The sequence below is a fragment of the Deltaproteobacteria bacterium genome (assembly GCA_020845895.1).
Lineage (GTDB): Bacteria > Lernaellota > Lernaellaia > JACKCT01 > JACKCT01 > JADLEX01.
Map to the genome: position 1 here is coordinate 1 of JADLEX010000117.1, position 49,508 is coordinate 49,508.

Annotated in this window: 46 protein-coding genes; 21 read left to right on the forward strand and 25 right to left on the reverse strand. The window is 63.7% G+C overall.

Annotated features, from left to right (window positions below):
• From IT350_15925 to IT350_15955, 7 genes are all read left to right on the forward strand, one after another.
• On the forward strand, positions 1-454 hold a 454-nt coding region (locus IT350_15925; protein MCC6159539.1), incomplete at its 5' end, for a malate dehydrogenase.
• Positions 455-692: 238 nt separating this feature from the next.
• A complete protein-coding gene (locus IT350_15930) occupies positions 693-3,143 on the forward strand; it encodes a sodium-translocating pyrophosphatase (GenBank protein ID MCC6159540.1) in 2,451 nt (816 codons plus the stop codon).
• A 160-nt stretch (positions 3,144-3,303) separates the two neighbouring features.
• Positions 3,304-3,573, forward strand: a complete 270-nt coding sequence (rpsO, locus tag IT350_15935) for a 30S ribosomal protein S15 (protein MCC6159541.1) — start codon at positions 3,304-3,306, stop codon at positions 3,571-3,573.
• Positions 3,574-3,663: 90 nt separating this feature from the next.
• Positions 3,664-5,778 carry a polyribonucleotide nucleotidyltransferase gene (gene pnp, locus IT350_15940; GenBank protein ID MCC6159542.1) on the forward strand — a complete coding sequence of 705 codons (2,115 nt, stop codon included), beginning with the start codon at positions 3,664-3,666 and terminating at the stop codon, positions 5,776-5,778.
• A complete protein-coding gene (dut, locus tag IT350_15945) occupies positions 5,775-6,233 on the forward strand; it encodes a dUTP diphosphatase (protein MCC6159543.1) in 459 nt (152 codons plus the stop codon). The genes pnp and dut overlap by 4 nt, the downstream gene beginning before the upstream one ends.
• Positions 6,234-6,283: 50 nt before the next feature.
• Positions 6,284-7,072, forward strand: coding sequence for a DUF1573 domain-containing protein (locus IT350_15950; GenBank protein ID MCC6159544.1), 789 nt, complete (start codon positions 6,284-6,286; stop codon positions 7,070-7,072).
• Between the two features lie 296 nt (positions 7,073-7,368).
• Positions 7,369-8,595, forward strand: coding sequence for a radical SAM protein (locus IT350_15955; GenBank protein ID MCC6159545.1), 1,227 nt, complete (start codon positions 7,369-7,371; stop codon positions 8,593-8,595).
• On the opposite strand, the gene IT350_15960 is transcribed toward IT350_15955, so the two are convergent.
• The 4 genes from IT350_15960 to IT350_15975 form a co-directional block, all read right to left on the reverse strand.
• Positions 8,592-10,289, reverse strand: coding sequence for a UbiA family prenyltransferase (locus IT350_15960; protein ID MCC6159546.1), 1,698 nt, complete (start codon positions 10,287-10,289; stop codon positions 8,592-8,594). The genes IT350_15955 and IT350_15960 overlap by 4 nt on opposite strands.
• A gap of 64 nt (positions 10,290-10,353) precedes the next feature.
• Entirely contained in the window at positions 10,354-11,247 is an 894-nt protein-coding gene (locus IT350_15965; GenBank protein ID MCC6159547.1) for a carbohydrate kinase, read from the reverse strand.
• Positions 11,244-13,268: a hypothetical protein gene (locus IT350_15970; GenBank protein ID MCC6159548.1), complete on the reverse strand. Its 2,025-nt coding sequence runs from the start codon at positions 13,266-13,268 to the stop codon at positions 11,244-11,246. Before IT350_15970 ends, IT350_15965 begins: the two co-directional genes overlap by 4 nt.
• A gap of 52 nt (positions 13,269-13,320) precedes the next feature.
• Complete coding sequence (locus IT350_15975) at positions 13,321-14,223, reverse strand: hypothetical protein (GenBank protein ID MCC6159549.1); 903 nt, start codon at positions 14,221-14,223, stop codon at positions 13,321-13,323.
• Between the two features lie 117 nt (positions 14,224-14,340).
• Here IT350_15975 and ychF point away from each other — a divergent pair, with 117 nt between their 5' ends.
• Positions 14,341-15,363, forward strand: a complete 1,023-nt coding sequence (ychF, locus tag IT350_15980) for a redox-regulated ATPase YchF (GenBank protein ID MCC6159550.1) — start codon at positions 14,341-14,343, stop codon at positions 15,361-15,363.
• A gap of 16 nt (positions 15,364-15,379) precedes the next feature.
• Here the strand turns inward: ychF and IT350_15985 are convergent, their stop codons facing one another.
• Positions 15,380-16,801, reverse strand: coding sequence for a DUF115 domain-containing protein (locus tag IT350_15985; protein ID MCC6159551.1), 1,422 nt, complete (start codon positions 16,799-16,801; stop codon positions 15,380-15,382).
• A 176-nt stretch (positions 16,802-16,977) separates the two neighbouring features.
• Here IT350_15985 and IT350_15990 point away from each other — a divergent pair, with 176 nt between their 5' ends.
• The 7 genes from IT350_15990 (at position 16,978) to IT350_16020 (ending at position 23,691) form a co-directional block, all read left to right on the forward strand.
• Positions 16,978-18,114: an SDR family NAD(P)-dependent oxidoreductase gene (locus IT350_15990; GenBank protein ID MCC6159552.1), complete on the forward strand. Its 1,137-nt coding sequence runs from the start codon at positions 16,978-16,980 to the stop codon at positions 18,112-18,114.
• On the forward strand, positions 18,104-19,075 hold the full coding sequence (locus tag IT350_15995) for an NAD-dependent epimerase/dehydratase family protein (protein ID MCC6159553.1): 972 nt from the start codon (positions 18,104-18,106) through the stop codon (positions 19,073-19,075). Before IT350_15990 ends, IT350_15995 begins: the two co-directional genes overlap by 11 nt.
• Positions 19,072-20,388: a response regulator gene (locus IT350_16000; protein MCC6159554.1), complete on the forward strand. Its 1,317-nt coding sequence runs from the start codon at positions 19,072-19,074 to the stop codon at positions 20,386-20,388. The genes IT350_15995 and IT350_16000 overlap by 4 nt, the downstream gene beginning before the upstream one ends.
• Positions 20,385-21,011: a hypothetical protein gene (locus tag IT350_16005; protein ID MCC6159555.1), complete on the forward strand. Its 627-nt coding sequence runs from the start codon at positions 20,385-20,387 to the stop codon at positions 21,009-21,011. Before IT350_16000 ends, IT350_16005 begins: the two co-directional genes overlap by 4 nt.
• Before the next feature lie 103 nt (positions 21,012-21,114).
• Entirely contained in the window at positions 21,115-21,339 is a 225-nt protein-coding gene (locus IT350_16010) for a hypothetical protein (protein ID MCC6159556.1), read from the forward strand.
• Positions 21,340-21,402: 63 nt separating this feature from the next.
• Positions 21,403-22,101 (forward strand): response regulator, encoded by a 699-nt coding sequence (locus IT350_16015; protein MCC6159557.1) that lies wholly within the window; start codon positions 21,403-21,405, stop codon positions 22,099-22,101.
• A gap of 3 nt (positions 22,102-22,104) precedes the next feature.
• Positions 22,105-23,691, forward strand: a complete 1,587-nt coding sequence (locus IT350_16020) for a response regulator (GenBank protein MCC6159558.1) — start codon at positions 22,105-22,107, stop codon at positions 23,689-23,691.
• Between the two features lie 35 nt (positions 23,692-23,726).
• On the opposite strand, the gene IT350_16025 is transcribed toward IT350_16020, so the two are convergent.
• Complete coding sequence (locus IT350_16025) at positions 23,727-24,083, reverse strand: DUF190 domain-containing protein (GenBank protein MCC6159559.1); 357 nt, start codon at positions 24,081-24,083, stop codon at positions 23,727-23,729.
• 14 nt (positions 24,084-24,097) lie between these two features.
• Positions 24,098-24,487 (reverse strand): fluoride efflux transporter CrcB, encoded by a 390-nt coding sequence (gene crcB, locus IT350_16030; protein MCC6159560.1) that lies wholly within the window; start codon positions 24,485-24,487, stop codon positions 24,098-24,100.
• 259 nt (positions 24,488-24,746) lie between these two features.
• Between crcB and IT350_16035 the strand changes: the two genes are divergently transcribed.
• Positions 24,747-25,136, forward strand: coding sequence for a response regulator (locus IT350_16035; protein ID MCC6159561.1), 390 nt, complete (start codon positions 24,747-24,749; stop codon positions 25,134-25,136).
• Positions 25,137-25,139: 3 nt separating this feature from the next.
• Here IT350_16035 and IT350_16040 read toward each other — a convergent pair whose 3' ends face one another.
• The 3 genes from IT350_16040 to IT350_16050 all read right to left on the reverse strand — a co-directional run bounded on the left by IT350_16040 (position 25,140) and on the right by IT350_16050 (position 30,557).
• Positions 25,140-28,673: a PAS domain S-box protein gene (locus IT350_16040; protein ID MCC6159562.1), complete on the reverse strand. Its 3,534-nt coding sequence runs from the start codon at positions 28,671-28,673 to the stop codon at positions 25,140-25,142.
• A 228-nt stretch (positions 28,674-28,901) separates the two neighbouring features.
• The gene (locus tag IT350_16045) at positions 28,902-29,432 is read right to left on the reverse strand and encodes a helix-turn-helix domain-containing protein (GenBank protein ID MCC6159563.1); all 531 of its coding nucleotides are present in this window, start codon (positions 29,430-29,432) and stop codon (positions 28,902-28,904) included.
• 192 nt (positions 29,433-29,624) lie between these two features.
• Complete coding sequence (locus IT350_16050; protein ID MCC6159564.1) at positions 29,625-30,557, reverse strand: hypothetical protein; 933 nt, start codon at positions 30,555-30,557, stop codon at positions 29,625-29,627.
• Positions 30,558-30,901: 344 nt separating this feature from the next.
• On the opposite strand from IT350_16050, the gene IT350_16055 reads away from it, so the two are divergent.
• A complete protein-coding gene (locus IT350_16055; protein MCC6159565.1) occupies positions 30,902-31,378 on the forward strand; it encodes a hypothetical protein in 477 nt (158 codons plus the stop codon).
• A gap of 9 nt (positions 31,379-31,387) precedes the next feature.
• On the opposite strand, the gene rodA is transcribed toward IT350_16055, so the two are convergent.
• From rodA to IT350_16080, 5 genes are all read right to left on the reverse strand, one after another.
• Entirely contained in the window at positions 31,388-32,449 is a 1,062-nt protein-coding gene (gene rodA, locus IT350_16060) for a rod shape-determining protein RodA (GenBank protein MCC6159566.1), read from the reverse strand.
• 112 nt (positions 32,450-32,561) lie between these two features.
• Positions 32,562-34,526: a penicillin-binding protein 2 gene (gene mrdA, locus IT350_16065; GenBank protein MCC6159567.1), complete on the reverse strand. Its 1,965-nt coding sequence runs from the start codon at positions 34,524-34,526 to the stop codon at positions 32,562-32,564.
• Positions 34,513-35,034: a rod shape-determining protein MreD gene (mreD, locus tag IT350_16070; protein MCC6159568.1), complete on the reverse strand. Its 522-nt coding sequence runs from the start codon at positions 35,032-35,034 to the stop codon at positions 34,513-34,515. The genes mrdA and mreD overlap by 14 nt, the downstream gene beginning before the upstream one ends.
• 3 nt (positions 35,035-35,037) lie before the next feature.
• Complete coding sequence (mreC, locus tag IT350_16075) at positions 35,038-35,895, reverse strand: rod shape-determining protein MreC (protein ID MCC6159569.1); 858 nt, start codon at positions 35,893-35,895, stop codon at positions 35,038-35,040.
• A gap of 85 nt (positions 35,896-35,980) precedes the next feature.
• Entirely contained in the window at positions 35,981-36,994 is a 1,014-nt protein-coding gene (locus IT350_16080; GenBank protein ID MCC6159570.1) for a rod shape-determining protein, read from the reverse strand.
• Between the two features lie 333 nt (positions 36,995-37,327).
• Between IT350_16080 and IT350_16085 the strand changes: the two genes are divergently transcribed.
• The 4 genes from IT350_16085 (at position 37,328) to IT350_16100 (ending at position 41,513) form a co-directional block, all read left to right on the forward strand.
• Entirely contained in the window at positions 37,328-37,726 is a 399-nt protein-coding gene (locus IT350_16085) for a hypothetical protein (GenBank protein MCC6159571.1), read from the forward strand.
• 63 nt (positions 37,727-37,789) lie between these two features.
• The gene (rimO, locus tag IT350_16090) at positions 37,790-39,178 is read left to right on the forward strand and encodes a 30S ribosomal protein S12 methylthiotransferase RimO (protein ID MCC6159572.1); all 1,389 of its coding nucleotides are present in this window, start codon (positions 37,790-37,792) and stop codon (positions 39,176-39,178) included.
• Positions 39,179-39,286: 108 nt separating this feature from the next.
• Positions 39,287-40,930, forward strand: a complete 1,644-nt coding sequence (locus IT350_16095; GenBank protein ID MCC6159573.1) for an outer membrane protein transport protein — start codon at positions 39,287-39,289, stop codon at positions 40,928-40,930.
• Between the two features lie 28 nt (positions 40,931-40,958).
• Complete coding sequence (locus IT350_16100) at positions 40,959-41,513, forward strand: hypothetical protein (protein MCC6159574.1); 555 nt, start codon at positions 40,959-40,961, stop codon at positions 41,511-41,513.
• A gap of 39 nt (positions 41,514-41,552) precedes the next feature.
• Here the strand turns inward: IT350_16100 and gcvPB are convergent, their stop codons facing one another.
• The 10 genes from gcvPB to IT350_16150 form a co-directional block, all read right to left on the reverse strand.
• Complete coding sequence (gene gcvPB, locus IT350_16105) at positions 41,553-42,992, reverse strand: aminomethyl-transferring glycine dehydrogenase subunit GcvPB (GenBank protein ID MCC6159575.1); 1,440 nt, start codon at positions 42,990-42,992, stop codon at positions 41,553-41,555.
• 2 nt (positions 42,993-42,994) lie between these two features.
• Positions 42,995-44,329: an aminomethyl-transferring glycine dehydrogenase subunit GcvPA gene (gcvPA, locus tag IT350_16110; GenBank protein ID MCC6159576.1), complete on the reverse strand. Its 1,335-nt coding sequence runs from the start codon at positions 44,327-44,329 to the stop codon at positions 42,995-42,997.
• Between the two features lie 24 nt (positions 44,330-44,353).
• A complete protein-coding gene (gene gcvH, locus IT350_16115; GenBank protein MCC6159577.1) occupies positions 44,354-44,740 on the reverse strand; it encodes a glycine cleavage system protein GcvH in 387 nt (128 codons plus the stop codon).
• 71 nt (positions 44,741-44,811) lie between these two features.
• Positions 44,812-45,126 carry a zinc ribbon domain-containing protein gene (locus IT350_16120; protein MCC6159578.1) on the reverse strand — a complete coding sequence of 105 codons (315 nt, stop codon included), beginning with the start codon at positions 45,124-45,126 and terminating at the stop codon, positions 44,812-44,814.
• A gap of 192 nt (positions 45,127-45,318) precedes the next feature.
• The gene (locus IT350_16125) at positions 45,319-45,744 is read right to left on the reverse strand and encodes a DUF2752 domain-containing protein (protein MCC6159579.1); all 426 of its coding nucleotides are present in this window, start codon (positions 45,742-45,744) and stop codon (positions 45,319-45,321) included.
• Positions 45,741-46,808, reverse strand: a complete 1,068-nt coding sequence (locus IT350_16130; GenBank protein MCC6159580.1) for a YIP1 family protein — start codon at positions 46,806-46,808, stop codon at positions 45,741-45,743. The genes IT350_16125 and IT350_16130 overlap by 4 nt, the downstream gene beginning before the upstream one ends.
• A gap of 10 nt (positions 46,809-46,818) precedes the next feature.
• Positions 46,819-48,132 carry a hypothetical protein gene (locus IT350_16135; protein MCC6159581.1) on the reverse strand — a complete coding sequence of 438 codons (1,314 nt, stop codon included), beginning with the start codon at positions 48,130-48,132 and terminating at the stop codon, positions 46,819-46,821.
• A complete protein-coding gene (locus IT350_16140; GenBank protein MCC6159582.1) occupies positions 48,129-48,446 on the reverse strand; it encodes a hypothetical protein in 318 nt (105 codons plus the stop codon). Before IT350_16140 ends, IT350_16135 begins: the two co-directional genes overlap by 4 nt.
• Complete coding sequence (locus IT350_16145) at positions 48,443-48,910, reverse strand: DUF4398 domain-containing protein (protein ID MCC6159583.1); 468 nt, start codon at positions 48,908-48,910, stop codon at positions 48,443-48,445. Before IT350_16145 ends, IT350_16140 begins: the two co-directional genes overlap by 4 nt.
• Positions 48,882-49,508 (reverse strand): hypothetical protein (locus IT350_16150; protein MCC6159584.1); only part of this gene is annotated, 627 nt, incomplete at its 5' end. The genes IT350_16150 and IT350_16145, both read right to left, overlap by 29 nt.

Genomic DNA, 49,508 nt, shown 5'->3' on the forward strand with positions numbered 1-49,508 from the left:
ACTCGGCGTTTCGGTCGAGGACGTGACGGCGTTCGTGCTCGGCGGCCATGGCGACACCATGGTGCCGCTGACGCGATTCTCGTCGGTCGGCGGCATCCCCGTCGAGGCGCTGATTTCCAAGGACCGGCTCGAAGCCATCGTGACGCGCACGCGAAACGCCGGGGCTGAAGTCGTGGCTCTGCTCAAGACCGGCAGCGCGTTTTATTCGCCGGCGGCGAGCGCCGTGCAGATGGCCGAGGCGATTCTCAAGGATAAGAAGCGGGTACTGCCCTGCGCGGCGCTGCTCAAGGGCGAGTACGGATACACCGACCTGTTCATCGGCGTGCCGTGTCTGCTCGGAGCTGGCGGGCTCGAAAAGGTCTTCGAGATCGAACTCACGGCCGAGGAAAAGAAAGCGCTCGACCACAGCGCGGACGCGGTTCGCGAACTGGTCGCAGTGCTCAAGCTCTCGTAATTCCTCGCATAATCAGCCGAGATCGAATCGCGGGGGGCCTGCCGGGTCCCCCGCTTTCGTGTGGTCCTGACGATTGTCGAAAAATTCGCCAATTGCCCCTTGTCGGGAGCGGTTTTTGTGATAAAAGGACGCGGGCGCCGCGTCGCGCGGCTCCGCTTCGTGCCCGATCTTCCGTTTTTCTTCTTTGCTCCGATGCGTTTGCGCCCGGCGGCGACTTGCGCATGATTTGGAGGAGTCCATGAATCACCCGATGCGAATCGACAGTCGAAGGAAACTCTTGGGGGCTTTGGGGGCCGCCACGGTCTTGATGACCGTGTTGCTGCTGTCCGCGCCCGCCGCATGGGCGGGGGAAGCGGATCTGGTCATTCCGGATCTGAACTCGGTGACGTTTCTCGGAGTGACCGGGCACAACCTGCTGCTCGGCGGTCTCGTCATCTGCGTCCTCGGCATTCTGTTCGGTCTCGTGCAGTCGGCCCAGATCAAGCGGCTGCCGGTGCACCGCTCGATGCTCGAAATCTCTGAGCTGATCTACGAAACCTGCAAGACCTACCTGATCACGCAGGGCAAGTTCATCGCCATCCTGTGGGCGTTTATCGCGACGATCATGATCGTCTACTTCGGCCCCTTGCGGCACTACGACTTCAATCAGGTCGCCATCATCGTCCTGTTCTCCATCGTCGGCATCCTCGGCAGCTACTCCGTGGCGTGGTTCGGCATCCGGATCAACACCTACGCCAACTCGCGCACGGCCTTCGCGGGCCTTCGCGGCAAGCCCTTTCCCACCATGGAAATCCCGCTCAAGGCCGGCATGAGCATCGGCATGCTGCTGATCAGCGTCGAACTCGTCATGATGCTGTTCATCCTGCTGTTCGTCCCCGGCGACTACGCGGGCATGTGCTTCATCGGCTTCGCGATCGGCGAGTCGCTCGGCGCGGCCGCGCTGCGTATCGCGGGCGGCATCTTCACGAAGATCGCCGACATCGGCTCCGACCTGATGAAGATCGTCTTCAAGATCAAAGAAGACGACGTACGTAATCCGGGCGTCATCGCGGACTGCACCGGCGACAACGCGGGCGACTCGGTCGGCCCGACCGCCGACGGTTCCGAAACCTACGGCGTCACCGGCGTCGCCTTGATCACCTTCATTCTGCTGGCCGTCAAGGATCCCACCGTGCAGATCCAGTTGCTCGTGTGGATCTTCGTCATGCGCATCGGCATGATCGTGACCAGCGCGCGGTCCTACGGCATCAACGGATCGATCGCCAAGGGCAAGTTCGGCAACGCGTCGAAGTTCGATTTCGAAAAACCCCTGACGTCGCTCGTGTGGCTGACCTCGGGCATTTCGATCGTCGCCACGTACATCCTGTCCGTTCTGCTGATTCCGTCGCTGGGACCGGCAGCCGACTACACTCTGTGGTGGAAGCTCGCCACGATCATCACGTGCGGAACGCTGGCCGGCGCGATCATCACCGAACTGGTCAAAGTCTTCACCTCGGTCAACTCGGGCCACGTGCGCGAGGTTCTCGACGCATCCCGCGAGGGCGGTGCGTCGCTCAACATCCTGTCGGGTCTCGTGGCCGGTAACTTCAGCGCCTACTGGATGGGCACGGCGATCATCATCCTCATGGCCATCGCCTACGCCGTCAGCCTGCTCGGTCTCGGCGAGATCATGCACGCCCCGGCGATCTTCGCGTTCGGCCTCGTGGCGTTCGGTTTCCTGGGCATGGGCCCGGTCACCATCGCCGTCGACAGCTACGGTCCCGTGACCGACAACGCGCAGTCCGTCTACGAATTGTCCACCATCGAGACGATCCCGAACGTCTCCCAGGAAATCGAGCGCGACTTCGGGTTCAAGCCGAATTTCGAAGAAGCCAAGATGTACCTGGAGGAGAACGACGGCGCGGGAAACACCTTCAAGGCGACGGCGAAGCCGGTGCTCATCGGCACCGCAGTCGTCGGCTCGACCACGCTGATCTTCTCCATCATCCAGCTTCTCAGCGAGAAGTTCGGAGAAGCGTCCGTCGCGGAGGGTCTTTCGATCCTCAATCCGATGTTCCTGCTCGGACTCGTCACGGGCGGCGCGATCATCTACTGGTTCTCGGGCGCGTCGATCCAGGCGGTTTCGACCGGCGCGTATCGCGCGGTCGAGTTCATCAAGCGCAACATCAAACTCGAAGGCGGTGGAGAGAGGGCGTCGGTCGAGGACAGCAAAAAGGTCGTTCAGATCTGCACGAAATACGCGCAGCGGGGCATGTTCAACATCTTCCTCGCGGTGTTCTTCAGCACCCTCGCGTTCGCCTGCCTGAACCACTACTACTTCATCGGCTACCTGATCTCGATCGCGATCTTCGGCCTGTACCAGGCGATCTTCATGGCCAACGCCGGCGGCGCCTGGGACAACGCCAAGAAACTGGTCGAGACCGAGCTCAACATGAAGGGGACCGAGCTGCACGCGGCCACGGTCGTGGGCGACACGGTCGGCGATCCGTTCAAGGACACCTCGTCGGTGGCCATGAACCCGATCATCAAGTTCACCACGCTGTTCGGCCTGCTGGCGGTCGAGTTGGCCATCACGCTCGACCCCACGGTCAGTCACATCCTCTCCGCGATCTTCTACGCGGTGTCGGTCGTGTTCGTGTGGCGCTCCTTCTACCGGATGCGCATCGAGACGGGTCGCGACGCGGCCTGATCGAATCCAAACTCCGACTTTCCTCGAAACCGGCGCCCTCGCGGCGCCGGTTTCTTTGGATACGGAGCCCGAGCTTCCGACTTGCTTTACACCGCGACGCCGCCTGTGCTAATTACCCGCCGGAATTCAAGACGAAGACATCGATGAGGAGTTTCGAGAGATGTCCATCACCACCATCGAGAAGCAGGAGATCGTGACGAAATTCCGCTCGCACGAAGCGGACACGGGCTCCCCCGAGGTGCAGATCGCGCTGCTGTCGGCACGCATCACCCACCTGACCGAGCATTTCAAGACCCACAAGAAAGACCATCACTCCCGGCGCGGCCTTCTGAAAATCGTCAGCCAGCGGCGTTCCCTTCTGAACTACCTGAAGAAGAAGGACGTCGGCCGCTACAAGAAGGTCATCGGCGAACTCGGGATCCGCAAGTAAACACACGCCCGCTCGCGAACGCGGCCCACGCCCCGGCCTGTTGCCGGCGGTGCGGGTCGCCGTCCGCGTTTCGGCGCGAAGGAGAAGTCCATGTCCGTTTTCAAACTCGAAGAAGATTTTCACGGTTCGACCATATCCATCGAAACCGGCCGCGTCGCCCGCCAGGCGCACGGCTCCATTCTGCTGACCTGCGGCGATACGATCGTCCTGGCGACCGCCGCCGTCTCTCCGTCCCCTCGCGAAGGCGTGGATTTTCTTCCGCTCACCTGCGACTACCTGGAGAAGACCTGGGCCGCCGGCAAGATCCCGGGGGGATTCTTCAAGCGCGAGGGTCGTCCGACCGAGCGTGAAGTGCTCGTGAGTCGCATGGTCGATCGTCCACTGCGCCCGCTGTTCCCCGAGGGCTTTCATCACGAACTTCAGGTCGTGGTGTCGGTCATCTCCAAGGACGAGGTGCATCCGGCGGACGTGCTCGCGATCACGGCGGCCTCGGCGGCGGTGAACCTGTCCAAGATTCCGTTCGGCGGCCCGCTGGCCGGCGTGCGCGTCGGTCGCGTCAACGGTCAGTTCATTTGCAACCCCACGCACGAACAGATCGACGCCGGCGATCTGGAGATGATTGTCGTCGGCACCGAGGACGCGGTCGTGATGGTCGAGGGCGGATCGAATTTCCTGCCCGAAAAAGAGATCGTCGACGCCATCATCTTCGGTCATAAGGCGATGCAGCCGTTGATCGCCCTGCAAAAGAGCCTGCGCGATGCGGCGGGCGTTCCCAAGATGGAGCATACGCCCCCGGCGCTCGACGCCGGTCTCGTGGCCGCGGTCGAGTCGATCGCGCTGCCGGCCCTGCGCGACGCGCTGAACACCAAGGTGAAGGCGGAGCGTTACGACAAACTCGCCCAGGTCAAGAAAGACCTTCAGGCAAAGATCGCCGAAGGGAAGACGCCCGAGACGGCCCCCAATCCCAAGACCGTGTCGGCGGTGTGGGAAGACCTGAAATATCGCGAAATGCGTCGGCAGATTTTGGAAGAAAAGCGCCGGGTCGACGGCCGCGACTACAAGGAAATCCGCGACATCAACTGCGAGGTCGGATTCCTGCCGCGCCCGCACGGCAGCGCGCTCTTCACCCGCGGCGAAACGCAGGCCCTGGTGGCCGTGACGCTCGGCACGCGTTCCGACGAGCAGAAGATCGAGGGCTTGTATCTCGAAGAGTGGCGGCGCTTCATGCTCCACTACAACTTCCCTCCGTTTTCGGTGGGCGAGGTCCGGCCCCTGCGTTCACCGGGCCGACGCGAAATCGGCCACGGCGCGCTCGCACGGCGCGGGCTCGAAAACATCCTGCCCACGAACGAGGACTTTCCGTACACGATTCGCATCGTCTCCGACATCCTCGAGTCGAACGGCTCGTCGTCGATGGCGACGGTGTGCGGCTCGTCGCTCGCGCTCATGCACGCCGGCGTGCCGGTGACCAAGCCGGTCGCGGGCATCGCGATGGGCCTCGTCAAGGAAGGCGAATCCTACGCGGTGCTTTCCGACATCCTCGGCGACGAGGATCACCTCGGCGATATGGACTTCAAGGTCGTCGGCAGCGCCGAGGGCGTCTCCGCCGTGCAGATGGACATCAAGATCTCGGGCATCGATGAGGACATCCTGCGTCAGGCCATGGAGCAGGCGCGGACCGGTCGGTTGCACATCCTCGGGATCATGAACCAGACCATGTCGCAGCCCGCGGCGGACCTTTCCAAATACGCGCCGCGCATCACCACGGTTCAGATCCCCATCGAGCGCATCAAGGATCTCATCGGCCCGGGCGGCAAGACGATCCGCGCGATCATCGAGAAGACCGGCGTCAAGATCGACGTCGAGGACGACGGCCGCGTGCTGGTCTCCAGCCCGAATCAGGACGCCGCGCGCGAAGCGATCGGGCTCGTGCGTGCGTACACGTCCGAGGCCGAGGTCGGCAAATACTACATGGGGCGCGTCGTGCGGATCACCGACTTCGGCGCGTTTGTCGAGATCATGCCCGGCCAGGACGGTCTCGTGCACATCTCGCACATGGCCGAAGAGCGTATCCGCTCGGTGCGTGACGTGGTGAAGGAAGGCGACGAGATCCTCGTCAAGGTGCTCGAGATCGACCGCCAGGGCCGCATCCGGCTTTCGCGCAAGGAAGCCATGGACGTCAAACCTGAGGACGTGCTCGAGTGAGCGGCGACCCCGTTCGGATCCTCGTGAAACGATTGCCGGGAGCGGAGGACATTCCGCTCCCGTCTTACATGACGCACGGCTCGGCGGGCATGGACGTGCGCGCGTGCGTCGATGGGGTGTTCGTGCTCGCGCCGGGTGAGCGCGCCGCCGTGCCGACGGGCCTGACGATCGCGGTTCCCGAAGGTTTCGAGGTGCAGGTCCGGCCACGCAGCGGGCTTGCGCTGAAAAACGGCGTCACCTGCCTCAACACGCCGGGAACGATCGACTCCGATTATCGCGGAGAGGTGCGCGTGATCCTCGCGAATCTCGGCGCGGACGCCTTCGAAATCCGTCGCGGCGATCGCATCGCGCAACTCGTGGTGGCCGCCGTCGCGCGCGCCGAACTGGAATCGGTCGAGGAATTACCCGTCTCGGATCGCGGAGAGGGCGGGTTCGGCCACACCGGGCATCGTTAGAAGACGGTCGCGCATTGACCGCGTCGCCCGCTCCCATGCATGATGCCGTCATGCGTATTCCGATCCTGCTTTTGTGTCTTGTACTTGCCGTCGCGGCGTGCGGAAAAGGGGACGACGCCCCTCCGCCCCCGCCGGGCCAGATCGTCGCGGATCCCGACGTCATCCGCTACGAAACGGTTAATCAGGGCGTGACGGTTCACGGTTCGTCCACGATCCGCAACACGGGTCAGACGACGCTGCTGCTCGGACCGATCCAGGTTTCGTGCCCGTGCACCAACGCGAGCGTCGAGCAGACGTATCTCCAGCCCGGCGAAGAGACGCGGCTCGAACTCACCTTCGATACGGCCAGCAATCCCGGCTCCGCGCGGCAATACATCACGGTCATGACCGATGATCCGCGAACGCCGCCGGCACTGATCCGTCTTGAAGGCACCGTCATGCCCGAACTTGTGATTTCGCCCGAGTTGCACCGGCTGGAATACGCCGAGCGAAACGACAAGACCTACACGGTTTCCAGCGAAATCCGAAACGCCCGCGCCGAACCGAAGCGCATCACGGCGGTCAAGTCGACGGGTGACGGCATCCTCGAGGCGCGAATCGAGGCCATGGAACTGCCCGCGACGATTGGGCCGAACGGATCGGTGAAGCTCGTCATCACGGCGAAATCGCCGAAGCGAAACGAACCGATTCGCGGACGGGTCTACGTGGAGACCGACACCGGGGTTATCAAATCCTACGCGGTGCTCGTCATGCAGGATGCGCAGCCGCTGGGCAGCGAAGAGGTCCCCGCCCCGGTGACCGCGCCGACGCCTCCGCCCCGCGAAGTCGCGCCGCAGTAACGCCCGTCGTGCGGACGAAGGGCGCCAGGCGGTCGGGCGGCTGGTGGAAACGACGGTTCGGACGGCCAAAATGAGCGTGAGCGATCCCCAATCGCGAAAGCGTTCGCAGCCCGATTCGGCGTGGCGCGAAACGAAACGCGCGAATATTTCCGGCGTCCTGTAACCTCTTGCACATACAACCGGCCCCGGTTCGGATTTATAATCGCACCCGTTGAGAGAAGAGCCGGTTATGGCTCGGGAAGATGCAATTGCTCACAGTCGCACACAGTGCGTGCTGAAATGATTGGCGAAGTCGAATGGGTTCCCCGGTAAAGGAAAAACCGTTCTCGTACCGCTACGAAGCGTTCGGCGGAATCATCCAGCTCGAGCATCCGCAGGCGTTGCTCTATGTTGACCGCGAGTTCATGCGGCGCCTCGGTTACGCGGAAAGTCCACTCTGGACCGATCGCGTCTCGACCGAGTCGCTGTTGTCCGCGCCGACCGAGGTGCAGCTCTCGTTGACCAACCGCTGCGGCGCGGGTTGCCGCCACTGTCACGCGGACAGTCGACCGGGCGACGGACCGGGCCGCGAGCTCGGGCGCGACGGCATGATCGCCGTGCTCGGCGAACTCGCCCGCATGCGCGTGTTCCATGTCACACTCGGCGGCGGCGAGAGCACCGAGTTGCCGTGGCTCTTCGAAATCGCGCATCTGGCCCGGGGGATGGGCGTCAATCCCAGTTTGACGACCAACGGATTCTTCGTGACCGAAGACAACGTCGTCGAATTCAACATCTTCGACCGCGTCAACGTCAGCCTCGACGGCGTGGGCGACCGATACGGCACGCACCGTGGCGTGAGCGGTTACGACCGGGCGGTCTCCGCATTGCGTTTGCTTCGCGACGAGGACATCCCCGTCGGGATTCACTGCGTTGTCTCGCGGGACAACTTCGATCACATCGACGAGGTGTTCCACCTCGGCCGCGAAATCGGCGTGCAGCAGCTCGAACTTCTCCGGTACAAACCGGCGGGAAGGGCGGGACGCGATCTGCTCGATTACCTGCGCCACGATCTCACCGATGAACAGGCATGGGACTTCTTCCCGCGCGTGATGCGCCTGGCGCAGGATCACCAGACGCCGCTCGCGCTCGACTGCTCGTTTACCCCGTATCTCTACGCGCACGGACCCGACCCGAAGTTGATGGAACGGTACGGCGTGACCGGATGCCTGGGCGGCAACACGCTGTGCGGGGTCACGGCCGACGGCTTGGTGTCCGCGTGCCCGTTCTCGTCGTCCGAGGGCCGCTCCATCGATGACATGCACGACTGGTGGGGATCGGAGGACACGTTCTTTTCGTATCGCCACTGGATGGACGCCGCTCCCGAGCCGTGTCGAAGCTGCGACTACCTCTCCGTGTGCCGGGGCGGCTGCCACGCGGTCTCGAAATTCGTCTTCGGCGATGTTTACAGCCCGGATCCGGGTTGCCCGCTCGTCCGCCGTCACTACGCGCATTCCGGCCTGCACCGGGCGGTCGCGGCGGATTAGTCCCCCGGCGGCATCGTCCATTCCCACGTCAGCAGGGCGAAGTACGGCGGCGAATACAGCAGCGCGAACGCGACCAACGCCGCGGGCGCGGCGAACGAAAGCAGGATCGCGTACATCGTCAGCGCCGCGAGAAATCTCGGAAACACCTCCACCAGACTGATCCCAAAATGTCGGCGCGATCGCCACGCGACGATGGCGAAACCCGTCGCGATGACCGCTGCGCCGACGAGGACGATCGGATCGGGAATCGGCGTCCACGAGATTCCCTTGAGCCCCGCGCGCCACGTGATCTGTAAGAGCAGGTGCGTGGAGATGAGCGCGACGAGCGGCATCGCGAAGACGCGCCGACCGGAGAGGAATTCCAGCGCGGCCAGTGCGCCCAGCGCGAAAAATGCCCACCCGAGCATGCCGATCACGGGAACGCCGAAGATGCCGCGGCCTTCCCAGAACCAGAGCCCCGCGTTGGTGCAGACGGTCTCGATGAGAGACGCCTCGACGCCGACCAGCGCCGCGCCCGCGACCACGCCGCGCGCGCCGCGAAGCCCGAGGCGGCGAACGAACTCGCGCGCGTGAATGATGACGAGCGGCCAGATCAGCACGATCGCAATCGGCACATACCCAATGAACGCGTGCCAGTCGGGGCTGTACCGATAGAACCGGTAGACGGCGATGGCGCTGTGTTCGGCGGCCCAGGCGGAAATCGCCACGAGCGCATAGGTGCGCGCGTATTCGCGGTCGCCGATCACGGACCGCATCCAGCGCCACGAAACGAGACCGATCGCGACGAGCGCACACTCCACGGCGAGCGGAACGGACCACGCGAAGGGCCAGCGCACGGGCAGCCCGACGATCACCCAGAACACCCAGATGAAATTCATCGCGGCGAAGGTCCACGTGATGGCGACGACGTCGGCCTGCGTGAAACCCCGCCGCCGCCCCCGCACGAAGAGGGCGAGCTGCAACGCCGGGGCTGCGATGAGCACGAACTCCTGCAGATCGAAGAGCCGCGTGCACGCCCCGACGAGGATGCAAGCCGCGGACACGAGGTTGAGGACGATCACGATGCGCGAGGCGACGGTCTCGCCGTGGACGACGGGATAGGTGGCGATCCCAGCGCGGCGGTCGCCGTCCAGATCACGAAGGTCGTAGATGATCTCGAAGCCGACTTCGAGCGCGGCGAGGAATCCGGCTATCAGACCGATGTAGGCGACGCCGACGCCGTCGCGAAGCGCGAGCGAAGAGAGCGGGTAGGCAAACAGCGTCAGCAGAAAGCCGACGCACGAGGCGGTGTTCTTGAAGAAGTAGACTTCCTTCAGGCGGAAGCGACGTCCGCGTCGGCGAAGGATCGGGAAATTGTAAACGAGACCGAGCAGGTGATAGGCGAGCCGCGGCCAGATCAGAGCCGGCATCCAGAAGAGGTGAACCGCGAATCCCGCGACGTAGAGCGCGATCGCGGCCAAGAGGATGGTCCGGGCGTTTTGCCGGGCGAAATCCGCGCCCGTCACCCGGTTGGCGACATCCTCGGTTTGATCGACGACGCGGTTGACGATGTTGACGAGGAACCAGTCGATGGCGACGACGAGCGCGAAGGCGGGATGGAACGCGCCCGTGAGCATCTTGCCGAAGACCAGCGACCCGCCGGCCGCGATCAGCACGATGTGGAAGCGCGAGACGTGGTAGAGGTTTCGGAGCACGATCTTTCCGGGTTTGAATAATGCGAATCGCCGACAGCGGATTACCACGCCGCAACGGTCTTCGTCACGGGGATTCGTCACCCGGCGCGGTCAGCATCCGCGCAAAGTCGTCATAGACCGACGACGCGAGCCCCAGCGCGCCGCTGACGGCGCACACCTCGGCCGCGAAGCGGGATGCGAGGTGCAGGGCGCCTGGCCAATTCAGACGCCTCATCATTCCCGCGATCACCACGGCGGCGAACGCGTCACCCGCGCCCACGGCGTCCACCCAAGCGCGGGGGGCGGTCGCTTCAACGTGATGAACCGTGTCGCTCGTCACGACATCCGCGCCGCGTTCGCCGCGCGTCATGATGATCGCTTCGCAGCCCCATTCGCTGCGCTGCCGCGCGGCGGTCTCGGTCCCCGAGTCGCCCCACAGGATCGTCGCTTCGTCCTCGTTGAGCTTGACCCAACGGGCATCCCGCGCGAGGGCGATCACCGCGTCGCGTTTCCACCACGGCGAGCGCAGATTCACGTCGAGAAAACGATTCACGGTGTGATCTTCCGTCAGCGCGGCAAACGCGTCGCGAGAGGACTCCGAACGCAGCGCGAGCGAGCCGTGATAGACGAGCCCGGGAGACCCGATCACCGCCGATCGGACCAGGACCGCATCGATGTGATCCCACGCGCGGTCGGGCACGATCTCGAACGTCGGCTGACCGTGATCGAGACGCACCCGCACCTCGCCGGTGGGATGCACCGGATCGATCTGCACGCCCGCCGTGTCCATTCCCCAAGAACGCATGGCGGCGAGCGCCGCACGGCCGCGCTCGTCGTCTCCCACGCGCGAAATCATGAGCGGATCGAGGCCGAATCCGCGCAGGTGGCGGGCGACGTTGAACGGCGCGCCGCCGAGCACCGCGTGGCCGTCTGGGAATACGTCGTAAAGAAGCTCGCCGAAGACGACGGGACGCGTCATGATCGGACTTCCAGCGCGCGCGTCGCGCGAAGCATGCCGAGGGCGTAGAGCGACGTGCCGCAGCCCCAATCGGGCGAGAGGTAACCGGCGGTCGGCTCATCGCGGCCTGTGTGCCCGTAGTTTTCGACGATCGCGCCGCGGTCCGAAGCGCGAAATCGCGCTATGTTGCCGGGAGCGATGCGGGCGTTGTCCTCGATCAGCATGAGCGAATAACACGCGCGCAGCGCCGCGAGGGCGCGCGCGCGAAACTCGTCGTCTCCGGTCGCTCGGAACAAATCCGCGAGCAGCGGGACGAAGAGCCCCTGACGGGCGTCGGAGAGTTCGGCATCGGTGTTCATGCACGCGAATCCGCCGAATGCCTCGTAACGCAGTCGTGGGATGTTGTGCGGCTGCTGAAACAGGCACAGGCGCGCCGCGAGGGTTCGCGCAAGGCGAAGGCCCTCCGGCCATGCGTCGGCGAGATCCAATGCGGCGCGGGCCGCCCAATAGATCGACATCGTGTTCGCGGCGCGCGTGCCGGTACGCGGATCGACCCCGGCGGGACGCCCCGCGCACGACAGGGCGAGCTCGAAGTCGTTCCAGTCGTCGGTCGGTAGGATCTCGCGCTCGATATGCCGAAGCGCATCGATCGCCGCGTCGCGCCAGCGCGGATCGGCGTCGAATTTCGCGAATCGGGCGAGGAATAGGGCAGGCGCGGCGGACGCGGCCGATGCGCGCAGAAACGGATCGGCGATCCAACCCGTCGCGGTTCGGCGCACCCACGACGGAAACGTCGCGCCCTCGCGCACGCGAACCAGGAACTCGGCGATCTCGCGGCAACGCCTGGCGATGCGTGCGTCGGCGCAAACGTGCTCGTGCCATTCGAGCAGATGAAAGCCGGTGACGGCCATGTCGGGCAGGTGGTACGCGTCGGCAATCATCTCAAAGGCTCGTGTGCCGCGCAGCCAGCGCGGCGGCTCGCCGAGCAGCGCGACCGAGGGCGACGCGCCGTCCTCGAGCGGCGCCAAGAGTGCGAGTTCGACCATGGCCCCGGCGCGCCGCTCGGTTTCGGCGTCGCCGACTGACCGGGCGCAAAGCGCCGCGCCGAGCGCCGTGCGGACCTGATTGAACCACACACCGAAGGTCGCGATCGGCGCGACGGCCATGCGGCCCGAATGCAGGAGCGATGTGAGAAGCCGGTAGCCGTTCGGTCGCGTGAACATGTGCTTCTGCACGGCGGCCATGACGCCGAGCAATCTTTTCTGATGTCTCAGAAACCGGTCGAACTCGACGCGTGTCATCACGCGCGGCGACCGCTTTGCCGTCAGCGTCTGCGTCGTCATGCCCGCGACGCGGGCCGGGCCGCGATCCCACTCGCGGTAGAGATCGTCGCGGAAAATCCGGTCCATGGCCGCATGCGCGAAGCGGTCGTACGCGGCGTCCGTCTCCAAGGGGACATCGATCGACGTGCGCGTCGCCCAGATCAACGTCGCCGCGCGTTCGTAGGCGTCTTCGAGCGAACAATCCGGCCACGCGGCGACGAGATGTGTCCAGGAGATGTCGCCGGCGGGAAGGCGGGCCGACGTCGCGCGCGCAAAGAACACATGGCCGCGCGTCGACACATCTCCGACGCCATGCCGGATCGTCAGACCGCGCCCGTCACGATCCAGATCGACATAGCTCGCGATTTCGGGCGGCGCGCATGGGAGAATCGGGGCGAACATCGCGCAGCCCCGTTCGGTTTCGACGAGCACCGCCCCGTGGCGAAAGACGTGGTCGGCGATGACGTCGCCGGGCCGGGGAAGGAAATACGGCGTCGCCATTCGGGTGATCGCGGCGTTCCAGCGCCAACCGAATTCGAGGTGACGGGCGGAGGAACCCCGGCGTTCGCGAGACGCGACCACGACGCGCAGCGCGCCATCGCCGAACGATTCGCAGGACCGGACGATGCCCGTGCCGACGCGCTCCGGCGCGCACTCGATCCCGACGACGGCGAGCGGCGCGGCGGGAGAGGGCGTGAAGTGGTGCGCAAGATCCGGCATGGATGACGTGAACCCGGGTCGGGTTAAGGGCGGGTTCGCCGCCGCGGCCCTGTCAGGGTTTTGGAATTTCTCGCAGCGAGAAGGACATCCGCACCGTCACCGCATTTACCGCCACGTTCGGTGCGGCCGGGCGAGCCTCGGCGGTGACATTGACCGAGCCTTCCTTCATGCAGTGACGTTTCGTGTCGTAAAGAAACGTCCCCGCGCCGTCCCCGTGAAAATCGAGCCGCTGGTCCAGATCCCTCGGCAGATTCAGCGTCGATTTCGCCTTGTTCAGCAGCTTCGCGACGATGCTCGAGTCGATCCGCAGTGTGGCGATCCCAGCATCGCTCATCGACTCGACCTTCATTAAGGGGCCGAACTCGTCGTTCTCCAGATCCATCATGTAGCCAGCGGGCTTGTACGATTCGCCGACCTGGATCTTCTCGATCGGCATGACGGCCTGCGTGAGCATGAGGTGCGGCTCGACGAGAGCCTGCTGGAGCTGCTGCTCGGTGCGGGCGATGACCGCGTCGCGTCCGGGACCGGCGGGAAACGCGGCCGGGTCGGCGCGCAGCTTCAACACTCGTCCGCCGCGCGACGAACGCACGTCGATGGGGTGCTGGCCGAAGGCGCGCAGAATCTTGACCTCCGGGCCTTCATCGGACTGTTGCAACAGCGCGGTGCCGAAGATGTTTTGCACGCCTTCGCGGTTGGTGGCGGTGACGCGGTAGTCGAGCGGCGTGAACCGCATTTCGACCTCGTTCTCGCCGACGGATACGATCTCCTGCCGGTACTTCAGCACCTCGCGCAGGTTGAGATTGAACTGAAAGATCGACAGGCCGACGGCCCGGGTCTGTTCATAATAGAACGTCGCCGGTGCGGATGGGTCGTAGGCGACGGTCTTCGCGCACGCGGCGCAGGCGATCACGGCAATCAGGCCGGCGAGCTGGATCGAGCGCACAATACGGGACATTCGAGGACTCCCCGGGCAAGGCAAAAAGGTGTTGCGCCGTCGCGTATTTGACCCTACGTTATGGGCCCCCTTGGGGACGTGTCAACCGACGCACGACCTCTCACCACGGATGAAAACATGGACGCGACCATCATCGGTTTGCGGCAGTGCGGTAAGACCACGCTGCTCGAAGCGCTCGCGGGAGCCGAAACCCCCGGCTCGGGAATCGCCACGGTGCGTGTGCGCGACGATCGGGTCGATGCGCTGACGAAGATCTTCAATCCGAAGCGCACGGTGTACGGCGAGATTCGGGTGCGCGAGGCCGCGTGGCCGGGCACCGGCGAGTCGGCCCGCAAGAGCGCGATGGAGCAGTACATCAACGCGATTCGCGGTTCGCGGCTCTTTCTGCACGTGGTGGCCGCCGCACGCACGCCGCTCATGACCGAGGAACCGAATCCGGCGCGCGATCTGAATCAGCTCGACGGCGAAATGATGTTCGCCGATCTGCTGGCGATCGACCGCATCCTGGAACGCTCGAAAAAAGCCCCGATCGATGGAAACCTGAAGGATCTGCTCGAACGGCTGAAGACGGAACTCGAATCCGAAAAGCCGCTGTGGACCCTCGGTCTTTCCGACGCGGAAAAAACCGCGCTGGCGGGATTCAACCTCATCACCGTCACGCCGCAGCTTGTCATCGTCAACACGGCGGAAGGGGTTGGCGAAATCGACTCCGCGGTGTTCGGCGTGCGGCTGCGCGGTCGTCACGTCGCGGCGATTTCGCTGCCCGTCGCCCGCGAGGTGAGCCTGCTGCCGACCCTGGAGCAGGACACCTTCGCGCGCGAGATGGGGCTCGACGGGCCCGCCGCGCCGAAGCTGTCGCGCGAGGCGTTCGCGCAGCTCGACCTCATCAGTTTCTTCACTGTCGGCGATGACGAGTGCCGCGCCTGGCCGATCACGCGCGGCACCGAGGCGCGTGCCGCGGCGGGCGTGATCCACTCGGACATCGAACGGGGTTTCATCCGCGCCGAGGTTGTGGCCTACGGCGAATTCATGGCGCGCAAAACGCTCAAGGCCTGCCGGGACGACGGCGTGCTGCGTCTCGAAGGCAAGACTTACGTGGTCGCCGACGGCGACATCATAAACTTCCGTTTCAACGTCTAAATCCGAGCCGAAGCCGTCACGCTTCGTCGAATGCCTTGGCGGCGACGTCGAACAGGCGCACGGCCTCATTCGAATCAAGGCGAAGCGGGGCGTTGGGAACGGCCCACGGGGCCATAGGTGCGGATCTCGCCGCGACCGCATCCAGATCCGTCGCCACCCACCCACGTTTGACCGCGCCGCCGCGACCCGCGTCGAGGCAAGTCCCGAGTGGTTTCGCCGCCGCAAAAAGTTCGAACCATGAAATCGCCCGGCGAAACGACGCGTTGGTCCACACGGTGTCGCCGCCGATAGACGGCACGGGATCGAGGTACGTGCGTTCGGGCGCTGATGCGGCATGAAACGCGCCGTCCGCGTGCGTTCGCCCGCCGGAAAAGGCGAGATCCATTCCGAGCAGCACGAGCTGCGACGCGCCGAGAACATCGGCGAGCGCGGTCGCCGTGGTTCCGACGATTCCCCCCGAAGCCACGCGGCCGATTCGCCACAGATCGTCGAGCGCCTGCGCGACGGGGTCGAGATCGGGCAGGGCGGCCACGCGCGGCGCGGGCCAGTGTGCGGGCACGTCGGGATGCACCGAGGGCAGATAGACGAGCGGCGGCGCGGCGGTGAAGCCGTCGCACTGGCGGGCGTTCGCGTCGTAGGGGTCCACCGAGACCGCGAGATCGGCGCGGATCCCCGCCACCTCCAGCACCTCGACCGCCGCATCGACCGCGATGATTCGGACGCGATCACGAATTGCGCGCAGCTCTTCCACACCGACCGACAGCGACGGGCCCGCGCCGACGATGATCGCGGGCTCGTTTTTCCAGGCGCCGGCTAGCAGGCGGACGGGTGTGTCGGTGGCGAGGAGCGCGACGTTCGCGCGGAAATTCGCACGGATCTTCGCGCGGGACTCCGCCCCGACGCGACCGTACGTTGCGAGGTGATCGGCGAGGCGACGCGTCGGGAGCGCGTCCGCATCGCAGAAGCGCAGCTCGGCGTCGTCGGTCAGGATGCTTCCGTTCCCGGCGGCAAAAACCTCGTCCAGCGCCGCAAGCCCGCAGGCGTCGCCTCGCACGAACTCGACCCGTGGGTCGTCCAGAACCGCGTCGAACATTCCCTCGTCGAGCGCGGCCCGAAAAACGGACGCGTTCACGACGACGCCCACGACGCGCCGGGCGTCGAACTCGGCCAGCAGCGCGACGAGTCGATGCCCCGCGCCGACGCCGAACAGCACGACCGGCGAGGCGGGGCGTTCGCCGAGGCGCGAGCGAATGACATCCCACGCCTCGCGCTGGGGATCGCGCGGGCTGAACAGGGTCACGGCGCGCCCGGCGTCGTCGATCAGCCGGATTGTTCGCCCGCCGGAAATCCGTATCCACGCCGCGGGCGGCGTCGAGTCCACGACATCGGCCAGAGCGGGCCAACGTCGTCGCAGGATTGCCGGTGCGCGGCTGGGCATGCGGGCAACATAGCAGAAATGCGGCGTTCGGTATCGGCCGCGCCCGGTTGCCGGGGTGCGGGCGACATTCTCCATCGCCCCCCTGTTCGGGGCGTTCGGATTTCCGCATACTGAGTCGCCGATCGGGTTGGGCGGATCGGCGTTTCGAGAATCGAAAACGAATGGGAGTGCGGAAGATGGGGGAAAAGCCGAATCCGTACGAGGCGTTCCGGTCCGCTGTCGACGGAAAGAACATCCTCGTCACGGGAGGAACCGGTACCGTCGGCTACGAATTGATCAAGGCGCTGCTCTCGCTTTCACCCGGCGTCGTGCGCGTCTTTTCGCGGGACGAACAAAAGCAGTTCTACCTGCGCGAGGAATTCCGCCACTTCGAGAAACAGGTCCGGTTCCTGATCGGCGACGTCCGCGATCGACCGCGTCTCGACCGCGCGCTCGAAAATGTCGACATCGTCTTCCACCTCGCCGCACTCAAACACGTCGAGAGCTGCGAGTACAACCCCTTCGAGGCGATCAAGACCAACATCAACGGCACGCAGCATCTCATCGACGCCGCGTTGATGCACGACATCGAGACGGTCATCTTCACCAGCAGCGACAAGGCGGTGAATCCGTCGAACGCCATGGGCGCGAGCAAGCTGATGGCCGAAAAGCTCATGGTCGCGGGCAATTTTCACAAAGGTCGTAAACGCACGCGGTTTTGCTCGGTGCGTTTCGGGAATGTGCTGGGCAGCTCGGGATCGGTCATTCCGACCTTCGTGAATCGCATCCGCCTGGGACTGCCGATCGAGATCACGCACCGCGACATGACGCGATTCGTCATCAGCTTTCGCGAGGCGAACGAATTGTTGCTCACAACCCTGCGCGACGGCGTCGGCGGCGAGATCTTCGTGCGCAAAATGCCGGTCGTGCGCATCTTCGATTTGGCCGAGGTTCTGATTGCCGAAACCGCGAAGATGTACGACCTCTCGCCGGTCCCCACGCGCGAGATTGGTGTGCGGGCGGGCGAAAAGCTCTACGAGGAGCTCGTCACCGAAGAGGAATCGGCCCGCACGTTCGATATCGGAGACTATCTTGTCATCCTGCCGCAACTCGGCGGGGCGTGGCCCGAACCGGCCGATGCGACGCCGCTTCACATCGGGTCGTATTCCAGCCGTTCCGAAGACGCGGTGAGCGCCGCGGACGTTCTGAAGATCCTCGAGTCGGACGGCACATTGCGAAATCCCAATCTGCTCCACGGCGTCCGCGCAACGCAGCCGCTCCAGCCCGGGGACCTGTTCGCCGGAGATTTCATGGAGTCCGTGAATGCCGGGTAGTCGCATTCTCGTCACCGGCGGCGCGGGTTTCATCGGCCGGTGGGTGGTGGCCGAATTGCTGGGGCGAACCGAGCCGGAGCACGGGGTCGTCGTTCTCGACAACCTTTCCAACGGCTCGCCGGAGAATCTGGAGGAGTTCCGCGACCATCCGCGATTCGTCGAGTTCGTCCAGGGCGACATCCGGGACACGGCGACGATGCGCGCGTTGTTCGCGCGGCACGAATTCTCCACGGTGTTTCATCTCGCCGCTCGGATCAACGTTCAGGATTCGATCGACAATCCGCGCGACGTCTTCGACGCCGACGTGGCGGGCACGTTCGAGTTGCTCGAACTGTGCCGCGAATTCAGCGCCCGATTCGTCTTCACCAGCACGTGCATGGTGTACGACCGGTGCATTTCGCCGGACGGAATCCGCGAGTCGGACCCGGTGAAACCGGCATCGCCCTACGCCGGCGCCAAGCTCGCGGGCGAAGACTTGGCGCTGTCGTATTTCCACGCATACGGTTTGCCGGTTGTGGTGCTGCGCCCGTTCAATACCTACGGACCGTTTCAGAAGTCGTCGGGCGAGGGCGGCGTGATCGCCATCTTTTGCAAAGCCGCCCTCGGTGGGAGCGAACTACGCATCTATGGCGACGGGACGCAGACGCGGGACTTCCTGTACGTCGAGGATTGCGCACGGTTCATCGTTCTGGCGGGATTCGATCCGAGGGCTGAGGGACGCGTACTGAACGCCGGGAGCGGCGCCGACGTGACGATCAACGAACTTGCGGACCTCGTCTCCGCCGGCCGTGCGTCGATCGTTCACGTTCCGCATATCCATCCGCAAAGCGAGATCATGAAGCTGCGTTGCGACGCGTCATTCGTGCGTTCGCTGCTCGGGTTCACACCGTGCGTGGATTTGGCCGAGGGGATCGTGCGGACATCCGAATGGATCGCCGCACGCCTCGCGAGAACTTCATGACGACGGGTCCCCACGCTTCGGCCGGATACATGCGCGATTGGGACGAACTGCCGATTCCCCTCGCGGTGACGGACCGTGAGTTTCGCGTCTTGGCGTCGAATGGCGCATGGAAGTCGGCCGGCGTGACCCCGGACGGTCTCGTGACGCGATTTCCACTTCCCGGCGAAGGGCAAGCAAAGGGCGGGTATCTCCTTGTCGGTTCCCTCGAGACGAGCGGCGCCGAGGTGACGCACGCCCAATCGCAATCCGAAAAAATGGCGGCGCTCGCCATGCTCGCGGGCGGGATCGCGCATGAATTCAACAACCTGATGGGCGGGCTTCTCGGTTACGCGCAGCTCGCGGAAAAAACGGGCGAGACGGCGGACTACCGACGGGCTATCCAGGCCGTCTATCAATCGGCCACGAGGGCCCGGGACGTCGTCGGCGCGATGCTCGGATTCGTGGGACGACCCATGGATCGGTCGGACCCGACGACATTGACCGAAGTCGTGACGCCGATCCTGACGATGGTCGAGGCCGGGCTGCGTAACGAGAATATCGAGGTCGACACACGGATCGACGACGCGGGCGAGATCGTGCTCGATGTCGGACGCGCACAGCAGGTGCTGCTCAATCTTGTCATCCACGCGCGGGCGCGGTTGCGGGACGCGGGTGGCGGCGTCGTGTCGGTCGCCGCCCGGGTGGAGGGTCGATTCGCCCTGATTCGAGTGGCGGATTCCCTGTCCGCGGAACCGAACGGCGCGGCGGCGAGAAGCATTTCGCTGGCGACGGGCCGGGCCGTGCTGCGGGAGATCGGCGGGGACATTCGGGAACACCAGGACGGTGCAAGGCTTTCGTTCGAGATGTTGTGTCCGGTTGGTCCGGCGGGAGACGCGGCGACGATCGATCCCGATCAGGAATTCGCTGGGGAGTCGGAGCCCGGAGGCCGGATCCTGGTGGTTGACGACGAAAGCATGGTGCGGGATCTTCTGGCGCACGTGCTCGGAATGCACGGGTACGAGACGCAAACAGCCTCGACGGGATTCTCCGGCGTGGAAAAAGCGCGCCATCTGGCGCCGGAACTCGTGAGTGTGGATGCGCAGATGCCGGGAATGTCGGGAATCGAAACCTGTGCGGCGATTCGGAAAGAGATTCCGAACTGCGCATTTCTCATGGTGACGGGCGCCGTCGGCGATGAACTGGAACGAATCGCCGGTTCCGCGGGCGGGCAAGGAATCGAAATCATCGCCAAACCTTTTGAAATCGAGGCCGTGTTGGGGCATGTGCGGCGGTTGGTCGCGCTCGTCCGGGCGGCTTCGCGGGAGATGTCATGAAATTGTACGTGGATGATCGTTTGCTGGGCGAGGCCGGCGGGGACACGCCGCTCAATCTCGACACCATTCTGGACCGACTTCAGGATCAGGGGCAGGTTCCCGAGGATCGGATCATCATCGCGGTTCAGGTGGACAACCGACGGATCGACCCGGCGGTGGACGAAATCGGGCTCATGTCCGTCCTGCCCAACGACACGAAGATTTTTCGCGTGGTCACCGAGTCGGTGGCCGTGCTCCTGCGGGACGCGCTGGAGGACGGACGCGCCGCCTTCGAGGTGATCGCGAAGGCCAGCGTCGATGCCGTGAAGAAATTGCGGGGCGGCAATATGCCCGATGCCCTGAAATTCTTCGGGAAATTGATGGAACGCATCCAGTCCACGATGGAGTACTGGACCGAACTTCGCGGTCAGCTCGAAGCCTATAACCCGAAATTTCGCTTCGAACCGGTCGAGGAACTGCTCGAGAAGTTTCGAAAGTGCCTCGGCGCCGCCGTCGGGTTTCAGCAGGACGGGGACTGGGTCATGCTCGCCGATACCGTGGAATATGAGTTCGTCGAGATTTTCGAGCAGTTTCAGAAACTTGTGGGCGGTTTTGCGAACGAGATAACCGACGGTTCTGGTTGAAATTTGGCCGGAAATCGCGAAAATTCCCCGCCGGTCCCTTTAGAAATCTCTCCAAACCGCCGATGTAGAGACTGACGAACCGAATCCACGGAAGGACGGCGGATTGTCCATCAGCGCGGTCAGCATCAACAGCCTCCTGAGCCGGTATCATCGGGCGCTCGCCCGTTCCGAACCGCGTTCAGGGTCGAGTGGCGCCGCCCAACGGGCCGACCGCGTGGAAATCAGCTCTGAAGGACGCGAAGCCGGGTTGTCGGATCGCATCGGAGAAGCGGCCGTTCGCGCCCTTCGCGAACAGTCCGTCGACGAACTGATCAAAAAGTCGCGCTGACGATCGGCGTCGGTCGCCGTTATGTTGATGCTTACAGATGGATTGAGCCGGGAGGCTTGACGTATGACCGAACAGACGGAACCCAAACGGGCTCTGGTCGCGGACGACGAGGATGTTTTTTGCAAACTCCTCGCCAAGACCCTGAGTCTCGACGGGTTTCAGGTCGATACCGCAAACGACGGCATGGAGGCGATCGAGCTGCTCGACCGCCATCGCTACGCCGTCATTTTGACCGACCTGATGATGCCGCGGGCCGGCGGGCTCGAGGTGCTTCGCGCCGCGCGTCGTACCGACCCCGACGTGGCCGTGATCCTTGTGACGGGGTACGCGTCGCTCGATTCCGCGCTCGCCGCCATCAAGGAAGGGGCGTACGACTACATCACCAAGCCATTTCAGCTCGAGGAGATTCGGCTGACCGTCTCCAACGCGCTTGAGCGTCGTCGCTTGGTCGATGAAAACAAGTCGCTGCTCGAAAGCCTCGAAAAAGCCTACCGGCAAATCGACGACCTGATGAAGCGGCAGGTGTCAGCCGCCAGCGAGGTCGACCGCGAACTCGCGGCGCGGCAGAAGGAGATTTTCGACAAGATCCAAAGCGTGCGCACGCTGCGCGGAGCCACGGCTCCGATTCTCGCGACCGGCGAACTTCAAAAAAAAAATGAGGCTGAGCTGACCGACAGGCTCGAAGCCGTTTCCTCCACCCTGAATCGACAATTCGTTCGATCGGATGCGGGCTCTTCTCGTTCCAAAGCCGTCGGGTCGTAAATCATGAAAATCGATGGGGCCAAACCCCGGTCTCGGATTCTGATTTTGGAAGACGAGGTCCCCATCCGCAATGCGCTCGCGCGCTATCTCGAACAGATCGGTTATGAAGTCGAGACCGCGGAAAACGGTCGCGTCGGACTTGAAACGCTCCGCGCGGGTCGATTCGATCTGGCGATCTCCGACATCATGATGCCCGACATGGGCGGCATCGCGTTTCTCGAAAAAGCCAAGTCGGAGCGCCCCGATCTCGACGTCGTCATGGTGACGGGCTACGGCGACACGTCGATCGCCGTGGACGCCATGAAAAACGGCGCCTCGGACTTTGTCACGAAACCGTTCCAGTTCGATTACCTCGAAAGCATCGTCCGCAGATTGGTGGAGCGTCGGGAGAGTCGCGCCGGCCGTCCCCGGGACGTGGATGTCGAGCACCTCGAAGGCCGGCTGCGCGACAAGGTGCGCGAACTGTCGACCCTCTACTCGATCAACGAATCGCTCGACGAGGTCGAAGGCGTCGAGCCGGTTTTTACGCGCATGGCGCGACTCGCCGCGCAGTCGTGCGACGCCCGATCGGCGTCGGCGTACCTCTGGGAAGCCGATACGCGCACGCTTGTGCTGCATTCCGTGTATCCTTCGGGCGCGGTGTCCGCCCGAGTCCCCCGAGTCCGGGCACCGGGCGTGTTCGTCGATCTGATGCGCAAGCCGCACGATCCCAAACGGTTTTCGGACCCGATGGGTTTGGCGATGCTCGAAACCCTCCTCGTCACTCCGGAGCGTCCGCCGTCCTCCGCCGTTCTCGCTCCGTTGTTCGTGCGTGGCGAGGCGTTCGGTGTCCTGTGCGTCGAGGGGAAATTCGGCGATGCGTCCTTCGGGGAGCCGGATCTCGGGTTCGTCCGGACGATCCTGAAAAAAGCGGCCGTGATGATCGAACGGGCCGCGCTCTACGACACCATTCAGTCAAACCTCGTATCGACGTTGACCTCGCTCGTGCGCACGCTCGAGGCGAAGGACACCTACACGCGCTTTCACTCCGACCGGGTCACGAACCTCGCGATGCTGGTCGGGCGCGAGATGGGCGTTTCGCAGGCGGACCTCGAAGTTCTGCGTTTCGCGGGTCTTCTGCACGACATCGGCAAGATCGGCGTGTCCGACGCCATCCTGCAAAAAAAGGGCTCTCTGACGCCGGAGGAATTCGAGGCGATCAAGGCGCATCCCATCATCGGGGAGCGCATTCTCGAACCGCTCGGCATGTTGCCCGACGAACGTGCGATCATCCGCCATCATCACGAGCGCTGGGACGGGCGCGGATATCCCGACGGCCTGGCGGGCAAGGACATCCCGTTTCTGGCGCGGGTGCTCACGCTCGCGGACTCGTACGACGCCATGACCTCCGATCGTGTTTATCGCCTCGGGCTCAAGCACGATGTGGCGCTCGGAGAGGTGGTGCGTTACGCGGGCCGTCAATTCGATCCGAACGTCGTCGCGGCGTTCGAGTCGCTCTGCCGTCGTCACGCGCACGATCTCCTCGAACGGATGAACGCGGGGCTCGACAAGGAATCGATCCTCACGCAGCGGCTTCGCGCGGCGTCATAAGACCGCGCAACCCCGGATCCCGCCGGTCGAACCGTTCAGGAATTATTTTCCACGCTTTCGCCGGGCGCATACCGGAGGACCGTGACGTTTTCGAGCGTCACGAGACCCTCGCCCATCAGGGCGTCGAGGCGCGGCAGGACGCGGTCGATGTTTTCTCGGCTGTCGACGACCTCGATCACGATCGGCAGATCCTGCGAGAGGCGAAGCAGGTGCCCGGTGTGCAGGTGGCTCTTCGCTCCGAAGCCCAGGATCCCGCGCAGCACCGTCGCGCCGGCGATTTTTTCTTTGCGCAGCAATTCGACGATTTCCAGGCAGAGCGACTTGCGACCCGCACGGTCGTCCTCGCCGATGAAGATGCGCATCAACGTCTGTGTCCCGGTCAGCCGCCTCAACGTGCGAGTTTCGGTCATCTCCCGCCTCCCAAAAGGAATCGTGACAGGTGAACCGCCGCCGCGCAGGCCATCAGGCACAGCACGACGTTGAGACCGACATTCGCGCCCGCGCGCCACCAGTCGCCGTCCTCGAGGTATTTCCACGTTTCATAGCTGAAGGTCGAAAACGTCGTGAACGCGCCGATGAATCCGATCCCGATCGCCGATCGCCATTCTGCGGAAATCCACGTGCTGCCGAGGCTGATTTCCATGATGGCGCCGAGCAGGAAAGACCCCAGCACGTTGACCGCCAGCGTGCCGTGGGCGAACGACGTTCCGAAGATCCGATAGACCGCACCGCTCATCGCGTAGCGTCCGATCGCGCCCAAGGCGCCGAATCCCCCAATCAGGAGCCAGATGCGCATCGCGTCCTTCCCGCCAATGGTAAATATTCGGGGTGTTCACCCCCTCGTACGGACGACCGGCGACTCGATCGCACCGACTCCCGCCGCGGTTCCGAAGCCGCGAGCGGGCATGCTCGTGTGCGTCATGCGCGGTGTCAACACACTTTCCACTTGCACGAACGGTCGCAAGTTCCTACACTGACGTTGTTGCGAATGCATTGACGCGGGATGATCGGCGAGCGGGTCAACACGTATTGGAATTTGACCTGAGGGGTACGCCATGAAGGAACCATCGGTGTTGATCGTCGAGGACGACGAGGTCGCTGCGGAGATCCTTCAGCAATTCGTGCATCATCATCGTCCGCAGGCGCGCGTGGAGTGGTGCTGGAACGGATACGAAGCCCTCGTCCGGGTGCAGGATTTCCAGCCCGATCTGATTCTGCTTGATTACATGATGCCCAAACTCGACGGTCGCGAGTTCATCTCGACCCTCAGGACGCTCGACACCTGCCGGGGTTGCCACATCGCCGTGATCTCGGCGTACGTCGATCGGATCAACGAGAAGGGATTTCTCGATCTTGGCGCGCAGGAAGTGCTGTCGAAACCGGTTAACTCGTCGCAGATCGCGGCGTTGCTCGACCGCGTCGCCGCCGAACGCAAGCCGACCTGACGTTCAGTTTTCCGCGCCGCCGTTGTTCGGCGAATCCAGGTCGATCTCGAAGGCGAATCGGCTGCCGCGGCCCTCTTCGCTTCGGGCGGTGATCGCCCCGCCCATGAGTTCCACGAACTCCCGCGTGATCGCGAGTCCGAGCCCGGTGCCCTGGTACGCGCGCGTGGTGGAGTCGTCGGCCTGGTAGAACGCGTCGAAGATGTGCGGCAGGTGTTCCGCGGCGATGCCGATTCCCGTGTCGACGATCTCGAAACGCATGCGCTCTTCGCCGGACTCCGCGCGGCTCACGGCAAGGGTCACGCCGCCCGTTCCCGTGAATTTGATGGCGTTGCCGATCAGGTTGTTCAAAACCAGCTCCAGCATCACGGGATCGCCTTCGACATCTTCCGGAACGCCCGGCCCGAAGTCGAGGCTGAACCCCAACGACTTGGCCGACGCCTGCGGTTCGTACCTCGCGAAGATATCCTCGACGAGACCGCGCAGGGGAAACCGCGTCGGCTCGGGCGTGTACTTCCCGGCTTCGATTTTCGAGAGTTTCAGCAGATTGTTCACGATCAACAGGAGTGACTGAGCGGCCCGGCGGATGAGCGTCGTGTAGTGACTCCGCTTCTCGACGTTCATCCCGGGTTCGAGTTCCAACACCTCGACCAGGCCGATTACGGCGTTGAGCGGCGTGCGCAGTTCGTGACTCATGTTCGCGAGGAATCGGCCCTTGAGCAGGTCGGCTTCGCGCGCCTTTGCGAACGCGCTTCGCAGATCTTCGAGCGTCGCTCTTCGCTCGGTGTCGTCCTGGGCGATGACGATTCTCGCGACGGGTTCTCCGTCCGCCCCGAGGACGTTGGAGATCGTGGTGAGCGACGGAAATGCGCCGTCACCCTCCCGGACGCGACCGAGTTCCCCGGTATGGGCTCCCGTGTCGTTCACCACGTGGAGGAACGGTAGGACTTCGTCGTTCCATTGATCGGTCGTGTGCAGGCGACGGATATTCACGTCGGCCAGTGCTCCCGGTTCGAATCCGTGCATCCGGTCCCACGCGGGATTCGAGAACGAGATCCGTCCGTCGAGCCCGACGACGGCGATGCCGTGCAACGACTGCTCGACCGCGCGCTGAAAGGTCCGCAGGTCGGCTTCGCGCGATTTGGTTTCGCGGATATCCGTCAGCAGAATGACCACGCCCGTCACCGTATCGTTGTTCTTCATCGGCGCCATGCGCGCCAGGTACCAGCCCCCGGTTCCGTCCCGCATGATAGCGCGCAGTTCGAGTTCGCGCGCGACGCCGTTCTCAAACGTTTCGCGGAACGCGGCGATCGCGGCCGGCCGGTCCGCCTCATCGATATATCGTTCGATCGACTGCCCGAGAACATCGGTCGTGCTCGCGAGTTCGCCCGCGTTGACGAACTGGAGACGCATTTCGCCGTCCGCGATGACGACATGATCGGGAGAATTTTCGACGAGCGAACGGAACCGGGTTTCGCTCTCCGCTTGCGCGATGCGGGCGTTTCGTTCGGCCGTCACGTCCGTGGAGATGATCATGACGCGCGCCTGTCCGTCCTGCGAGAACGGGATGAAGCGGCTGAGCCACGACTGTTCGACATCGCCGATTCGAGTTTCGATTTCGAAGTGCGCGGCGACGCCGGATTTCGCGCTCGCCAGGGCGGCATCGAGAATGGGCCGATCCCCCGGGCGGGTGAAAACGCCGACGGGCTTTCCCAAAACGTCCTCGATTTTCGCGTCGGGCGCCGCAACGCGGTTGAGGTAGATGTACCGGTCGTTCTCGTCGAGGACGCCGATGAAATCGGGAAGATTTTCGATGAGGGCGCGCAGAAACGATTCGGACCGAGCGATGCGGGAGAGCGATTCCCTCGAATCGGTGATGTTGCGGGCGGAAGCCAGGACGGTCTGGACGCGCCCGGCGGAGTCGATCTCGGGCATCAACAGCCAGTCGATCCAGATCCCCGACGGGAGCCGGAATTCGACGCGCTGCGTGTCGCCTTTTCGGAACGTTGCGCGAATCGCATCTTCCCAGACGTTCACGAGGTCGGCGGGAAATCCCAGATCCGAGTGCGTCCTCCCAATGAAAAGTCCCGGCGCGATTCCCGTTTGCTCCTCGACGACGGAGTTCACGTAGAGGTGTCGGCATTCCCGGTCGAAACGCATGATCGTGTCGCGGGAATTTTCCGCGAGCGTGCGAAAACGTTCCTCGGACGCGCGCAGGGCGTCCTCGGCTTTTTTCACCGCGGAAACATCCCGCGAGATGGAAATCGTCCCGACCATTTTTCCATGGCTGTCGTGCCACGGAAGCACCGTCGTGGCGAGCCAGACGGTCTCTTTTCCTCCGAATTGTCCCCGCTCGATCGCGTCGATCTTGGCGTCGCCGGTTTGCAGGATCAGTTCTTCGTTCTTCCGGATGCGCGCCGCCGTCGGGGCGGGCACGAAATCGGCGTCGGTTCGCCCGAGCGCTTCATGGCCGTCCTCGATTCCCAGCCAATGGGCCTGCGCGGAATTGACGCGCACGTATCGGCCATGCACATCCTTGAAGGAGATCGCGAACGGCGCGTTGTCGAGCAGCGCCTTCACGAGGTTCTGCTCGTGGCGAAGGTGGCGAGTCGACTCGTGATGCCGCTCGATTTCCTGGCGGAGCGTCTCGTTGGCGCCCGTCAGTTCGTCGGTCCGTCGCCGAACCTCGGCTTCAAGGTTGTCGAGCGTCTCCTGAAGACGCGCCCGCGCAAGAACCATGTCGTTCACGTCTCGGATCACGACGAACGACCAGTCCGCATGCATGAACGGTGCACGCCGTCCCGAGATTTCCACATGGAACAGCGTTCCGTCCTTCCGCTTCGCGCGCGTAATGCAAGGGCGGGGCGAGTCTGCCATGGCTTTCGCGCGCAGGTCTTCGTGAACGTCCGCGGGAAAATACCGTAACGGATCCGTGCCGATCGCTTCTTTGGCGGCGTAGCCGAACATCGCGCACAGGGCGGGATTCACTTCGAGGATGCGACCGTCCTTGAAGATGCACATGCCCTCGAACAGAGCGCTCGTCACGCCGCGATACCGCGCGGCCCACAGATCGCAGGCGCGGCGCAGTTCCTCGAGCGGCTCTTCATTGTCCAGCAGCCAGAATTCGGATTCTGGCGGCACCTGGGGCAGGAGGATCGGACGGGCGACGACGGTGACGTGCGATCCATGGTCCCGCGCAAGCCTCCGCCGGGTCGAAGAATCGGCCTGCTCCGCCGGCGAGGATTCCGCGCCATCGAAACGCAGCAACTCCGCCTTGGGTGTGCCGACCAGCGCGTTGCCCGAAAGCGCTCCAAGCATTCGTGCGGCGGCCGAGTTCGCGCGGACACACGTCCCCGATCGAATTTCGAGCACGCCCTCGTCCAGCGCCTCGACGAGGGACCACAGGGTCTGCGAGTCGAAGCTCTGCGCCTTGATCCGCTCGTCGCGCTGTTCCAGCCGCTGCTCGAGTTCTCGGATACGCCCGCGAAGTTCCTCGAATTTCGCGAAGACTGTTTGATCCGCGTCTGGATCTGAATTCATTCCATCTCCACGTCATACGCGACCGGTTGCATGTCGCGGGCGCTTCAACTCATCGCCTCGTGGGCCGCATCAAGAAACTGACACGCCACGCTCAAACGCAATCAAGGTCATTGATAATGGGTGAGCCTGATCGATGCAACGCCATCGATGAGGTGGGACAAACCGGGAGGAACCCGGGAGCGAGCCGGCGGACACGTCGGTCGCGACAACCGGTGAGAAATCGGGCGACTAGCGCGCCTTGGGCCATGTGAGGCAGATGAATTCGGTGTCCTCGACGAATTTCATCTCGCTGTCTTCCGAGGCGTCGAAGCGAAGGGCGTTGCCGGCCGGCAATTCGTGGTCCTGGCCGAGCACCCGCGCGCGCAGTCGACCGTTCAAAACCCAGGCGATTTGAGAGGTCCCGACCGGCGGCGCGAAATTGAGCCCTTCGCCCGGCGCTCGGCGAAAAAGCCGCAGTTCGAGGTCGGGCCATCCGACGAATCGCGAACTGCCGTCGGTGAAGTCCTCGGGCGACTCGGTCACCTGGTGCGTCCTCGGCGTGGCGATCTCCAGCAACTGCGCGGGACGCATCCCAAAATACGTCGCGAGCGCCGAAAGCGTCGAAAGGCTGGGTTGATTCTGATTCGTTTCGATGCGGGTGAGCGTCGAGAAACTGATTCCAGTCGCATCCGAGAGCGACTCGAGGGTCACGCGACGTCGGCTGCGCAATTCACGCAGCACCGAAAAATCGTACGAGTCCGGTTTGACGCGTCGTTCCATTGCGGCTCTCCTCTTTGTCCCTCTGTATCCTACTTTTGAACCGTTGTTTATGATGAAAGCCATCGATGTGCGGTTAAGAATTCGTTAGCGAAAATAATCAGTTATAGATTTATTTGAGGGTTAGCTCACGAAAATTGGCCCAGTCAATTTGGGAGGATTTCGAATCGCCGATTCAGCATGGACCGGATCACCCTAGCAACCGCTCTCTCGCAGGAAGGCCGCGAGATCGAGATAGAAGTCCATGTAGGGGAAATCGATGAACCCAAGCGGATGTCCGACGATGCCGAAATGATCGGTCGGCAGCGCGCCGAGGTTCTCCCCGTACGTGGCGGAATCGCAGCCGATAATGCCGTCGTTGCAGCCTTCCATCGACGCGATGATCGCGTGCGTGATTTCGAGCGGCGCGAAAATCTCCTCGCCGTTTCCGTGGAACGAAAAATACTTCACGCGCTCGTCGTCGGGATTCGCGGGATTGAAGACGTCGCGCACGTAGGGGCGCGTCACCTGAACCACGCCTTCCCAGTCCATGCCGAGCAGTTCGAGCACCGCGTCGGCCGCATCCTGGGCGACGTCGGGCAGGATTCCCGTCGCGAAGTCGGCGATCGACGCACCCTGATGCGGCGTCGAGAGCGTGACAAGGCATGCGACGCGGTCGCCCCAACCGAGGGTGGAGATCAGATACCGGGCGTCGAGACCGCCCTGGCTGTGCGCGATGATGTTGATTTTCCGGCCCGGATAACGCGCGTCGATCTTGTTCGCGAGTTGGTTCGCTCGCGTTTCCATGGTGTTGATCGAGCTGACCCACGGCTCGAAGACGTCGTAGCCGAATGCCGCGTAGGTGTCCGCAACGAGATAGAAGTTCGACAGGGGTCCCAGGTATCCCCAGCCCATGAATCCGTGCGCGATGACAAGGGGGTACTTCGTCGGTCCCAACGCTTCCTCGGGCGGCGGAAGAGGCGCCCAGGTGTCGTCGTCGTCCCCAAGTTCGCCCGCGTCATCGTCATCGAGTTTGTCGTCGTCGTCATCGTCGTCACCGCTCACGCACGCGACGGCGAAAGCGCACGTCAGGACGACAATCGTCGCGAGGATCACAGATATCACCTTGGGGATCATCGTGGGCTCCATTGGGAACTCGGTCATTCATGACGGGACCAACGCACGGCGACATCGAACCGCATTGCATCGGAAACGCTCCGTTAATTCCCTCGAATCGGAACGTCGAATGCGTTCAGTATCGATACGCCACGGCTTTCGTCCGGTCAATCCGGTGATGGTCGAAGAGCGCGATGGCACGATCGTGTCGCTTGGTCGCACGTGCCCGCACGACAGGGTCGACCGGCTTGAGGGGGACAGCCATGCCGCTGATTCCCCCGACGTCGCTATCGCTTCGCTCATGGCCGTTCAAACCGGCTTGTCGCGGAACCGACGTTTGACTTAAGATCCCCCAACGAATGAAGGGGATCGGTCAAATGCGCGGGCGTGACGTGTCCTGGTTGTCGATGTTGTTGCTGTTGGCGGCGTCGTCGCTGTTGGCGGCGTTTACGGCCTGCACCGTGGACGCTGAATCGGACGACGAGGAGAACGATTGCGACGGAAACCGTGCGCCGCAGATCGCGGGTCCTTACCTGGTAACGGGCGGCGAGTTGGTCGACGAGGACACGGAGTTCTCGGTGAACGAGAAGATCGGCATCGCACTCGATTTTCAGGACAAGGACTGCAATCTCGGCAACGGGCAGATCTGGGCGTCCGTGGACGGCGAAGAGTACCGTCCGATGGTTCTCATTCGCGACAACATCGGGTGCTCCGGTTTCTTCCCCGATACGGTGCTCGGCTTCGACATCCGGCTCCAGTCCGGCACGCACGAAGTCCGCATGGCGCTGACCGACGCGTGCGGCCCGGGGTCCGAGGAGGACGTTTCGACGACGATCGACGTTGCGAACGACTGAGTCAGGCGCTCACTCGAACATCGACCTGCGGCTGTTGATGTTGAGCAGCAGCGTCACGGCGACAAGCATCGTGAAGATCGCCGTTCGCCCGTAGGAAAAAAACGGCAGCACGACGCCCACGACAGGCATGATCCCCAGCGCCATCCCCACGTTGATGAACACGTGCCAGAACAGGATCGAGACCATCCCGAAGGCGAGGATCGATCCGAAATTGTCCTTCGATCTCGCCGCGACGGAAACGCCCCACACGATCAGGGCGAAAAACAGGATCAGCACGAATGCCGCGCCCAGAAAACCCCATTCTTCCGAGAGCACGCTGAAGATGAAATCGGTGTGCTGTTCGGGAAGGAACTGAAGCCGGGTCTGCGTGCCGTGCAGGTAGCCTTTGCCGATGAACCGCCCGCTGCCGATGGCGATGAGCGACTGGCGGATATGGTAACCGCTGCCCAGCGGGTCACTTTCCGGATCGAGCAGGGTGAGCACGCGCAGGCGCTGGTAGTCCTTCAGTCCGAAAAACCACATGAGCGGCGCGGCGGCGATCGCGGAAAATCCGAGGCCGACCAGGGTCCGCGTGCGCAATCCCACGAAGACGCAAACGCTGGCGAAGATGAGCACGTGCAACATGGCGGTTCCCAGATCGGGCTGCATCAACATCAGGATCGTGGGCGCCGCGAGAAGGCCGAAGGGAATCGCCAGATCGCCGAGCCGATAGCCTTCGGTCTTCGGGTATTGCGAGAAGTACCTCGCCAGGCACAGCGCGAAGGCGATCTTCGATAACTCGGACGGTTGAAACGAGAAGAATCCGAGCTCGATCCAGCGCGACGAACCCTTCGCCGTTTTTCCGACGAGGAGCACGAGAATCAGAAGCACGACGGCGGCACCGTAAAGCCAGTACGCGGCCGCGTCATAGAAGTGGTAGTTGATCGCGAAGACGACGATCATCGCGAGACAACAAATCACGTACCACTGGACCTGCGTGGTGAAGAGCCCCGATTTCGCCGGCGAGCTCTCGACGGAGGAATAGAGGTTGAGCAGCCCGAGGCCGATGATGAGCAGAATGACGAAGGCCATCGCAAAATCCAGGCGCGCGCCGACGCTGCGGTTCACGCGGCTCTGGAAGGGCTGATTGAAGAAGTGCGTGCCCTTGGGTTTACGCAGCAGCGGCGCCATTCGTCATTCCGTGTCAGTCCGTGATCGATCCGTCGCCGGCCGCCGGTCCGGGTTCCTCCGCGACCGGCTCGAAGACGACCGCGTCTTCGTCGCCGATCTCCACGGCCTGGACGGATTCGGGTTCGGGCCGACCTTCGCGTTTTCGCTTGAGTTGAAAATAGGAGCCGAGCACCTGATTGGCAATCGGCGCGGCCATCACGCCGCCGTGGCCCGAGTGCTCGATGAGCACGGCCACGACGATCTCCGGATCTTCCGCGGGGGCGTAGCACGTGAACCACGCGTGGTCGCGGTGCTCGTAGGCGAGGGTGCTGACATGCTTGCGGACAGCGCCGATCGCGCGAACCTGACTCGTACCGGTCTTGCCCGCGACGGTCACCGAGGCCATGCGCGCGCGCCCGCCGGTGCCGCCGGGATCGTTGACGACCCCGATCAGTCCGCTGTGAACGAGGCGCAGGTTCCGTTTGGAGACGTTGAGTTGGCGAATGACCTCGGGCTCGTAGCTCTTGATGATCTCTCCGTTGACGTCCTCGACGTGGTCGAGCAGTTGCGGCCGGTAGAGCGTGCCTCCGTTGGCGAAGACCGAGTACACGACGGCCATCTGCAACGGCGTCGCGAGCATCGAACCTTGGCCGATCGCCGCGGACAGCGTGTCGCCCGGCATCCAGCCCTGTTTGTAGGTCTCTTCTTTCCATTTTTTGTCGGGGACTAGACCGCCTTTCTCCCCGACGATGTCGAGCCCGGTCCGCGCTCCGAGTCCGAGCGCACGGGAATACTCGGCGATCACGTCGATCCCCATCTGAAAACCGACCTTGTAGAAATACACGTCGCACGAATGCACGATCGCACGATGCAAATCGACCGCGCCGTGGCCTTTCTCGTTGTGGCAGCGGAAGTCGCGACCGCCGAACTTCCACTTGCCCAGGCAAGTCACCTGCGACGACGCGGTCATTGCGCCGCTCTCCAACGCGGCGAGCGCGGTGACGACCTTGAAGGTAGAGCCCGGTGGATACATGCCCGCCGCGAACTTGTTTTGCAGCGGATGCTTCGGATCATTCACGAGCTTGTCCCACACATCGTGCGGGATCGGTCGCGAGAAGATCGATGGCCCGAAGCTCGGATTCGAGAGCGCGACGATGACGCGGCCATCGCGGGGATCGAGAGCCACGACCGCCCCCGCCGAAGTCCCAAGCGCACGCTGCGCCGATTTCATCAGGTCCAGATCGACGTTGAGCACCAGATTGCGCCCGGCGATGCCCTTCTCCACGGCGAGCTCCTGAATCGGGATGCCGCGCGCGTTGACCTCGACGCGCTTCCATCCGAAGACGCCCGCCAGGTATTCCTCGTAAGCTTCCTCGAGACCGGTTTTTCCGACCAGATCGCCCGGTCGATATCCCTCGTATTTCGGCAACTCGAGACGCGGTTTGTCGATCTCCGCCGTGTAACCCAGCAGATGCGCGCCCATCGTGCCGTGCGGGTATTCGCGGATGCTCTCGACCTCGACCTCGAGCGGAAAATTTCGTCCGAAGGTCATACTGCGCGTCTTGATGATCGCGACTTCGTCCCGGGTGATGTCGGTTTTGATTTTGACCGGCTGGTTGTCGCGCGACGCTTCGTACCGCCGCTTCGCCGTCTCGAACTCGATGTCGTATTCCTTGCACGCGGTTTCCAAGAACGGGAGGCGCTCCTCCTTAGGCAAGGATGCGTAATGAAAGAACAGATTGTAGCTGGGGCGATTTTGCGCCAGCACTTCTTTGTTTCGATCCAGAATGATCCCTCGCGCGGCGGGGATGCGATGATCGCGGATCCGGTGGCGGTCGGACTGGTCGGCGAGCTCCGTTCCCTGAATGACCTGAAGATACCAGAGTTTGGAGAGCAAAATGAGGAACGCGATGATGATCGCCACGTAGTACGGAGTGGGGTTGCGTTCCTGGTCCTCGGCGAATCCGCCCTGTTCCCCCGACGGTTTACCGATAATCATGCAGGTATCCGCCGTCGCGCGAGCCCGTGTCGGTCGCCTCGTGGATTCGGAAGAGAATGGGAAAGAAAACGATCGCCGCGCCGAGATTGATCGCCGTCTGGAGCGGCAACGTGGCGAACAGGGCCGACGCCATGTGCGCACCGCGCCCGAAAAACGTCAGCAGGAACCAGCGGACGGTCGGCCACAACACGCTGGCGATCACGGTGACCAGAAACAGCGACGACAGGCTCCGCATGTAGAGGAACCGACTGAGCGCAATGACCGCAACGCACACCATCGTGAAGGCGATCGCTCCGAAACCCGGAACCGTGGAGACGAGCGCGTCGGTCAGATACCCAAACCCGAAGGCGAGCGCGAGATGTCGGACCGGCGTCTCGCCGAGGCCCAGAAACGCCACGAACAGAAGCGTGAACTGCGGCCCGCAACCGTGGATCGGGACGTGGATCACGGCGAAGTTTTCGAGGACCAGACCGACGAGGCCGGCGACGAAATAGAGAAACCAGCGCATGGGTCAGTTTCCCGTATCGAGCGGCGAGGCGATCGCGGGCGGGGGCGCGGCGCCCGGCAACAGGATGACTTCCTCGAGATTTTCGAAGACGACCGAGGGCGTGATCTCCACGACGAGGAACATGTCCGAGGCTTCGCGGTCGACGATCGACACCCGACCGATGGGGTGTCCCGCGGTGAAGATGCCGCCAATCCCGGAAGTCACGATCAGGTCGCCGTTTTCGATGTCCTCGGTGCGCGCGAGGAAATCGAACGTGCACATGTTCTGGCTGCGTCCCTTGACGATGCCGGCCGCGCGTGTGCGTTGCACGACCGCGTCGACGACGGATGCCGCGTCGGTGATGAGCAGGATCTTCGCGGCGTTTCCGGCGACGGCATGCACGTGCCCGACCAGCCCGCCGGGCGCAAGCGCGATCATGTTGCGGTTCACGCCGTCGTCCGTGCCCTTGTCGATGACCATCGTGCGGAACTCCGGCGACGTCGAGCGCGCGATGATGCGCGCATAGACGGGCGCCGCCTTCGTCGGGGTTCTGAACTTCAACAGTTCGTGAAGGCGATCATTTTCCGCCTGAATCGACGAGAGCTGCGCCACCTGTGCGAGCAGGGCGTCGTTGTCGCGGCGCAGGATATCGTTTTCGGCACGCAGCCCCACGAGCGCGAAGTAGCGATGAAAAATCGAAGAGGTTTTCGTGAACGGCCAGGAAACGACGCGGTGGATGGGAGAGTAGATCGCCAAAACCACGCGGCCGACGGGGCCGGTTTCCTCGCCGCGGTTGAGCGCGGACGAAGCGATGTGAAGACCCAGCAAAATGAGGGCGATGAGGGCCAGCAGGACCCGGTATTGCCGAAAAAAATCTCTCATCGCGCCGCGTTGCCGCCGGACCCGAAACGAAACCCCGACTTACCCGCACCGGCCCCTCGCCACGGTGCGGCCCCCCCTATCCGACTCAGGCCTGGATCGCCACCTGGCGCAGGAGATCCAGCTCGTCCAGCATCTTGCCGGTGCCCAGCACGACCGCCGACAACGGATCGTCGCAGATCGTGATGGGCAACCCGGTCTCTTCGCGCAGCAACACGTCGACATGGCGCAGCAGCGCGCCGCCGCCGGCCAGAACGATCCCCTTGTCCACGATATCGCTCGCGAGTTCCGGCGGCGTGCGTTCAAGCGCCAGACGCACCGCCTGTACGATCGCGTTGATCGGCTCGATCATCGAATCGCGAATCTCATCCGAATTGATCTCGATGGTCTTGGGAACGCCCGCGACCAGGTCGCGTCCCTTGACCTCCATCGTCATCAGCTCGTCCGTGTGATACGCGGTGCCGATCGTCATCTTGATGCGCTCGGCCGTCGATTCGCCGATGAACAGGTTGTACTTGCGTTTGAGGAACTGGATGATCGCCTCGTCCATCTTGTCGCCGGCGATGCGGACCGACTGCGATAGGACGATGCCCGCCAGCGAAATGACCGCGACCTCGGTCGTGCCGCCGCCGATATCGACGATCATGTTTCCCGACGGTTCGGTGATCGGCAGGCCCGCGCCGATCGCGGCCGCCATCGGCTCCTCGACCAGATAGACCTCGCGGGCGCCCGCGCTCATCGCGCTTTCCTTGACCGCGCGTTTTTCGACCTCGGTGATGCCGAAGGGGACCGAGATGATGATCCGGGGGCGCACGAGCGTCTTACGGTTGTGCGCTTTGCGGATGAAGTAGCGGAGCATCTCGCGGGTGACTTCGAAGTCGGCGATGACGCCTTCGCGCATCGGGCGGATGGCGTAGATGTGGCCCGGCGTTCGGCCGACCATCATCTTCGCCTCCTTGCCGACGGCGAGGACGCGCTTCATGCCCCGGTAGTCCTTCTGGACGGCGACGACCGAAGGCTCTGAGAAGGCGATTCCCCGGCCTTTCATATAGACCAGTGTGTTCGCCGTTCCCAAATCGATCGCCATGTCCTGCGAGAACATGCCGGCGAGGTAGTCAAAAAACATGGCTGTCTCGTAAATCCTCGAAAAGCTCACTGTTTATACCGAACGAATCCGGTGGGGGCAAGGCCACGGCGGCGCGCGCGGCGGATCGCCTTCCGACAAAAAAACCCTTGAAATTCGCAATTTTACGCGGGATTGGTGCGAGGCGCGGAATCTCCGGCTCAACGTGGGACTGGGGAAATTTCGGATTGTGGAATGGATGGAGGTTTCTCAATTCGGCCGCGTCCCGATGTCTGACTTTCGGTCAGTGCGTCTTGACGAAAAAAACGGTCGGTTCACTATATGGCGGAGTCGAGACACCAGGGAGACGACATGGTCACGCTTCTGTTTGGCCCGAGTGCGGGTCTTCGCGCCGAGTGGTTTTTGACGCAGAGCGTCGGGGATTTTCTGACATCAAACTGGGCCAAGCTCGTGACCGCGGCGACCGAACGCAACGCGATGGAGTTTTTGCTCAACCCCTACATCATTGCGGTCAGCGTCCTGTTCGTGATCGCGGCGTTCGCCCGAAAGAACAGCAAGCCCCTGATCGTCCCCATCGCCGCGTGGGGCTACGGACTCGCTTACCACTACAGCCTCGGCTCGACCAACGTGGACGTGACCAACTACATGGAGCAGGGGACGACCAAGCTGGTGCCGTTGCTCACCTTCATTGTCGGCTTCTTCGTCGTGACCGCGATCATCTTGTATCTTTGGATCCAGGATAATAATTAGGCGGCGCGCCGGAGTGCTCGGTCGGACGAACCGCCTCGCGAGCCGGCCAAGACGGAAAACGCCATGACGACGGAACTGACGGACGCGCCCGCGCGGCGGCGCACCATGCGCATGGTTGCGCTGGGCTGCGCCAAGAATCTCGTGGATTCGGAGCGCGTTGCCGGCAATTTCGCGCGCTCGGGGTATCGCCTCATCGAGACCGGTCCCGCCGACGTGGTCGTCGTGACGACCTGCGGATTCATCGCGGCGTCGGCGCAGGAATCGGTGGACACGCTGCTCGAGGAAATCGAGTTCAAGAAACGCGGTGACACCACGCTCCTTGTCGCCGCGGGATGCCTGCCCGATCGCTACCGCACCGAACTCGTTGACGAACTCACCGATCTGGATCTCGTGATCGGCGTCCGCGAGATGACCAAGCTGGCGGAGCTCGCCGACCAGTGGTTTCTCGAGCGGCATCGGCTCTGGGAGTTTTCGAGCCGCGGTCTCAACGACCCGGTCGAGGGTGAGCGGCTTTTGTCAGGCCCGTTTTGGGCGACCTATCTGAAGATCTCCGATGGCTGCAACCAGGGCTGCACGTTTTGCACGATTCCACGCATCCGCGGCGCGCAGCGGTCGATTCCCATTCCCGAACTCGTCGCCGAGGCTCGATCGCTCGCCGATCAGGGCGTCGTCGAACTCTCGCTCGTCGCGCAGGATCTCACCTCGTACGGCATCGATCTCGACGGACGCCGTCAGCTCGTGGCGCTTCTCGACGAGTTGGCAATGGTCGAGGGGTTGCGCTGGGTGCGTCTCATGTATGCGCATCCGGCGGAGTTCGGCGATGAGGTGATCGATGCCATCGCGTCGAACCCCGTCGTCGTGCCGTACCTCGACGTACCGTTCCAGCACATCGCCGATCCGATGCTGGCGTCGATGAACCGGCACATGGATCGCGCCGGGCATGAACGCCTTCTCGCACGTCTGCGCGAACGCGTCCCCGGCATCGCGATTCGCACCACGCTCGTCGTCGGCGCACCCGGCGAATCCGAAGCCGACTTCGAGGATCTGCTCGCATTCGTCGAAAGGGCGCGTTTCGATCACCTCGGCGCGTTCGCCTACAGCCGCGAAGAGCACACGCCCGCCTACCGCATGACGCCGCAGATCGATCCCGACATCGCGAAGGAGCGACTCGACCGGTTGATGCGTCTGCAACAACGCGTCTCGGCCGAAAAACTGGCCGAGCGAGTGGGGCAGGAGGTCGAGATCCTCGTTGAGGAAGAACTCGCGGCTGAGCGCGGCGATCGATATCGCTATGCCGGGCGCTGCGTCTTTCAGGCGCCGGATATCGACGGCATCACGTTCCTCGCCGCGCCGCGAGGCGTGATGCTCGAACCGGGCGACATCGTTCGCGGACGGATCGACGACTCCAGCGAATACGACCTCTTCGCCACGGTCACCTCGAGCGCGGATTGAAAGCCCCGCATTGCGCCGTGGGTGCGCGCGCGATATAACTCGGGCGCGTTCTCGCGGCGAATTTCATCGAATTTTCCGGGACCACGACAGGGCTTCCGGCGCGGTGTCATGATCAGGCGCGTTTCCTTATTCACGTTTTTCGGATTTCTGGTCTACGCGCTGGCGCGATCAACGTCTGCCGTCGCAAGTCCTCTCGATTCCTACGGATTCGGCGCTCGCGCCCGGGGCATGGGCGGCGCCTACACTGCGGTGGCCGACGACGTTTCGGCGCTCTACTATAATCCCGCCGCGCTCTCGCAACGCCACGAGAACCTCATGCAGGTCGGTCTCTTCGTGGCGAAACCGCATGCCGACCTGCAACTCGATCCCGCCCCCGGCATCTCGCGGCGAAAGCGCGACTCGCTCGAAAATCTGGAGAGAAAAAAGACCGACCTGCCCGACGTGCAGGGCACGGAGTTCGGCGTCGTGCTCTCCCCGCACGAGCGCTTCAAGGCGGCGATGGGGTTCTACGCCCCGCAGCAATCCGCCGTGACGCTGCGTCCCCTGAGCACGCACGAACCCAACTTCATCCGCTACGATCACTATCCCGAGCGCGGGACGGCGTTTCTCGGTGCGTCGGTGACGATCGTCCCCGGACTGGCGATCGGATTCGGCACGACGGTGTTCATCAAGGTGGATGGCGATCTCTACATTCCCCTCGAAGTGCGGGATCAAAAAGATCAGACCACCTCTTCATCGGAACTTGAAAACAACAGCGAACTCACCATCGAGTTTCCGTGGACCACGCAGCCGTTCGCGGGAGTGTTCTATCAGCCGAATCCGCGCTGGCGATTCGGCGCGAGTTACCGCGCCCAGTTCGAGTGGGACGTGAAAGTGGACGCCGCGGCCGACGTGATCCTGCGCGACTACGAGGTCGATCTTTCGCAACTGCAGCTCGCGAGTGCGGACAATCCCATCAAGACCGTCGTTCAGATCCACATCCCCGCCTTGGGGGACGATCCGCTTGAAATTCCGCTCGAGATCGCGTCGATCGAAGGGTCGGTGATCGCGAGCGCGCAGGCGTCGCTGCAGGGGACGCTCGCCATGGTGGACTTCTGGGCGCCGCAGCAGACCACGGTGGGCGGGGCTTACGACCCGACGGACCAGTGGACGGTGTCGCTCGACGCCACGTGGGCCGACTGGTCCGAAATGGAAAGCCCCGAGATGGAGATTCTGATCGACGACCTGAACGTCAACATCCAGACGCTTCCGGCGAACGTGCGCGCGCGCATCCAGAATCTCACGATCCCGGTTCTCGGCACGGTCGGACCGGTGCCGCCGGTCTCGATCGCGATTCCCGGAATGGACGCCTCGCTTTCAATTCCCGTGAAGTTTCGCGCGCCGCTGCGTCCACCGGTCCACGACGTGATCCATCCGAAACTCGGCGCGGAATATCGCTTTTTGCCCATGCGCGGGCCGTGGTGGACGGGCACGCTCGACCTGAAGATCCGGGGCGGCTATGCGTATGAGCCGAGCCCGTTCGAGATGAGCCGGGGATATGTGAACCTCGTCGATCCGGACCGTCACACCGCGTCGCTCGGACTCGGCGCATCGTTCAACGAGCGTTTTCACCTTGACACCTTCTTTCAATACCGATACCTCGAACCCGTGCGCTGGTCGAAGGATCTAATCGATGCCGACATGCCCTTCGAGCGCGTACGCGCGGCGGGCTATGTGACGGCCGGCGGACTTCAGGCGGGCGTCTCGTGGTGACGACGCCGTGGGATTCGCGGAGGACGATATGGATTTCCGGGGCGCGTTGAATTCGGTCAAGGAACTTCGCGGGAAGAAACCCGCCGTTGTCGCGATGACGCTGCTCGCGTCGCCGACCGGCATGAAGATCGTTCAGGGGGCGATGAAGACGAAGGCGAAGGTCGATCGCAACCTTCGCGAGGTCTGGGACTTTCTCGGCGTGCCGTCGTTCTCCGATCACGACAAGGTCGAGCGAACGATCGGAAAGGTGCAGGGCCGTTTTCGCGACGTCGAGGCCGATCTCGATCGCGTCTCGTGGCTCGTGGACGAACTCGAATCCGCCGTCGAGTCCGCCTCGGTACGACCGACCATGCCCGCGTCGAAGCCCGTGTTAACGACCAAGGAAACGCACCGCGATCCGGCGTCGCTCACGCGCGGGATCGATCTTCTCAAACCGAAGCCCGCGCGCAGGAGCGCACCAAAACCCGTCGCCCCGGTGACGCCGCCGACGAAGTCCGCGACGCCGACCAAGCCGCTCCTCACGGAAAAGCCGAAATCGGGATCGGCGGCTTCGATGCTGGATCTGCGTTTGAAGAAGGCGTGACGGCGCGGAGCCGATTCGCCCCGCGCCGATCCCGGATACTCAGAGATCCGCCGTCAGCCGCATCCGTTTCGCCGCCTGCACGTCGTTGAGTCGCGTGACCGGTGCGTGATGCGGCGCTTCGTGGATCATGTCCGGATTCGTCTCGGCGTCTCGGCGGATTTCCTTCATCGCCTCGATGAACCGGTCGCAGTTTTCGAGACTCTCCGTCTCGGTGGGCTCGATCATGATCGAGCCCTTGACGATCAGCGGGAAATACACCGTCGGCGGGTGGAATCCGTAGTCCATCAGGCGCTTCGCGATGTCCATCGTCGTCACGCCGCCGGGCATGCCCTTGTCGGACAGCACGCACTCGTGCATGCACGGTTCGTCGTACGCGAGGTGATAGACGTCCTTCAGCGACTCCTTGATGTAGGTGGCGTTGAGCACGGCCATCGCGGAGACCTTCGCGAGCCCCTTGGCTCCCATCTCGCGGATGTACGTGTACGCGCGCACCAGCATGCCGAAGTTGCCGAAAAAGGCGTGCACCTTGCCGACGGAATCGGGCCGGTCGTAGTCCCAATCGTAGCCGTTCGCGGTTTTCACGATGGCCGGAACCGGCAGGAAGGGCGCGAGAAAATCGCGCACCGCGACGGGACCCGCGCCGGGACCGCCGCCGCCGTGAGGGGTGGTGAAGGTCTTGTGCAGGTTGATGTGCATGACGTCGGCGCCGAAATCGCCCGGGCGCGTGATGCCGAGAATCGCGTTCAGATTCGCGCCGTCGCAATACACGAGGCCGCCGCGATCGTGAACGATCTTCGCGGCTTCGGCGATGCGCGACTCGAAGAGCCCGAGCGTGTTCGGGTTCGTGATCATCAGCGCGGCCACGTCTTCGTTCATCTTCGCCGCGAGCGCGTCGAGGTCGATGCCGCCGTGCGCGTCGCTGCCGACCGTCTCGACCTCGTAATTACAGATCGTGCTCGACGCCGGGTTGGTGCCGTGCGCGGTATCTGGGATCAGCACCTTTTTGCGCGGATTCCCGTTCTTGGTGTGATATGCGCGGATCACCATCAGGCCGGTCATCTCGCCGTGCGCGCCGGCGGCAGGCTGGAGCGAAACGGCGCCCAAGCCCGAAATCTCGGCGAGCATGTTCTGAAGTTCGTGCATCAGCGCGAGCGCGCCCTGGGCCTGCGTCGGCGGTGTGTGCGGGTGCAACTTCGCGAAGCCGGAATACCGCGCGGTCGCCTCGTTGATGCGCGGGTTGTACTTCATGGTGCAACTGCCGAGCGGATACATCCCGAGATCGATGCCGAAATTGCGCTGCGACAGTCGCGTGTAGTGGCGGACGACGTCGACCTCGGACAACTCCGGCAGTTCCACGGCCGTCTCGCGCGCGAGTTCGGCGGGCAGATCGCTCGCCGAAGCGGCGCACGTGGGAATCGAGTACCCCGTGCGGCCCGGTCGCGACTTTTCGAAGAGCGTGGGTTCATGCGTGGTCGTCATGGTCAGCCCTCCCGCACGATTCGCGCGAGGCGGTCGATGTCGTCGGTGGTGTTGAGCTCGGTCACGCACACCAGCAGGTCGCGGTCGTCGAAGCCGTCGAGCCCCGCGAGCGGCAGACCCGGAATCAATCCCTGTTTCCGCGAGGCCGCGACCACGTCGGCGGCCGAACGCGGCAGACGCATGACGAATTCGTTGAAGGTCGGTGCGGCGAACCGGAGCGCCGCGCCGGCCGCGGTGAGTTTCGCCTTGGCGGTTTGGGCGAGATCGCGATTGAGTTTCGCGAGGGCGGGAAGACCGGCCTTGCCGTGGAGCGACAGGTAGATCGACGCCGCGAGCGCACACAGTGCCTGATTCGTGCAGATATTGCTGGTGGCCTTTTCGCGGCGGATGTGCTGCTCGCGCGTGGAGAGCGTGAGCACGTAGCCGCGCTCGCCGCGCGTGTCGACCGTTTCGCCCGCGAGGCGGCCGGGCATGGAGCGGACGAACTCTTTTTTCGTCGCGAACAGGCCCAGATAGGGACCGCCGAAGCTCGTGGCGAGGCCGAAGCTCGCGCCCTCGCCTGCTGCGATATCCGCGCCGCACGCACCGGGCGGACGCAGCATCGCGTACGCTAAAGGTTCCGAAAACGAAACGACAAATATCGCATCGCCGTTGACGGCGGCCCGCAGAGCGGCGAGATCCTCGATCACGCCGAAGAAGTTGGGCGATGCGACCACCACGGCGCACGCCTCGGCGACGGGCATCGACGCGAGGGCATTGCGATCAATGCGGCCGTCCGCACCAAAGGGGATCGTGACGAGTTCGAGGTCGCCGAATTGCGTGTAGGTCTCGATGACGGCGCGATACGATGGGTTGAGCGATCCCGCGACGAGCACCTTGCGGCCCTTGCGCAGACGCGCGGCCATCAGCACGGCCTCGGCCGTCGCCGATGCGCCGTCGTACATCGATGCGTTCGCGACATCGAGACCAAACAGGCGCGAGATCATCGTCTGGAACTCGAAGATCGCCTGAAGCGTCCCCTGCGCGACCTCGGCCTGATACGGGGTGTAGGCCGTGAAAAACTCGCCGCGCAGCAAAAGCTGGTTGATCGCCGCGGGCGAATGATGCCGATACGCGCCGCCGCCGAGAAACGAGGTCATCGTCGCGCCGTCGTTGAGTTCGGCGAGATTCGACAAGTGGCGTTCGAGTTCGGGTTCCGATAGCGGCGGGGGAAGATCGAGATCGCGCTGGAGCTGGAGGGCCTTGGGGATGCAGTCGAACAGGGTGGAAACGTCGGCCAGACCGATGCGCGACAACATCACCCGGATGTCGTCATCGGTGTGCGGAATGTAACGCATGGAAAAAATCCCGGGAGTGGGGGTTCAGCTCTCCTCGGACAGCAGCTTTTCGTAATCGGCGGGGGCAAGAAGCGCGGCGGTCTCGGCGGGATCGGACAGTTTTACCTGGATCATCCAGCCATCGCCGTAAGGGTCGCGGTTCACGGTTTCGGGCGTATCGACGAGGGCCTTGTTGACGGCGGCCACGACGCCCGACAGCGGCGCGAACAGGTCGCTCACCGCCTTGACGCTCTCGACCGATCCGAAGGTACCGCCCGCGGCGATCGTGCGGCCGACCTCGGGCAACTCGACGAAGACGATCTCACCCAGCGAGTCCTGCGCGTAGTGCGTGACTCCGATGCGCGCGGTGTCGCCCTCGATCCGGGCCCATTCGTGATCCTTGGTGAAGAGCAGGTCGGCAGGGACGCTCATGAAAATCTCCCGGGCAAAGCCCCCGCGACAAAGGCGGGAGCGCATTCACGAAAAATCAGGATTTCAAACGGTCACGCGTCGGCGGTGCAAGCCGCGCAGGCCCCTTGGCCGCAGGCGGGAGCGGCATCGCTCTTCGTTTCGGACGAGGACTCCGACTTGGTTGAGACGCTGTCCTTCGCGTCCGCGGTGTCCTTTGCGCCCGCGCGGGCGTAATCGGTTGTGTACCAGCCGCCGCCCTTGAGGTGGAAGCTGGATCGGCTGATCAGTTTCTTCAGCGAACCGGGGTCTTCGCACGAGGGGCACGTCGTCAGCGGGGCGTCGCTGATCCGCTGGTTCACCTCGAGGATCCGGTCGCATTTTTCGCAGTGGTATTCGTAAATCGGCATCGGTGGTCTCCGCGTTGAAACAGGTCATTCGTATGGATGAACGGGTTTCAACCGGCGCGTGGGTGTCGCCCAGCGCGGCTCGCGCACAAACATAGTCACTTCAGGGGCCAAGTCAAGCGACGTGGACCCCCTTTTGCTTCGAGAAATCAACGAATTGCGTGGCGTGAACGCAAGGGGAAAAGTTCCGTGAAATCACCAGCTTCGGGCGATCTGACCGGCCCAGTTGAGGATCAGGATCGCCGCCGCCGCGACGCGAATCCACGGGCGATCGCGAAGGTAGTCCTCGACGGGCCATCGCGGCGCGTTGGTCGCGATCAGCACGGCGAGCACGCCCAGAGTGATTACCGAGGCCGCCATCATCGCGGGACCGAGCGGATTGGCGAGGAGAGCCGGGAACCAATCGCCGTGCGCGGTGAACACGCACGCGCGCGTCATGCCGCAAGCCGGGCATGGCAGGTTCGTGAGATGGAAGAACGGGCAGGTTCGGTGTCGAAAGACGCCCTCCCACGGAATGAACAACGCGGCGAACCAACCCGCGAGGATGAGGCCGACCCACATCCCGCGCAGCGCGTTCGGGCTCACGGGCCGGGCGACGGCTCTCGCGACAGGAACGCTCAAGAAGCCGCTCCGGCGAATCCGGCGACGGCCCCCATGACGACGAACGCGATGAGCGCGGCGCTGCAACAACAGAATACGAAGGGGATCAACACGGCGGCGACGGCCTTCCAGCCGGGAATCCGGTGGACGCGGGAGAGTCCGATGGAGACGACGACCACGTTCCAGACATATCCGACGAGCGGACCGAGAAACGGCACGAGATGCGCGACCGATGTCGCGCCTCCGTATCCGACGACGCGAATCGTATCCTCCATCTTCGCGTTCGCGCCGCCGAGCATCATGAGCATCAGGTGCGTGATCGCGCCGTTGATGAAAAAGCCGATGAACGCGCCGACGGGGACGAAGAGGATGTAGAAGAAACTGTACGCGATCGAGGACGCGGTCGAAGCCCCGGCGCCGGTCGTGAACTGGGACTTGAATTCGTCCGGAATGTCGATGTTCAGGGTCGCCAGGGTGTCGATCAGATTCGTCTGGAAGAGCATGTTGCTCAGGTTCGTGACGATGCCGCCGGGCACCGCCATAATGACGCCGAAGACGATCGCGGGCCACAATGGCCCCGGCACACGAAGACGGCTGAAGAACTCGGCCGGTCGAAACACGATCTCTCGAAGCGTCGGCAGCAGCATCGGCAGGAACGTGGACGAAGTCATCTCGTCGAATTCGACGCCCGCTTCTTGGTAACACGCCGCGCAACCCGCGAGCGATGGCGAGGGATACGCCGCGCAGACCTCGCAGACCAGGCGGTGGCATGCTGCACAGGCGCGCACGGCGGGGCGTTGCCCGCAAGCTTCGCAAGCGTCCGGCATGGATTCGACACGGGCGACGACCGGGCCGACGGCTTCCACCACCGGTGCGATGACGGGCGCGACCGGGGCCCGGGGCGCGGCGGTCTCGCCTTTCGCGATCAGATCCTCGATCACGTCGTCGTTCGCCAGATGCACTCCGCTTTCCCACGGGAATTGCTCGGCCAAAACGTGAAAGACGTGGCCGCAGGCCGGGCAGGTCCGGTCTCCCGGCTTGTCGACCTCGACGCTCGAACCGCAGGCGGGGCAGGGCGAGTGCATCACGGACCCTCTAAGGCGATGGCGATTGACGCGCGGCCGTCTGCGCCTTTTGCATCAGCGACGTGGCGGCCTCAAACAGCATCTTCTTCGTATTCTCGTTGTCCGGGTAGACGGGAACGGTCGGAAAATCTCTGTCGAATCCGTCGAGTATCGAAATGGTCTGGCGGGGATTGTCGAGTCGGTCGAGATAGATGGCCGCGCGGTGCAGCCGGGCGTACGCCTGCGTCGCGGGCCGGTCTCCGCGTTCCTTGGCGACGGTTTCCATGTCCGACAGGATCAGGACGATCTTGTCGAATTGTTTCGACGTCTTCGTGTACAGATCGACGACGCGCACCACCGCGCGCGGCCCCGCCGCCTCGCCGCCGCGCGTCGTGCGGATGGGCAGATCGCCGAACCGCTCGACGATCTCGCGGTAGTCGCGCTCGGCGAGGGCGATGTCGTCCTGCGACCCGAATTCCCGAAAGTTCTTCTCGTGCAGTTTCGCCCGGATGAACCGGCCCTCGGCGAGGGCGAGCTGGCTCGTCGAGAGGCGAAGCGCCTCCTCCAGTTCGGCGAGCTTTTTCGCGAGACTCGCCGGCATCTCATCGAGGACGATTCCCAGGCGTTCCATCACCGCGGCGTCGATCGGCAGGAGGCCGGCCGCCGAGCCGACGTGGTCGCCGCGAAACTCGCCGAGCGCGAGGCGCAGGCTCATGATCGCGTCGTTGTAGAGCCCCGACACCGACTGCGCCTCGGCCATTTTGAGCAGAACAATGGCGCCGACCTGCCCGTAGTAGGTGTCCTTTTCGCTCACGAGGCCGACGTACGCGCCCGGACGTCGCGACGGAAGGCTGCGCAATTGCCCGATCGCGGCCTCCGGAGACTGAAAGTACCGCGAATACAGCATGGCCTGTTCCACGTCCGCCGTGGCGTGCATGTGGATCGGCTTGCCGCCCTCGTAACCGAACGGATGGTCCACGACCGAGTCGTGCCGATACGACTTGTAAATGAGACGCAGCGCCGCGAGCGCCGATGTGGGATCGCCGGCCTTGAGGCAGCTCAGATACGACTCCCACACCGCGAGCTTGCCCATTTGGTCCTGCGGAAATAGCGCGAAGACCGCGTGATAGAGTCCCGCGACCTCGCGCCAATCGGGCGTGGGCAGCGCGCGAAGTCGGGTGATCTCGTTCTGAAGCAGCTGCGCCTGCTGGCGGCGTTTCTGGAGCGTGACGTCGTCCGCCGACTCGGGCGTGGGTTCTTCGGAGATCTGCGCTCCGGCGCAAACCGGATACGCTCCGATGATGAGCGCGAAGAGCGCCGCGATGATCTTCGAAATCGGATTCATTGGCCGGGATGCGCCGGGTTTCGGCCGCCCGGCGGGCAGTTTTTCACGTATTCGAGCGCGCGGGCGTACTGCGCCTCGGCGATGTCGAGGTGATGCGTGGCCGATCGATAGCGCCGCGCGGCGACGTCCCTCACTGCCATCTCGTAGTGATCCGTCACGTCGGCCCATTCCACGGGGGCGCAACGGCGGAAAGACAACACGTCACCGGAGTGCGCCCACTCGCCCACGCGATGGAGCCTCGCGTCCGAATGAACGGACGCGCAGCCCGTCAAGGCGACGGAAACGACGAACGCGGCGAGGGCGCGAATCGTCAAGGCTCGTCCCCCTCCATTCGGTTTTCGACATCATCATCCCGTGGTGAGGATGGTTCGGGCGGCGGCGGACCGACGGGCTGATCGGTGCCGTATCGCTTCGCGACGAATAGAGCCGCATTCGCCTGACCCTCGGCGAACTGGGCGTAGCTTTGCGCCGCGTCGTGATCCGCCGCGCGCAGCCGCACATGCGCCTCGGCGAGCCAGTTCTCGGCGCTGCGAAACTCGCCCGGCGCGAGATAGTCGGCGTGCGCCTCACGCGCCATGGCGAGCGCCGCTTCGGCGTCGCGGATCGCCCGGTCGCTCGCGCACGCGGTCGCCAACATGCCGGCGACGATCAGGAGCACAATCGTTGCGGGAATACGACGCACGAACAGGTAATGGATTGTGGAAGTCATCTCGCCCGACAGACTGAATCGCGTCCTGTGCGAAGTCAATTCACCCGGACGCCAGTTCGGCCAACGCATCGTTCAGCTTCGCCGCCGTGCGCGGGCCGGGAGAGACGGTGCGCTCGTAGTGGTAGTTGTCGTCGTCGAAATACGGCGCGGGCATCAGGTAGCCGAGTTCGTCGTTGCACAGGCTGACGAGCATCGATCTTTCGCGGCCCGTGATTGCCTTGAGCGCGAGACCGAGTTCCGGGCAGACCTCACCCGGCGCGCCGATGAGCCGAACGTTGCCGATCTCAACCAGCCCCACGCTCGTGCGCACGCCCTGCCAGTTCCACGGGCGGTCGAACACGCCGAGCGAGCTGATAAAGCGAAGTTGCACGTTGTCGAGCGGAACCACGATCTCCTTCTCGCGCACGCGCACCGTCGGTTTCGCGACCGGCGTCGCGCCCGCCGCGCTCTTCACCGCCATTTGCGCGATCTTGCGCCCGTAGTGCGCGTAACGCTCGAGCCGCTCGTCGAGCCCGGTCTCCTCGGCGATGCCCGGCGTCACCATCGCGCCCAGTGCGCCGTTGGCGAAGATCGAGACGCCGCCGAGGTCCTTCTCGATGACCTTGTGCAGACCCACGACCCAGTCCGGCGAAACGCCCGTGTTCGCCGACCACAGATATTCCGGGTG

Coding starts and splice junctions, on each gene's coding strand:
- IT350_15930 (MCC6159540.1), top strand. CDS start 693: ATGAATCACCCGATGCGAATCGACAGTCGAAGGAAACTCTTGGGGGCT.
- rpsO (MCC6159541.1), top strand. CDS start 3,304: ATGTCCATCACCACCATCGAGAAGCAGGAGATCGTGACGAAATTCCGC.
- pnp (MCC6159542.1), top strand. CDS start 3,664: ATGTCCGTTTTCAAACTCGAAGAAGATTTTCACGGTTCGACCATATCC.
- IT350_15950 (MCC6159544.1), top strand. CDS start 6,284: ATGCGTATTCCGATCCTGCTTTTGTGTCTTGTACTTGCCGTCGCGGCG.
- IT350_15955 (MCC6159545.1), top strand. CDS start 7,369: ATGGGTTCCCCGGTAAAGGAAAAACCGTTCTCGTACCGCTACGAAGCG.
- IT350_15965 (MCC6159547.1), bottom strand. CDS start 11,247: ATGACGCGTCCCGTCGTCTTCGGCGAGCTTCTTTACGACGTATTCCCA.
- IT350_15970 (MCC6159548.1), bottom strand. CDS start 13,268: ATGCCGGATCTTGCGCACCACTTCACGCCCTCTCCCGCCGCGCCGCTC.
- IT350_15975 (MCC6159549.1), bottom strand. CDS start 14,223: ATGTCCCGTATTGTGCGCTCGATCCAGCTCGCCGGCCTGATTGCCGTG.
- ychF (MCC6159550.1), top strand. CDS start 14,341: ATGGACGCGACCATCATCGGTTTGCGGCAGTGCGGTAAGACCACGCTG.
- IT350_15985 (MCC6159551.1), bottom strand. CDS start 16,801: ATGCCCAGCCGCGCACCGGCAATCCTGCGACGACGTTGGCCCGCTCTG.
- IT350_15990 (MCC6159552.1), top strand. CDS start 16,978: ATGGGGGAAAAGCCGAATCCGTACGAGGCGTTCCGGTCCGCTGTCGAC.
- IT350_15995 (MCC6159553.1), top strand. CDS start 18,104: ATGCCGGGTAGTCGCATTCTCGTCACCGGCGGCGCGGGTTTCATCGGC.
- IT350_16000 (MCC6159554.1), top strand. CDS start 19,072: ATGACGACGGGTCCCCACGCTTCGGCCGGATACATGCGCGATTGGGAC.
- IT350_16005 (MCC6159555.1), top strand. CDS start 20,385: ATGAAATTGTACGTGGATGATCGTTTGCTGGGCGAGGCCGGCGGGGAC.
- IT350_16015 (MCC6159557.1), top strand. CDS start 21,403: ATGACCGAACAGACGGAACCCAAACGGGCTCTGGTCGCGGACGACGAG.
- IT350_16020 (MCC6159558.1), top strand. CDS start 22,105: ATGAAAATCGATGGGGCCAAACCCCGGTCTCGGATTCTGATTTTGGAA.
- crcB (MCC6159560.1), bottom strand. CDS start 24,487: ATGCGCATCTGGCTCCTGATTGGGGGATTCGGCGCCTTGGGCGCGATC.
- IT350_16035 (MCC6159561.1), top strand. CDS start 24,747: ATGAAGGAACCATCGGTGTTGATCGTCGAGGACGACGAGGTCGCTGCG.
- IT350_16040 (MCC6159562.1), bottom strand. CDS start 28,673: ATGAATTCAGATCCAGACGCGGATCAAACAGTCTTCGCGAAATTCGAG.
- IT350_16045 (MCC6159563.1), bottom strand. CDS start 29,432: ATGGAACGACGCGTCAAACCGGACTCGTACGATTTTTCGGTGCTGCGT.
- IT350_16050 (MCC6159564.1), bottom strand. CDS start 30,557: ATGGAGCCCACGATGATCCCCAAGGTGATATCTGTGATCCTCGCGACG.
- IT350_16055 (MCC6159565.1), top strand. CDS start 30,902: ATGCGCGGGCGTGACGTGTCCTGGTTGTCGATGTTGTTGCTGTTGGCG.
- rodA (MCC6159566.1), bottom strand. CDS start 32,449: ATGGCCTTCGTCATTCTGCTCATCATCGGCCTCGGGCTGCTCAACCTC.
- mrdA (MCC6159567.1), bottom strand. CDS start 34,526: ATGATTATCGGTAAACCGTCGGGGGAACAGGGCGGATTCGCCGAGGAC.
- mreD (MCC6159568.1), bottom strand. CDS start 35,034: ATGCGCTGGTTTCTCTATTTCGTCGCCGGCCTCGTCGGTCTGGTCCTC.
- mreC (MCC6159569.1), bottom strand. CDS start 35,895: ATGAGAGATTTTTTTCGGCAATACCGGGTCCTGCTGGCCCTCATCGCC.
- IT350_16080 (MCC6159570.1), bottom strand. CDS start 36,994: ATGTTCTCGCAGGACATGGCGATCGATTTGGGAACGGCGAACACACTG.
- IT350_16085 (MCC6159571.1), top strand. CDS start 37,328: ATGGTCACGCTTCTGTTTGGCCCGAGTGCGGGTCTTCGCGCCGAGTGG.
- rimO (MCC6159572.1), top strand. CDS start 37,790: ATGACGACGGAACTGACGGACGCGCCCGCGCGGCGGCGCACCATGCGC.
- IT350_16095 (MCC6159573.1), top strand. CDS start 39,287: ATGATCAGGCGCGTTTCCTTATTCACGTTTTTCGGATTTCTGGTCTAC.
- IT350_16100 (MCC6159574.1), top strand. CDS start 40,959: ATGGATTTCCGGGGCGCGTTGAATTCGGTCAAGGAACTTCGCGGGAAG.
- gcvPB (MCC6159575.1), bottom strand. CDS start 42,992: ATGACGACCACGCATGAACCCACGCTCTTCGAAAAGTCGCGACCGGGC.
- gcvPA (MCC6159576.1), bottom strand. CDS start 44,329: ATGCGTTACATTCCGCACACCGATGACGACATCCGGGTGATGTTGTCG.
- gcvH (MCC6159577.1), bottom strand. CDS start 44,740: ATGAGCGTCCCTGCCGACCTGCTCTTCACCAAGGATCACGAATGGGCC.
- IT350_16120 (MCC6159578.1), bottom strand. CDS start 45,126: ATGCCGATTTACGAATACCACTGCGAAAAATGCGACCGGATCCTCGAG.
- IT350_16130 (MCC6159580.1), bottom strand. CDS start 46,808: ATGCACTCGCCCTGCCCCGCCTGCGGTTCGAGCGTCGAGGTCGACAAG.
- IT350_16135 (MCC6159581.1), bottom strand. CDS start 48,132: ATGAATCCGATTTCGAAGATCATCGCGGCGCTCTTCGCGCTCATCATC.
- IT350_16145 (MCC6159583.1), bottom strand. CDS start 48,910: ATGCGTTGGCCGAACTGGCGTCCGGGTGAATTGACTTCGCACAGGACG.